45 protein-coding genes and 1 tRNA gene are annotated in these 47,403 nt (G+C 74.8%); 30 read left to right on the plus strand and 16 right to left on the minus strand.

All coding sequences use genetic code 11. The features are described 5' to 3' along the window. Positions 1 to 2,625 (plus strand): LysM peptidoglycan-binding domain-containing protein (locus ABD994_RS24710; RefSeq protein WP_345421785.1); only part of this gene is annotated, 2,625 nt, incomplete at its 5' end. Positions 2,626 to 3,058: 433 nt separating this feature from the next. Here ABD994_RS24710 and ABD994_RS24715 read toward each other — a convergent pair. The 3 genes from ABD994_RS24715 to ABD994_RS24725 form a co-directional block, all read right to left on the minus strand. Beyond that, complete coding sequence (locus ABD994_RS24715) at positions 3,059 to 4,429, minus strand: MFS transporter (RefSeq protein ID WP_345421788.1); 1,371 nt, start codon at positions 4,427 to 4,429, stop codon at positions 3,059 to 3,061. Positions 4,430 to 4,518: 89 nt separating this feature from the next. Then, positions 4,519 to 5,436: a 5-oxoprolinase subunit C family protein gene (locus ABD994_RS24720; RefSeq protein WP_345421791.1), complete on the minus strand. Its 918-nt coding sequence runs from the start codon at positions 5,434 to 5,436 to the stop codon at positions 4,519 to 4,521. After that, the gene (locus tag ABD994_RS24725) at positions 5,433 to 6,080 is read right to left on the minus strand and encodes a 5-oxoprolinase subunit B family protein (protein WP_345421795.1); all 648 of its coding nucleotides are present in this window, start codon (positions 6,078 to 6,080) and stop codon (positions 5,433 to 5,435) included. Before ABD994_RS24725 ends, ABD994_RS24720 begins: the two co-directional genes overlap by 4 nt. 74 nt (positions 6,081 to 6,154) lie before the next feature. Between ABD994_RS24725 and ABD994_RS24730 the strand changes: the two genes are divergently transcribed. Further along, entirely contained in the window at positions 6,155 to 6,871 is a 717-nt protein-coding gene (locus ABD994_RS24730) for a GntR family transcriptional regulator (RefSeq protein ID WP_345421798.1), read from the plus strand. 246 nt (positions 6,872 to 7,117) lie between these two features. Beyond that, on the plus strand, positions 7,118 to 9,742 hold the full coding sequence (locus ABD994_RS24735) for a hypothetical protein (RefSeq protein ID WP_345421801.1): 2,625 nt from the start codon (positions 7,118 to 7,120) through the stop codon (positions 9,740 to 9,742). Positions 9,743 to 9,823: 81 nt separating this feature from the next. On the opposite strand, the gene ABD994_RS24740 is transcribed toward ABD994_RS24735, so the two are convergent. Continuing rightward, the gene (locus tag ABD994_RS24740) at positions 9,824 to 10,792 is read right to left on the minus strand and encodes an aldo/keto reductase (RefSeq protein ID WP_345421804.1); all 969 of its coding nucleotides are present in this window, start codon (positions 10,790 to 10,792) and stop codon (positions 9,824 to 9,826) included. A 160-nt stretch (positions 10,793 to 10,952) separates the two neighbouring features. On the opposite strand from ABD994_RS24740, the gene ABD994_RS24745 reads away from it, so the two are divergent. Next, complete coding sequence (locus ABD994_RS24745; RefSeq protein ID WP_345421807.1) at positions 10,953 to 12,695, plus strand: MFS transporter; 1,743 nt, start codon at positions 10,953 to 10,955, stop codon at positions 12,693 to 12,695. Positions 12,696 to 12,801: 106 nt separating this feature from the next. On the opposite strand, the gene ABD994_RS24750 is transcribed toward ABD994_RS24745, so the two are convergent. The 3 genes from ABD994_RS24750 to ABD994_RS24760 all read right to left on the minus strand — a co-directional run bounded on the left by ABD994_RS24750 (position 12,802) and on the right by ABD994_RS24760 (position 16,318). After that, on the minus strand, positions 12,802 to 14,625 hold the full coding sequence (locus tag ABD994_RS24750; protein ID WP_345421810.1) for an NAD(P)-binding domain-containing protein: 1,824 nt from the start codon (positions 14,623 to 14,625) through the stop codon (positions 12,802 to 12,804). Between the two features lie 143 nt (positions 14,626 to 14,768). Next, positions 14,769 to 15,536 (minus strand): SDR family NAD(P)-dependent oxidoreductase, encoded by a 768-nt coding sequence (locus ABD994_RS24755; protein WP_345421813.1) that lies wholly within the window; start codon positions 15,534 to 15,536, stop codon positions 14,769 to 14,771. Continuing rightward, positions 15,533 to 16,318: an enoyl-CoA hydratase/isomerase family protein gene (locus tag ABD994_RS24760; protein WP_345421816.1), complete on the minus strand. Its 786-nt coding sequence runs from the start codon at positions 16,316 to 16,318 to the stop codon at positions 15,533 to 15,535. The genes ABD994_RS24755 and ABD994_RS24760 overlap by 4 nt, the downstream gene beginning before the upstream one ends. Before the next feature lie 75 nt (positions 16,319 to 16,393). Between ABD994_RS24760 and ABD994_RS24765 the strand changes: the two genes are divergently transcribed. After that, positions 16,394 to 16,999: a TetR/AcrR family transcriptional regulator gene (locus ABD994_RS24765; RefSeq protein WP_345421819.1), complete on the plus strand. Its 606-nt coding sequence runs from the start codon at positions 16,394 to 16,396 to the stop codon at positions 16,997 to 16,999. On the opposite strand, the gene ABD994_RS24770 is transcribed toward ABD994_RS24765, so the two are convergent. The 5 genes from ABD994_RS24770 to ABD994_RS24790 are packed head-to-tail and all read right to left on the minus strand — an operon-like array spanning position 16,996 to position 22,343. Continuing rightward, on the minus strand, positions 16,996 to 17,478 hold the full coding sequence (locus tag ABD994_RS24770) for a peroxiredoxin (protein WP_345421822.1): 483 nt from the start codon (positions 17,476 to 17,478) through the stop codon (positions 16,996 to 16,998). The two genes, ABD994_RS24765 and ABD994_RS24770, sit on opposite strands and share 4 nt — an antisense overlap. Before the next feature lie 44 nt (positions 17,479 to 17,522). Continuing rightward, positions 17,523 to 18,809 carry an acyl-CoA dehydrogenase family protein gene (locus tag ABD994_RS24775; RefSeq protein WP_345421825.1) on the minus strand — a complete coding sequence of 429 codons (1,287 nt, stop codon included), beginning with the start codon at positions 18,807 to 18,809 and terminating at the stop codon, positions 17,523 to 17,525. 27 nt (positions 18,810 to 18,836) lie between these two features. Further along, positions 18,837 to 19,730 (minus strand): SMP-30/gluconolactonase/LRE family protein, encoded by an 894-nt coding sequence (locus ABD994_RS24780; protein ID WP_345421828.1) that lies wholly within the window; start codon positions 19,728 to 19,730, stop codon positions 18,837 to 18,839. A 10-nt stretch (positions 19,731 to 19,740) separates the two neighbouring features. Next, complete coding sequence (locus tag ABD994_RS24785; protein ID WP_345421831.1) at positions 19,741 to 21,090, minus strand: phosphotransferase family protein; 1,350 nt, start codon at positions 21,088 to 21,090, stop codon at positions 19,741 to 19,743. Beyond that, complete coding sequence (locus tag ABD994_RS24790) at positions 21,087 to 22,343, minus strand: acyl-CoA dehydrogenase family protein (RefSeq protein WP_345421835.1); 1,257 nt, start codon at positions 22,341 to 22,343, stop codon at positions 21,087 to 21,089. The genes ABD994_RS24785 and ABD994_RS24790 overlap by 4 nt, the downstream gene beginning before the upstream one ends. Positions 22,344 to 22,545: 202 nt before the next feature. On the opposite strand from ABD994_RS24790, the gene ABD994_RS24795 reads away from it, so the two are divergent. Both ABD994_RS24795 and ABD994_RS24800 read left to right on the plus strand, forming a co-directional pair. Then, on the plus strand, positions 22,546 to 23,355 hold the full coding sequence (locus ABD994_RS24795; RefSeq protein ID WP_345421837.1) for a crotonase/enoyl-CoA hydratase family protein: 810 nt from the start codon (positions 22,546 to 22,548) through the stop codon (positions 23,353 to 23,355). Positions 23,356 to 23,443: 88 nt separating this feature from the next. Beyond that, entirely contained in the window at positions 23,444 to 24,313 is an 870-nt protein-coding gene (locus ABD994_RS24800) for an EthD domain-containing protein (RefSeq protein ID WP_345421840.1), read from the plus strand. Positions 24,314 to 24,317: 4 nt separating this feature from the next. Here ABD994_RS24800 and ABD994_RS24805 read toward each other — a convergent pair whose 3' ends face one another. After that, the gene (locus ABD994_RS24805) at positions 24,318 to 24,950 is read right to left on the minus strand and encodes a TetR/AcrR family transcriptional regulator (protein WP_345421843.1); all 633 of its coding nucleotides are present in this window, start codon (positions 24,948 to 24,950) and stop codon (positions 24,318 to 24,320) included. A 69-nt stretch (positions 24,951 to 25,019) separates the two neighbouring features. Between ABD994_RS24805 and ABD994_RS24810 the strand changes: the two genes are divergently transcribed. From ABD994_RS24810 to ABD994_RS24855, 10 genes are all read left to right on the plus strand, one after another. After that, positions 25,020 to 26,171 carry an acyl-CoA dehydrogenase family protein gene (locus tag ABD994_RS24810; RefSeq protein WP_345421846.1) on the plus strand — a complete coding sequence of 384 codons (1,152 nt, stop codon included), beginning with the start codon at positions 25,020 to 25,022 and terminating at the stop codon, positions 26,169 to 26,171. After that, a complete protein-coding gene (locus tag ABD994_RS24815) occupies positions 26,168 to 27,757 on the plus strand; it encodes an acyl-CoA carboxylase subunit beta (protein ID WP_345421849.1) in 1,590 nt (529 codons plus the stop codon). The genes ABD994_RS24810 and ABD994_RS24815 overlap by 4 nt, the downstream gene beginning before the upstream one ends. Positions 27,758 to 27,767: 10 nt before the next feature. Beyond that, positions 27,768 to 29,693: an AMP-binding protein gene (locus tag ABD994_RS24820; RefSeq protein ID WP_345421852.1), complete on the plus strand. Its 1,926-nt coding sequence runs from the start codon at positions 27,768 to 27,770 to the stop codon at positions 29,691 to 29,693. Then, positions 29,690 to 30,145 carry a MaoC family dehydratase gene (locus ABD994_RS24825; protein ID WP_345421855.1) on the plus strand — a complete coding sequence of 152 codons (456 nt, stop codon included), beginning with the start codon at positions 29,690 to 29,692 and terminating at the stop codon, positions 30,143 to 30,145. Before ABD994_RS24820 ends, ABD994_RS24825 begins: the two co-directional genes overlap by 4 nt. Next, positions 30,142 to 30,942, plus strand: coding sequence for an HpcH/HpaI aldolase/citrate lyase family protein (locus ABD994_RS24830; RefSeq protein ID WP_345421858.1), 801 nt, complete (start codon positions 30,142 to 30,144; stop codon positions 30,940 to 30,942). Before ABD994_RS24825 ends, ABD994_RS24830 begins: the two co-directional genes overlap by 4 nt. A gap of 11 nt (positions 30,943 to 30,953) precedes the next feature. After that, on the plus strand, positions 30,954 to 31,844 hold the full coding sequence (locus ABD994_RS24835; protein WP_345421861.1) for an LLM class flavin-dependent oxidoreductase: 891 nt from the start codon (positions 30,954 to 30,956) through the stop codon (positions 31,842 to 31,844). Further along, positions 31,841 to 32,386 (plus strand): quercetin 2,3-dioxygenase, encoded by a 546-nt coding sequence (locus ABD994_RS24840; protein WP_345421864.1) that lies wholly within the window; start codon positions 31,841 to 31,843, stop codon positions 32,384 to 32,386. Before ABD994_RS24835 ends, ABD994_RS24840 begins: the two co-directional genes overlap by 4 nt. After that, positions 32,367 to 33,221: an alpha/beta hydrolase fold domain-containing protein gene (locus ABD994_RS24845; RefSeq protein WP_345421867.1), complete on the plus strand. Its 855-nt coding sequence runs from the start codon at positions 32,367 to 32,369 to the stop codon at positions 33,219 to 33,221. Before ABD994_RS24840 ends, ABD994_RS24845 begins: the two co-directional genes overlap by 20 nt. Before the next feature lie 198 nt (positions 33,222 to 33,419). Then, positions 33,420 to 33,791 carry a hypothetical protein gene (locus ABD994_RS24850; protein WP_345421870.1) on the plus strand — a complete coding sequence of 124 codons (372 nt, stop codon included), beginning with the start codon at positions 33,420 to 33,422 and terminating at the stop codon, positions 33,789 to 33,791. A 9-nt stretch (positions 33,792 to 33,800) separates the two neighbouring features. Continuing rightward, positions 33,801 to 34,367, plus strand: coding sequence for a class I SAM-dependent methyltransferase (locus ABD994_RS24855; protein WP_345421873.1), 567 nt, complete (start codon positions 33,801 to 33,803; stop codon positions 34,365 to 34,367). On the opposite strand, the gene ABD994_RS24860 is transcribed toward ABD994_RS24855, so the two are convergent. Continuing rightward, positions 34,359 to 35,309, minus strand: coding sequence for an SDR family NAD(P)-dependent oxidoreductase (locus tag ABD994_RS24860; RefSeq protein WP_345421876.1), 951 nt, complete (start codon positions 35,307 to 35,309; stop codon positions 34,359 to 34,361). The genes ABD994_RS24855 and ABD994_RS24860 overlap by 9 nt on opposite strands. 89 nt (positions 35,310 to 35,398) lie before the next feature. On the opposite strand from ABD994_RS24860, the gene ABD994_RS24865 reads away from it, so the two are divergent. The 6 genes from ABD994_RS24865 (at position 35,399) to ABD994_RS24890 (ending at position 40,286) form a co-directional block, all read left to right on the plus strand. Then, positions 35,399 to 35,929, plus strand: coding sequence for a TetR/AcrR family transcriptional regulator (locus ABD994_RS24865; protein WP_345421879.1), 531 nt, complete (start codon positions 35,399 to 35,401; stop codon positions 35,927 to 35,929). Beyond that, entirely contained in the window at positions 35,926 to 36,843 is a 918-nt protein-coding gene (locus tag ABD994_RS24870) for an alpha/beta fold hydrolase (RefSeq protein WP_345421882.1), read from the plus strand. The genes ABD994_RS24865 and ABD994_RS24870 overlap by 4 nt, the downstream gene beginning before the upstream one ends. Positions 36,844 to 36,960: 117 nt before the next feature. After that, a complete protein-coding gene (locus ABD994_RS24875) occupies positions 36,961 to 38,298 on the plus strand; it encodes an MFS transporter (RefSeq protein WP_345421885.1) in 1,338 nt (445 codons plus the stop codon). 115 nt (positions 38,299 to 38,413) lie between these two features. Continuing rightward, on the plus strand, positions 38,414 to 39,172 hold the full coding sequence (locus tag ABD994_RS24880) for a DedA family protein (RefSeq protein ID WP_345421888.1): 759 nt from the start codon (positions 38,414 to 38,416) through the stop codon (positions 39,170 to 39,172). A 32-nt stretch (positions 39,173 to 39,204) separates the two neighbouring features. Continuing rightward, positions 39,205 to 39,639, plus strand: coding sequence for a VOC family protein (locus ABD994_RS24885; RefSeq protein ID WP_345421891.1), 435 nt, complete (start codon positions 39,205 to 39,207; stop codon positions 39,637 to 39,639). Between the two features lie 5 nt (positions 39,640 to 39,644). Further along, positions 39,645 to 40,286, plus strand: a complete 642-nt coding sequence (locus ABD994_RS24890; protein WP_345421894.1) for a winged helix-turn-helix transcriptional regulator — start codon at positions 39,645 to 39,647, stop codon at positions 40,284 to 40,286. Between the two features lie 7 nt (positions 40,287 to 40,293). On the opposite strand, the gene ABD994_RS24895 is transcribed toward ABD994_RS24890, so the two are convergent. Then, positions 40,294 to 40,668 (minus strand): hypothetical protein, encoded by a 375-nt coding sequence (locus ABD994_RS24895; RefSeq protein WP_345421897.1) that lies wholly within the window; start codon positions 40,666 to 40,668, stop codon positions 40,294 to 40,296. Positions 40,669 to 40,829: 161 nt separating this feature from the next. On the opposite strand from ABD994_RS24895, the gene ABD994_RS24900 reads away from it, so the two are divergent. After that, positions 40,830 to 41,945 (plus strand): mandelate racemase/muconate lactonizing enzyme family protein, encoded by a 1,116-nt coding sequence (locus tag ABD994_RS24900; RefSeq protein ID WP_345421900.1) that lies wholly within the window; start codon positions 40,830 to 40,832, stop codon positions 41,943 to 41,945. A gap of 6 nt (positions 41,946 to 41,951) precedes the next feature. Here ABD994_RS24900 and ABD994_RS24905 read toward each other — a convergent pair. Next, a tRNA-Ile gene (locus tag ABD994_RS24905) sits at positions 41,952 to 42,026 on the minus strand. A 304-nt stretch (positions 42,027 to 42,330) separates the two neighbouring features. Here ABD994_RS24905 and ABD994_RS24910 point away from each other — a divergent pair. The 6 genes from ABD994_RS24910 to ABD994_RS24935 all read left to right on the plus strand — a co-directional run. Further along, positions 42,331 to 42,522 carry a hypothetical protein gene (locus ABD994_RS24910; RefSeq protein ID WP_345421903.1) on the plus strand — a complete coding sequence of 64 codons (192 nt, stop codon included), beginning with the start codon at positions 42,331 to 42,333 and terminating at the stop codon, positions 42,520 to 42,522. A gap of 157 nt (positions 42,523 to 42,679) precedes the next feature. Next, a complete protein-coding gene (locus tag ABD994_RS24915) occupies positions 42,680 to 42,823 on the plus strand; it encodes a hypothetical protein (RefSeq protein ID WP_345421906.1) in 144 nt (47 codons plus the stop codon). Then, the gene (locus ABD994_RS24920) at positions 42,792 to 43,508 is read left to right on the plus strand and encodes a hypothetical protein (RefSeq protein ID WP_345421909.1); all 717 of its coding nucleotides are present in this window, start codon (positions 42,792 to 42,794) and stop codon (positions 43,506 to 43,508) included. The genes ABD994_RS24915 and ABD994_RS24920 overlap by 32 nt, the downstream gene beginning before the upstream one ends. A 42-nt stretch (positions 43,509 to 43,550) precedes the next feature. Continuing rightward, positions 43,551 to 45,182, plus strand: a complete 1,632-nt coding sequence (locus ABD994_RS24925; RefSeq protein WP_345421914.1) for an alkaline phosphatase D family protein — start codon at positions 43,551 to 43,553, stop codon at positions 45,180 to 45,182. A 131-nt stretch (positions 45,183 to 45,313) separates the two neighbouring features. After that, the gene (locus ABD994_RS24930; protein ID WP_345421917.1) at positions 45,314 to 46,471 is read left to right on the plus strand and encodes a metallophosphoesterase family protein; all 1,158 of its coding nucleotides are present in this window, start codon (positions 45,314 to 45,316) and stop codon (positions 46,469 to 46,471) included. A gap of 7 nt (positions 46,472 to 46,478) precedes the next feature. Beyond that, on the plus strand, positions 46,479 to 47,403 hold a 925-nt coding region (locus ABD994_RS24935; protein WP_345421920.1), incomplete at its 3' end, for an AAA family ATPase.

Genomic DNA, 47,403 nt, shown 5'->3' on the forward strand with positions numbered 1-47,403 from the left:
CCCGGCGTCGCGGGCGGGCGCGAGCTCGGCGCCGGCGGTCGCGAGCGGCTGACCCGCCGCCTCGCCGCGTGGCGGTCGGGCCTCCCGTCCGGCGAGCCGCTGCGCGCGGAGCTGGCCGCCACCGCCGCGCTGCTGCGCGGGGTGCCATCGGTGGCGGTGTGGCGCCGGCACCTCGCGGTACAGGGCGTGCCGCGCGGGGCGGTGCCGGCGCTGACGGTGCGCGTCCTCGCTCCTGGCCGGGAGCCGGTGGACCCGGTGACGGGCCTGCCGGTCACCGCCACCGGGACGCGCCGCGACGGCCGCCTCGTCGTCGACGTCGTCCCGGGCAACGCGGCGGGTCTCGTCGTCGTGGTCGACCAGGTGCTCCGGCCCGCGGCGGACCCCGAGGCCCGGGCCGCGGCGGTCGAGTCCCTGCTGGCCGGGGAGACGCTGCCGCCGCGGGTGCGGGTGGGCCTCGCCTACCTCGCCGAGCGCCACCCCGACGCCCTGCTCGCGGTGCTCGACCAGGCCGACCGGCTGCGCCCCGCCCTCCCCGCGTACGCCGACGCGCTCGCGCACGCCGTCCTCGCGACCGCGGAGCTCAAGGTGGCCGAGCAGTCCCGCGGCCAGCCGCGCGCCTGGCTGCCCGACCTCGTCCCGGACCACCGCGACCCGGCCGCCCGTGCCTACGCCACCGGCGTCGACACCCGGGAGCCCGGCGGCCGGCGTCGCGAGGCCCGGGCCGTGCTGCAGGCGGTCGGGGTGCGGGTGCTGGGCGCGGTGCCGTTCATGCCGGTGGCCCGGTACGGGCAGGTCACGCCGGTCCTCGTCGTGCGGGTGACCGACACCGACGGCACCACACACGCCGTCGTCGGGCGTCCCGACCTCGAGGCGGCCGCGACGACGCTGACGGTCAAGACCGCGCTCTCGCTGGGGATCGGGCCGGACGACCTCGTCGTCGACGCCGACGACCCGACCCTGTCGCGGCTGCGGCGCCCGCTGGAGGTGCGGCTCGTCGGCGACGACACCCCGGTCCGGCTGCCGGGCGTCCGCGTGCAGGCGGACCTGCGCCACTCCCGCTGGGGCCGCGACCTTCTCGGCGGCTGGGCCGGTGACGGCGAGCTGGTGCTGCGCATCGCCGACGACGGGCGGCGCGGCACCCTGGCCCGCCGCGCGGAGCGCACGCCCGCCGGTGCCGTCGGCGCCCGCCGGCACGCGACCGTCGCGCTCTACGGCGTGCCCGCCCGGGGCGGCGCGCTCGCGGCGAGCCTGCGCGCGCGGGTGACCGTGGTCGACGGCCCCCGGCGCACCCGCGGCGTGCGCGCGGTGCTCAACCCGCGCAGCTCCGAGACCACCCTGTCCGCGGAGCTCGCCGAGCAGCTCGGGCTCCTCCCCCACCTCGTCGAGGACACCGCCCGCGGCATCCGCCGCAGCGACCGGGTCACGCTGGCGATCCGCGTCGCGGGCGTCGACGTCGAGCGCCGCCTCGAGCACGTGCGCGTCGAGGACGACCTGCCCCACGCCCTCGTCCTCGGGCGCGACCTGGCCGCCCTGCTCGACGAGGTGACGATCACCCGCGACCGCCTCGGCCTCCTCGCGCCCCGCACGCCCGACCACGCCCACGACGGCCCGCTCGCCCTGCCCGGGCCGACGCCCTACCCGACCCCGCTCGTCGCGGCGGCGCTGAGCGCGCTCGCCGACCGCACCCGGCCCCTCGACCCCGCGGTGCTGCCGTGGGACGCCCGCGGGCCGCCGGTGCGCACCGTGCCCGCCGACGTCCTGCGCGCCGAGCTCGAGCGTCGCGGCCTCGCCGCGGACCGGGCGCGCGAGGTCGTCGACCGGACCCTGGCCTTCACCGCCGGCGGCGTCGTGGTCGTCCCCGCCGAACGCGCCGCCGCCGTCGCCGCCCGCCACGACGAGCCCGCCGTCGCGGCCTGGTGGCGTGATGTCCTCACCCACGAGCGCCACCACGCCGACGGCACGCCCTTCCCGGCGGCCACGACACCCACGCCGGCGACCTCGCCGGGCGCTGGCTGCACCTCACCGCTGTTCCGCGGGCGAGGGGGCCTCCGCGGCCGTGACCGGCCCCGACCACGACATCCCCCTCACGACCCAGGAGGAACGATCATGACCAGCACGACCAGCCGGACCCCCGACCTCGCCGCCGTCATGCGCCGCGCGGTCGGCCTCGCCGTCGCCGTCACCCTCGGCGCCGCCCTGCTGCTGGGGCTCCTCGGGGGCGCCCTCGGCGAGAGCGCGCCGGCGGCCGCCCCCGCACCGGCGCCGGTGGCCACGGCCCCGTCGCCGGCGCCGGCGCCCTCGGCGGTGCCGGCCCCGGTGCCCGCGGTGGGCTACACGGTGGTGGCCGGCGACACCCTCGCCGGCATCGCCACGCAGACCGGCGTGCCCGTCGAGCTGCTGGCCGCCGACAACGGGCTGTCCGACCCCGACCGGATCACCCCCGGTGAGGTCCTGACCGTGCCGGCGCCACCGAGCGACGTCGTGGTCATCGCCGACGGCGCCACGCTGACGGGTTACGCCCAGCAGCACGGCACGACGGTCGACCACCTGCTCGAGCTGAACCCGCAGATCCACGACGCCGACCGGATCCTCGCCGGCGACGGGCTGCGGATCGCGACGAGCTGACCGCACGGCGGGCGGCGCCCCGGGCTCCCGGGGTACCGCCCGCCGTGCCCCGGGCTCCCGGGGTACCGCCCGCCGAGGCAGTCGCCCGTCCCCCACCGGCAGCGAACGGGCGGTTGCTGCTTCTCTGCGCGCGAACTCCCCGCTCGCTCGTGCGACGCCGACCCTCGACCGGCGGATCCCCGGCTCTCCGGACGCCCCGGTGGAGCAGCCGGAGTGATCACGGCGACGAGAGGCACGCTGTGCATGATCGACGTGCTCGCCGACCTGCGGACCGTGCCGGTCGGCACCCCACCAGGAGCTCGGTCGCTCGCGCGGGCACGTGACATCGGGTCGAGCACGCAGACCGATCACGCCCCGCACAGCAGAAGGCCCCGCCCCCGGGGTCCGGGGACGGGGCCAGGTGCAGGCCCGGAGCAGGCCAGGTGCGGTCGGGTCAGGTCCGCGTGGCGACGGTCGGGGCGTCGGTGTCGCCGGCCGCGTGCTCGACGTCGGGGTGCTCGTCCTGCAGGCCGATGTTCGCCGTCTCCGGCGCGAACCACAGCGCGATCACGGTGATGATGATCATCGCCAGCACGTACAGCGCGATCGCGAAGCCCGAGCCGAAGGTGTCGAGCAGGGCGACCGCGACGATCGGGGCGATCGCCCCGCCGAGCACACCCGCGACCTGGTAGCCGATGGAGGCGCCGCTGTAGCGCAGCTCGGTGGAGAACAGCTCGGCGATGAACGCCGCCTGCGGCCCGAACATCGCCGCGTGGGTGGCCAGCGCGACCACCGTCGTCAGGATGATCACCACCGTCGACCGCGTGTCGAGCAGCGGGAAGAACGCGAACGCCCAGATGCCGGCCGCGACCGCGCCGGCCATGTAGACCGGGCGCCGGCCGAAGCGGTCGGACAGCGCCCCGAAGAACGGGATGAGCGCCAGCTGCGCGGCCGACCCGATGAGCACCGCGTTCAGCCCGAGGCCGCGGGGCAGGCCCAGCTCGGTGGTGATGTAGGTGAGGATGAACAGCACGAACGTGTAGAAGGCGACGTCGGTGCCGATGCGCGCCCCCATCGCGACGAGCAGCCCGCGCGGGTGGCGCTTGAACACCTCGATCAGCGGCATCGACGACTTGCGCCCGCTCTGCGCGGCCTCGGCGAACACCGGGCTCTCGGCGACGGTCAGCCGGATCCACAGCCCGGCGAGGATCAGCAGCGCCGAGCCCCAGAACGCGGTGCGCCAGCCCCAGGAGAGGAACGCCTCCTCGCTGAGCACCACGTTGAGCAGGGCGAGGACGGCCGCGGCGAGCAGGTTGCCCACCGGCACCCCGATCTGCGGCCAGCTCGCGTTGAGCCCCCGCTTCTTCGGGTCCCCGCTCTCGAGGGACATGAGCACCGCGCCGGCCCACTCCCCGCCGAGCCCGAGACCCTGCAGGAAGCGCAGCGCCACCAGCAGGATCGGCGCCGCCGTCCCGATCGCCGCGTAGCTCGGCAGGCAACCGATGAGGAACGTCGCCGCGCCCATGACCAGCAGCGTCACGACGAGGACGTTCTTGCGCCCGAACCGGTCGCCGTAGTGGCCGGCGACGAACCCGCCCAGCGGCCGCGACACGAAGCCGACCGCGTAGGTGGTGAACGCCAGCAGCGTGCCGGTCAGCGGGTCGAAGCTCGGGAAGAACAGCTTGTTGAACACGAGCGCGGCGGCGGTGCCGTAGAGGAAGAAGTCGTACCACTCGAGCGAGGTGCCGACGACGCTGGCGACGATCACGCGCGACGACCGCCGTGGTGGTGCGGCGCCCGTTGCGCTGGTGGGGGTATCGGTCATGGCGACCTCCTACGGGGGTTCCGCCGGGTCATCGGCGACGCGGCCCGGATCGGTGACGGGGTTCACCGTAGGGATTGTTCAACAATCCCTCAAGAGGACAGACGTGGAATGTTCGGCGGCGCCTCGACGCGCAGGCGCAGACGCTGCCCCGGACGGACCTGCGCGGCGACGTCCACGTCGCGGTCGCGCAGCACGGCGACGACGGGATAACCGCCGGTCACCGGGTGGTCGGCGAGGAACACGAGCGGCTGCCCGGACGCCGGCACCTGGATCGCCCCGCGCGCGACGCCCTCGCTGGGCAGCTCCGTCCCGGCCCGGGACGGTGTCCGCCCGAGCTCCGGTCCGTGCAGCCGCATGCCCACCCGGTTGCTGGCCGGGGTCACCTCCCACGGCCGCCCGAACAGCGCGCGCAGGGCGTCGGCATCGAACCAGTCGGCGCGCGGTCCCGGCACCGCGTGCAGCGTCACCTCGCCCCCGTCCGGCGCGGACACCGGCACGCCGTCGCAGGCGGGCACCGGGCCGACGACGTCCTGGCCGACAGGCAGGACGTCCCCCGGCCGCAGCGGCGGCGGCCCGAGGCCGGCGAGCACGTCGGTCGACCGGCTGCCCAGCACCGCCGGGACGTCGACCCCGCCGCGCACGGTGACGTAGGAGCGCAGCCCGCGGTCCGGCGCCCCGAGGCGGAGCTCGTCCCCCAGCGACAGGACCTCGGGGCGGGCCAGCCCGGCGGGCCGCAGCCGCCCGCTCGGCCGGCGGACCAGCACCGGCCCCGGGGCGCCGGTCACCGCGACCACCATCCGCTCCCCAGCGCGCACCACGAGCCCGCCCGCGGTGACCTCGAGACCGGCGGCCGCCGGGTCGTTGCCGACGAGCCGGTTGGCGAGCGCGAAGGCGCGGCGGTCCGCCGCCCCGGAGACCCCGACGCCCAGATCGCTGCGCCCGGGCCGGCCGCGGTCCTGGACCGTGGCCAGCGGGCCGGTGGCCAGCACCGTCAGGGCGGCGGTCACGCGGCACGCTCCACGAAGCGGACCCGGGCGCCGGGCGTGAGGAGGGCCGGCGGGTCGCGGTCGGGCCGCCACAGGGGGGCGTCCGTACGGCCGATCAGCTGCCACCCGCCGGGCGATGGCCGGGGGTAGACCCCGCTGAACTCGCCGGCGAGCCCCACCGCCCCGGCGGGCACGCCGGTGCGCGGGACCCGGAGCCGCGGGACGGTCAGGCGCTCGTCCGCCCCCGCCAGGTAGCCGAAGCCCGGCGCGAAGCCGGCGAACGCCACCGTCCACGTCTGTCCGGTGTGGGCCTCGACGACCTCGCGCGCGCCGAGGCCGGTGAGGCGGGCGACGTCGTCGAGGTCCTCCCCGCTGTAGACCACGGGGATCTCCACCACCGGACCCGCCCCTCCGGGGTCCTGCCCGGCCGCCGTGGTCCGCACCGCGCGGACGGCGGTGGCGACGGCGGCGGCGACGGCGGCCAGGTCGGTGCCGGGGGCCACGCGGACGAGCACCGACCGGGCGGCGGGCACGAGGTCGACCAGGCCGTGCGGCGGCGTCGCCCGCAGGGCCGCGTGCAGCGCGACGGCCTGCGCGACGTCCGCGACCTCGACGAGCACGCCGGCGTCCCCGTACGGGCGCACGTCCGGCGCCGGCGCCGTCACCGCGATCCACCGATCGTCGGACGATCCTCGTGCCGGAGGATCGGATCGTCGGGCGACCGTCGTACGCTCGCGACATGACGCGCAGCGCCCCCGCCGGCTGGACGGCGTCCCTCGCGCTCCAGCGTGAGCGGCTCGACGTCGGTTCTACCTCCGAGCGCGTGGCCGGGCTGCTGCGCACGCAGGTGCTGGACGGGACGCTGCGGCCGGGCGTCCAGCTGACGGAGGAGCAGCTGGTCGAGGCGCTCGGGGTCTCGCGCAACACCATCCGCGAGGCGCTCCAGCGACTCTCGGCCCAGCGTCTCGTCGAGCACCAGCGCCACCGCGGCGTGTTCGTGCGGCGCCTCGGGCGCGACGACCTGGCCGACCTCTGCGGCCTGCGCCGCGCGCTCGAGTGCGGCGCGCTGCGGGAGGCCGCCGAGCGCGGGACGGCGGCGCCGGACGCGGTCATCGCGGTCGTGGAGGCCGCGCGCGAGGGCGAGCGCGCGGCCGCCGCGGACGACTGGGACGGCGCCGGCACGGCCAACGCGTCGGTGCACCTCGCGCTCGCTGCCCTGGCCGCCAACTCCCGCATCGACGAGGAGATGCGCGGGGTCGTCGCGGAGCTGCGGCTCGCGTTCGTGGTGCTGCCCGACGCGCGGGCGATGCACGAGCCCTACGTCGCGCGCAACGTCGCGCTCGCCGACCTCGTCGCCGCGGGCGACCTGGCCGCCGCGGCCGACGCGCTCGACACCTACCTCCGCGACGCCGAGGCCCACCTGCTCGACGCCTACGGCCAGGCGCTCGACGCCTGACCCGGCGCGCACCTCGATCAGCTCTGGATCTGCCTGCTGCACATCGGCTATCGTCGGAGTTGTTCAACAATCCGTCAATCCAACGGTACGAGTTCTCCGATTCGCCGGACGCGGGGCCGACCCACGATCTAACGTTTCGTGAACGACCTTGTGTCGCCGAGGTCGTCGATGTTCTCTTTTCGGGCGGATCGGTCGCGCACGGTGGCGATCACACGACAGAAGTAGCCCCGGACGTGGGACTTCCGGGTGCGGGAGGGGCTCAACCAGATGGCCGTCCAGTGCGCTCTCGAGGGATGCACCGAGGAGATCGAGCAGCCGGAGAGAGGGCCGCAACGCAAGTTCTGCTGCCCCGCACACCGCACCGCCGCCCGCAGCGCACGCCTGCGCTCGGCCCGGTCGGCGCCCTCCCCCGCCGACACCGCCGCCACCGCCGCGGTGCTGCCGACCGCGCCGGCCGAGACGGTCGAGGCGGCCGAGACGCCGGTCGAGGCCGTAGCGGACGAGACCCCGGTGGCCGACGACGCGGCCGCCGATGAGGCCACGCCGGTCGAGTCGACCCTCCCCGCCGCCGAGGTGGCCGAGCTCCCCGCCGAGGCACCCGAGCCCACCCCCACCGCGCGGCCGACCGGCGCCCCGGACCGGGTCCCGCCGGCCCTGCGGCGCCAACCGGTCCCCCTGCGCCGCCTGCGCAAGCAGCACTCCAAGCGCGCGCGGGCGGTCGTCGCCGGCGGTCTCGTCGTGGCGCTGGCCTTCGGTGGCGGCGTCTCGCTGCTCGACCGCACCCAGACCCCCACGCCGAGCGCGCAGCCCGCGTCGGTGCCGGTGCCGAGCGGCCAGTGGCTCACCGACGCCAACGTCGCGCTCGCGTCGATCTCGCAGCAGCTCGACCAGGCGCGCGCGTCGGAGGCCCGGTGGACCGCGGCCGTCGGTGACGCGCGGCGCCGTCCCTCCGAGGTCAACGCGCTGATCGAGCGTCGCCAGTGGCTCGAGCGCCAGCGGCTCCTCCTGGAGTCGCAGCTCGCCGCGTGGACCGATCTGCAGCAGGCGCAGGCCGGCCTCGCGATGGCCCAGCAGCGCCTCGCCGACCTCGACGCGGCCACCCGCGGGCCGACACCCGTCGGCGTGGACCTCGGCTCCCAGCGCGAGAGCGCGCAGCGTCAGGTCGAGCTGCTCCAGCAGCAGGTCCAGGCGCTCGGGCAGGACGTGTCCACGGCGGCCGCGTCGCCGGTGCCCGACACGCGCGACATCACGGCCCCGCTGGCCGAGCAGGTCGACGAGCTCGCGCAGGACCCGGGACGCGACACCGGGCCCGAGGGCGACAACTCCTCCGGCGCCGCCTCGACGGACCCGGCGACCGTGGCCCGCGAGCCCGAGTCGGGCGACCCCGCCGTCGCCCTCCCCGAGACCGGCGAGCCGCCGGTGCGTCCGTCGGGCGGCGACGGGCCCGCGGCCGCGACGCTGCCCGACTTCCCCGAGCCGGTCACCGCGCCCGTCGACGAGGCGGCCGGCGCCGGCGGCGACACCGCGCGCGACGCGGGCCGGAGCGTCGGCGAGACGGTGGCCCGCGGCGGTGACCAGCTCGCCGACGCCTTCCCCGAGCCCGTCAGCCCCTCGGTCTCCGAGCCGGTGCGCGAGACGACGGGCGCCCTGGGCGACGCCGTCACGGGCACCACCGGCGCCGTCGGCGACCTGCTCGACCCGCCGTCCGGCGAGACAGCCCCCTCGGAGCGCCCGGGACGGGGCGGCGCACCCGAGGAGCAGGACGGGCCGGCCACCCCGCTCCGGGCGCTCGACGCGGTCCCGTTCGCCGGGGCGGTCGACCCCGTCGGGGGTCTCGTCGGGGAGTCGTCGTCGGAGCGTCCGGATTCGTCGGACGACTCCGGCGGCCCGGATCGGGGCGGCGACGGCCCGCGGACGCCGCGCAGCGAGGAGGCCGTCCTGCCCACGGCCCTGCGTCCGGATTCGGGGGGCTCACCGGCCGAGGACGACGACGAGCCGGCCGACGCCGCGCCCCGCACCGCCGAGGACCTCGTCAGCCGCCAGAGCGACGAGCGGGGCGGCGGGCAGGACCGCGAGGAGGGCCGCGAGGACAGCCGGACGGTCGACCCCGGCAGCATCGGCGACGACCTCCGCGAGGGCATCCGGCGCGAGGTCACCACCCGGCTCGGCGAGGCGCTCGGCGGCCTGCCGGACGGCGGCCGGCAGGCCGACGCCGACCAGGGCACCACGGACGCGGACGACGCGACGTCGGGCCGCTCCTCCGGCGGCGAGGAGTCGGACGACTCCGGCCGGGAGCGCCCGTCCGCCGACGACGGCTCCCGCGACCGGTCGGAGGACTCGTCGTCCGACGGGTCGTCCTCCGAGCAGGGGTCCGCCGACCGGGACCGGTCGGAGGACTCGTCCTCGGAGCGCTCGTCCTCGGAGCGCTCGTCGTCGGAGAGCTCGTCCTCGGACGCCTCGTCGCACGACTCCTCGGACGACTCGTCCTCCGGGAGCTGGTCCTCCGGGTCCTCCGACCACAGCAGGTCGGAGAGCTCGTCGTCGGACAGCTCGTTGTCGGACAGCTCGTCGTCCGACGAGTCCTCGTCGGACGAGGAGTCCTCGGACCACGGCTCCTCGGACCACGGCTCCTCGGACCACGGCTCGTCGGACAGTGGCTCGTCGGACAGCGGCTCCTCGGACAGCGGCTCGTCCGACAGCGGCTCGTCCGACAGCGGCTCGTCGGACAGCGGCTCGTCCGACAGCGGCTCCTCGGACAGCTCGTCCTCGGACCACGGCTCCTCGGACCACGTCTCGTCGGACAGCGGCTCGTCGGACAGCGACTCGTCCGACAGCGGCTCGTCCGACAGCGGCTCGTCGAGCGGCGACTGAGCGCGCGGGCGTCCCCGCGAAGATCGCCGTCCCGGTGACGAACCCCCTCGATCCCGGGGGTGTTCGTCACCGGGACCGTGATCAGCGGTGCCCGGCGATCCCCCGCGGCTCGTAGCGCTCCTCGAGGCTCGCGATCTCGTCGTCGTCGAGGCGCAGGTCGACGGCCGCGACGGCGTCGGCGAGGTGGTGCTCCTTCGTCGCCCCGACGATCGGCGAGTCGACGACGGGGTTGTTCAGCACCCACGCGAGCGCGACCTGGGCCCGGGAGACGCCGCGCTTCTCCGCCACCTCGGCGACCCTCTCGACGATGTGGCGGTCGGAGTCGCGGTAGAGGGTCTTGCCGAACTCGTCGGTCTCACCCCGCGTGGTCGAGTCGTCCCAGTCGCGGGTGAGCTTGCCCCGGGCCAGCGGGCTCCACGGGATCGCGCCGATGCCCTCGTCCGCGCAGAGCGGGAGCACCTCGCGCTCCTCCTCGCGGTAGAGCAGGTTGTAGTGGTCCTGCATGGTGACGAACCGCGTGAAGCCGTTCCCGTCCTGCGTGTGCAGCGCCTTCGCGAACTGCCACGCGAACATCGACGACGCCCCGATGTAGCGGACCTTCCCCGCCTTGACGACGTCGTGGAGGGCCTCGACGGTCTCCTCGATCGGCGTGTCGTAGTCCCAGCGGTGGATCTGGTAGAGGTCCACGTAGTCCATGTTCAACCGCCGCAGCGAGGCGTCGATCCCCGTCATGATCGCCTTGCGCGAGAGGCCCGCGCCGTTCGGGCCCGGGCGCATGCGGTTGAACACCTTGGTGGCGACGACGACCTCGTCGCGGTCGGCCATCTCGTTCAGCCAGCGGCCGGTGATCTCCTCGGAGGTGCCGCCGGAGTAGACGTCGGCGGTGTCGAAGAAGTTGATCCCGGCGTCGAGCGCCTGGCGAAAGAACGGCTTCGCCTCGTCGGCGGGCAGGGCCCACGGCCACCGGTCGTTCTTCTCCCCGTAGCTCATGGCGCCCAGGCAGATCCGCGAGACGTCCAGACCGGTCGAGCCGAGCTTCGTGTACTCCATGCCGCCAGCGTGCCCCACCGACCGTTCGTCGACTCCCGACCGGAGGCGGGAATCGGCTGGACGTCGACCGCGCTCGAGGTCATAGCGTCGAACACCGGGGACAGCGTCGTTCCCGACCTGCTCGAACCCCCCGGAATCGCTCAGAACGGTCGTACGCCTCGTGAGTTCTCCTGCGGCAGCCACCTCGCCGGACCGGCGTCGCTGGCTGATCCTGGCCGTGATCGGGATCGCCCAGCTCATGGTCATCCTCGACAACTCGATCGTGAACATCGCCCTGCCGTCGGCCCAGGCCGACCTCGGCTTCGACGACGCGCAGCGCCAGTGGATCGTCACGGCCTACGCGCTCGCCTTCGGCAGCCTGCTGCTGCTCGGTGGCCGGCTCTCGGACCTGTTCGGCCGCAAGCGCGCCTTCCTCGTCGGCCTGGTCGGCTTCGCGGCCGCCTCGGTGCTCGGGGGCCTCGCGCCCGGGTTCGAGCTGCTCGTCGCGGCCCGCGCCCTCCAGGGCGTGTTCGGGGCGCTGCTGGCCCCCGCCGCCCTCTCGCTGCTGACGACGACGTTCACCGAGGGCCGGGAGCGGGCGCGCGCCTTCGGCGTGTTCGCCGCCCTCGCCGGCTCGGGCGCCGCGATCGGGCTGCTGCTCGGCGGCGCGCTGACCCAGTACGTCGACTGGCGCTGGTGCATGTACGTCAACGCCGTCTTCGCCGCGGTCGCGTTCCTCGGGGCATCGATCCTGCTGCCCGCCCACCCGGTGGAGCACCGGCCGCACCTCGACGTCGTCGGCACCGTGCTGGCCTCGGCCGGGCTGTTCGGCATCGTCTACGGCTTCGCCAGCGCCGAGACCGACGGCTGGTCGTCGCCGCTGGTCTACGCGTTCCTCGCGGTCGGGCTCGTGCTGCTCGTGGCCTTCGTGCTCGTGCAGCGCAAGGTCGCCGCCCCGCTGCTGCCCCTGCGCGTGGTCCTCGACCGCTTCCGCGGCGGGTCGTTCCTCACGATCCTCGTGCTGACCACGGGCATGTTCGGCGTCTCGCTGTTCCTCGCCTACACGATGCAGCAGGTCTTCGGCTTCTCCCCGTTGATGACCGGGGTGGCGTTCCTGCCGATGGTCGCGTGCATCGTCCTCGCCGCGAACACCGTGCCGGCGCTGCTGCTCCCGCGCACCGGGCCCAAGCCGCTGCTGGTCGTCGGCATGCTGCTCGCCGCGGGCGCGCTGTTCTGGTTCTCGTTCCTCACCCCGGAGTCCGGCTACGCGGCCCACATCCTCGGCCCGCTGATGATGATGGGGCTCGGCATGGGCACGGCGATGTCGACCTCGATCAACACCGCGACGCTGGGCGTCGACCCCGGGGACGCCGGTGTCGCGTCGGCGTCGGTGAACACGATGCAGCAGGTCGGCGGGTCGGTCGGCACCGCGCTGCTCTCGAGCATCGCCGGCACCGCGGCCGTCGGCTTCGCCGGCCCGCCGATCGCGGCGGCGCTGCACGGGTACACGGTGGCGTTCGTCGTCGCCGCCGGCCTGTTCGTGGTCGGCGCCGTGGTGGTCGGGTTCCTCGTGCCGCTGGGCCGGACCACCGGGCGCGGCGCGGTGACGACGCGGACGCAGAACGCCGAGCAGGCCGCACCGGAGCCCGCCGGCACCGGCCTCGCCGGGGTCGTGCGCGACGCGGCCGGCCGCGCCGTGGCCGGGGCGACGCTGACGCTCGTGGACACCCAGGGACGCGAGGCGGGCCGCACCGTCAGCGACGACGGCGGCGACTACGCGCTGGCCGCCGGCGCGGGCGACCACCTGCTCGTCGCCGGCGCCGCCGGGCTCGCCCCCAGCGCGCAGCGGATCGTGCTCCACGACGGCCGCACCACCCGGGGCGACGTCGTCCTCGACCTCGCCGTCGAGCCCGCGCGCACCTGATCGGCGCAGGGCCGGCGTCCGATCGCCGACCCACCCGAGAAACGAACGGCGCTCTCGCTGCTTCGGTAGCAGCGAGAGCGCCGTTCGTTCGTCCAGGGGGCGGGTCTCAGGCGGTGTGGTGTACCTCCTGGCGCCCGTGGATCGGGGTCGGGATGCCGACCGACCGCGCCTTGAGCTGCAGGGCGAGGTAGAGCGAGTAGAAGCGCGACTGGTGCAGGTTGCCGCCGTGGAACCACAGGTTGTCCTGCTGGGTCGGCTTCCACATGTTGCGCTGCTCGCCCTCCCAGGGACCGGGGTCCTTGGTGGTGTCGGAGCCGAGGCCCCAGACCTTGCCGACCTTGTCGGCCATCTCCTGGCCGATGATGTCGGCGGCCCGGCGGTTCATCGAGCCGTAGCCGGTGGCGAAGACGACGAGGTCGGCCGGGAGGCGGGTGCCGTCGTCGAGGACGATGCCGTCCTCGGTGAACTCGGTGATCTGCCCCTTGGCCAGCTTGACCTTGCCGTCGGCCACGAGCTCGGCGGCACCGACGTCGATGTAGTAGCCCGAGCCGCGGCGCAGGTACTTCATGAACAGCCCGGAGTCGTCGTCGCCGAAGTCGAGCTCGAACCCGGCGTCCTCGAGCCGCTGGTAGAAGTCGGCGTCGACCTCGCGGGCCTTGTCGTACGCCGGCTTCTGGAAGTTGTGCATGATCCGGTACGGCAGCGACGCGAACACCATGTCCGCGGTGTAGGTGTCGATGCCGCTGGCCACCGCGCGCTCGGAGTAGAGGTCCCCCAGCGCGTACTCCATGAGCGTCTCGGACCGGATGATGTGGGTGGAGCTGCGCTGCACCATCGTGACGTCGGCGCCGACCTCCCACAGCGACCCGCAGATGTCGAACGCCGAGTTGTTCGACCCGATGACGACGACCTTCTTGCCCTTGTACGCGTCGGGGCCCGGGTGCTGCGAGGAGTGCTGCACCTCGCCCTGGAACCTCTCCCGACCGGGGATCTCGGGGATGTTCGGCTTGCCCGAGACGCCCAGGGCGAAGACCAGCTGGCGGGGCCGGAGCGTGACCTCCTCGCCGTCGCGGTCGACGACGACCGTCCACTCGCCGGAGGACTCGTCGAACGAGGCGCTCTTGGCGGTCGTGGAGCCCCAGTAGTTCAGCTCCATGACCTTGGCGTACATCTCGAGCCAGTCGCCGATCTTGTCCTTCGGCGAGAACACCGGCCAGTTGTCCGGGAACTTGAGGTAGGGCAGGTGGTCGTACCAGACCGGGTCGTGCAGGGCGAGGCTCTTGTAGCGCTTGCGCCACGAGTCGCCGGGCTTCTCGTTGGTCTCGACGATGATCGTCTCGACGCCGAGCTGGCGCAGCCGCGCGCCGAGGGCGATGCCGCCCTGGCCGCCGCCGATGATGACGACCTCGGGCTGGCGGGTGTAGCCGAGCTCGGCGGCCTCGGCCTCGCGGCGCTCCTTCCACGTGACGCGGTCGGGGTTCGCGCCGTGCTCGGTGCCGAACGGCCGCTCGGCGTTCGGGCTGGCCGGCTCCTCGTGGCCCTTGAGCTCGTCGAGGGTGGTCAGCAGCGTCCAGGCCTTGCCGTCGGCGTTCAGCCGCAGGTGCCCGGTCCCGCGGCCGATCGCGGTCTCGAACTTGAGCCAGGCCTCGGTCACGCCGTCGGCCTCGGTCGGCTCCCCGCTGACCTCGAAGGTCACGGGCGCGACGCCGCGCGCGGCGTCCGAGCGCACCACGTCGGCGACCGACGCGGGTCCCTCGACGGTGATCAGGTTCCAGGTGAACGACACGAGGTCGCGCCAGTAGGACTCGTCGGCGAAGAGCGCCGCGGCGCGGTCACCGTCGCCGGCCGAGACCGCCGCGGCGAACTCGTCCAGCCAGGAGTCCACCCGCGCGCCGGCGTCGGTGCGGGCACTCTCGACGGTCTGGGTCACTGCTACCTCCACGCGGGCGACGTCGGCCGACCGGGGGCGTCCGCCCGCACCCGCCCGCGGTCGTGTGGCGTGGGTGACAGTGAAGCCGACCACGCCGTCCGGCGGCAGGGGTTGCACCCAGGTTGCAGGCCCGCGAGATCGAGTCAGAAGATCGAGTACGCGCCGTCCACGACGATCTCGTCGCCGGTGTGGAAGCCGCCGGCCCCGCCGGCGAGGTACACCGCGAGCCGGGCGAAGTCGTCCGGCGTCCCCCAGCGCCGCTGCGGCATCCGGGGCATCACGGCGCGCTCGAAGCGCTCGTCGTGCAGGACGCCGCTGGCCAGCGGGGTCTCGGTCCAGCCCGCGACGATCGAGTGCGCGGTGACGCCGTACCGCGCGAGCTCGACCGCGACGCCCTTGATGATCGCCGTCAGCCCCGCCTTGCTGGCCGCGTAGGCCTGGTTGCGCGGCGCGCCGTGCACCGTCGACACGCTCGAGGTGCCGACCAGCACCCCGCCCCCGCCCCGGTCGACCATGTGCCGGGCCGCGGCCCGCAACGTGAGGAACGCGCCGTCGAGGTCGACGCGCGTCACCCGGCGCCACTCCGCCAGCGTGGTGTCGACGAACCGCGTCCCCGACCCGCCGATCCCGGCGTTGGCGAAGCACGAGTCGACGCGCCCGAAGTGCTCGACGACCCCGTCGAACGCGGCCGTGACGGCGTCCTCGTCGCCGACGTCGCAGGGCCAGGACCGCACCCGGGTGCCGAACGCGGCGAGCTCGGCCGCCGCCGCCTCGTTGCGCGCGGTGTTCGTCCCCCAGATCGCGACGTCGGCGCCGCTGCGCGCCAGCCCGCGGGCCATCCCGAGCCCGATCCCGGAGTTGCCGCCCGTCACGAGCGCGACGTGCCCCGAGAGGTCGAACAGGCCGGTCACCGGCCCACGGCCCACTCGCCGGTGAAGGTCGCGTCGCGCTTCTCGGTGAAGGCGCGGAACGCCTCCGGGGCGTCGGCGGTGGCGAAGTTGACGGCCTGGGTACGGGCCTCGCTGGCCAGGGCGTCCCGCAGGGTGCGGTCGGCGTTCTCGTGCAGCAGCGCCTTGGACTGCCGGACCGCGACCGGCGCGGCGCCCGCGAGCCGGGCGGTGAGGTCGGCGACGAACCCGTCGAGCTCCTCGGGCGCGACCACCCACGTCACGAGCCCGAGGCGCAGCGCCTCGTCGGCGTCGATCATCTCGGCGAGCAGCGCCAGGCGCTTGGCCTGCTGCATCCCCACCAGACGCGGGAGCAGCCAGGACCCGCCGAAGTCGAGCGAGAGCCCGCGCTTGGCGAAGATCTGGGAGAACCGCGAGGTCGGGGTGGCCACCACGAGGTCGCAGCCCAGCGCCAGGTTCCACCCCGCGCCGACGGCGACGCCGTCGACCCGGGCGACGGTCGGGACCGGCAGCTCGTGGAGCATCAGCGCGATCTCGTTGACGAAGCGCATGCGGTCGAGGGGGTGACCCTCGCGCTTCTCGGAGACGTCGGCGCCGGCGCAGAACGCCCCGCCCGCACCCGTGAGCACCAGGGCGCGGACGTCCTCGTCGTCGCGGGCCGCGGTGAGCGCGGCGTGGAGCGCCCGCCACGAGCCCGCGTCGAGCGCGTTGCGTCGCTGCGGGCGGTTGAGCGTCAGCGTGCGGACGCCGTCGGTCTGGTCGGTGAGCAGGACGTCGGTGTCCACGGGGGTCCTCTCGTCGGGCGGCGGCGTCCCCGCAAGCTATCGATCGTCCGTTCACCCGGCCACTATGGTGACGCGATGTCCCCGGGCACCGCCCCGCCCGTCGTCCCGCGCGGGGGCGGGCGGGAGGCGATCACCCGGGCGGCGCGCGAGAGCTTCGCCGAGCGCGGCTACCACGGCACGTCGATCCGCGACATCGCCCGCGGCGCCGGGCTCTCGCTCTCCGCGCTCTACCACTGGCACGCCGGCAAGCAGGACCTGCTGGCCGCCGTGATCGAGGAGAGCACGGCGGAGTACTTCGGCCGCTGCGACGAGGCCCTGCGCGAGGCGGGCGACGACCCCGCCGCCCGCCTCGGAGCCCTGGTCCGCGCGACCGTCGAGTACCGCGTCAGCCGCCAGGTGGAGAGCACCATCGCGGCGTCGGAGTGGCGCAACCTCGAACCGGCCCACCGCGAGCGCCTCGCGGAGATGCGCTCGGCGGCGAGCCGGTTGTGGGCCGATCTCGTCGACGACGGTGTCGCCCGCGGCGTCTTCCGCTGCGAGCACCCCGACGACGCCCGCCGCGCGGTGATCGCCTCGTGCAACGCCATCGCCCAGTGGTTCGAGCCCGACGGTGGGCTCGGCGTCCCGGAGCTGGTGGAGCGCTACACCGCCATCGCGCGGCGGATCGTCGACTGCCGCTAGAGCTTGCTCAGCACCACCTCGGCGGTGGACTTCTCGTGGTCCGGCGGCGCGTCCTCCACGTCGATCCAGGTCAGCGTGCCGTCCTCGATGACCGCCGCGTAGCGCTGCGACCGGACCCCGAGACCGAAGTCCGTGCCGTCCATGTCCAGACCCATGGCCTTCGCGAACAGGGCGGACCCGTCGGCGAGCATGGTGACGCCGTGGACCTGCTGGTCCTTCGCCCACGCGCCCATGACGAACGGGTCGTTGACCGAGACGCACACGATCCGGTCGACGCCCTTGGCCGTGATCTCGCCCGCCCGGGCCACGAAGCCCGGGAGGTGCGAGTCGCTGCACGTCGGGCTGAACGCGGCCGGGACGCCGAACAGCACGCTCCGTCCGCTCGCGAAGAGCTCTCCGGAGCGCACGGACTCCGTGTTCCCCGCGGCGTCCACCGTGGTCAGCGGTACGTCGGGGATCTTCTCGCCCACAGCGATCATCGCCGGGGTCCTCCTTCGGGGAGTGGTTCGGTCGGGGACAACTTCTAGCTGCCGACGGCGGCGGCGTCCAGCAGGTGCGCGAACTTCCGCCGCGCCTCCTCCCGCCGCGTCGGGACGTGCTCGGAGGGGACCTCGCGCGGCTCGTAGTCGCGCAGCGTGCGGCGGGCGACGGTCACCTTGTGCACCTCGTCGGGCCCGTCGTAGATCCGCGCGGCGCGGGCGTGGCGGTACATCGACTCCAGCGGCAGGTCGCCGGTGAAGCCGAGCGAGCCGTGCACCTGGATGGCCCGGTCGATGACGTCGTAGAGGACCTTCGCGCCGAAGAACTTGATCATCGCGATCTCGGTGAGCGCGGCCGCCGTGCCGCCCTGGTCCATCGTCCAGGCCGCCTGCAGCGTCATCAGCCGGGCCGCGGTCATCTCCGCGCGCGACGTCGCGATCCAGTCCTGGACCATCTGCTTCTCCGAGAGCAGCGACCCGGCGGTATACCGGGACACCGCCCGCTCGCAGAGCATGTCGAACGCCCGCTGCGACTGCCCCAGCCAGCGCATGCAGTGGTGGATGCGGCCGGGCCCGAGGCGCTGCTGGGCGAGCAGGAAGCCGTCGCCCTCGTTGCCGACGAGGTTCTCCGCGGGCACCCGCACGTCGCGGTAGAGGATCTCGGCGTGCCCGCCGACGTACCCGAACCGCTCCTCGGGGTGCTCCATCGTCGGGACGTCGCGCAGGATCTCCACCCCGGGCGTGTCCGCCGGCACCACGAACATCGACGCCCGCCGCCGCGGCGCAGCGTCGGGGTCGGTGACGGCCATGAGGATGAGGAAGTCGGCCACCGAGCCGTTCGAGGTGAACCACTTGTGCCCGTTGACGACGTACTCGTCGCCGACGCGCTCGGCCCGGGTGGTCAGCAGGGTCGGGTCGGCGCCCGCGCCCGGCTCGGTCATCGAGAACGCGCTGCGCAGCCGGCCGTCGAGCAGCGGCTCCATCCAGCGCTTCTTCTGCTCGTCGGTCGCGCCGAGCGCGAGGAGCTCGGCGTTGCCCGAGTCGGGCGCGTTGTTGCCGAACACCGCCGGTGCGTACGCGCACCGCCCGAGGATCTCGTGCATGAGGGCCAGGCGGACCTGCCCGAAGCCCTGGCCGCCCAGCTCCGGCGGCAGGTGCGCGGCCCACAGCCCCCGGGCCTTGACCTCCTCCTTCAGCGGCGCCGTCAGGCGGTCCAGCGTCGGGCCGTCGAGGTCGAGCGTCTCGAGCGGCAGGATCTCGTCGTCGACGAACGCCCGCATCCACGCGAGCTGCTGCGCGAACTCGGGGTCGGTCGAGAAGTCCCAGGCCATGCCGTCATCCCTTCGTGCCGTGAACGCCTACACACTGAACGCCGGGTCCAGGCCCGCGCTCTCCCACTCCGTGACGTAGAGGACGCCGCGGCCCGAGGACGTCACCCAGGCCGTGCGGCTCCCGGCGCCGGCGAAGCAGATGTTGGTGACGTACGGATCGTGCTCCGGGACGGGCACCTGCCGCAGCAGCTGCCCGCCGGGGCTCACGACGCTCACCGCGCCGGTCACCAACGTCGCCACGCAGACGTTGCCGTCGCCGTCGACGGCGAGCGAGTCGAGCGGCTGGAAGCCCTCGAAGCCGTGCAGGAGCTGCCGGGGCCCGAGCTGCCCGGGCCCGGTGACGTCCCACGCCCACAGCCGGCCCGGCCCCGTCTCGGCGACGTAGACGCGCGAGCCGTCGGGCGCGAGGCCGACCCCGTTGGGCTCGACCAGCGGGTGCACGACCTCCGTGATCGAGGTGCCGTCCGGGTGGGCGTAGTAGAGCGCCCCGGTGTCCTGGTCGCGGGCGCGCTTCTTGCCGAGGTCGGTGAACCAGAAACCGCCCGCGGCGTCGAAGACGATGTCGTTGGGCCCGCGCAGCGGGCGCCCGTCGCACGCCGTGTAGAGGTCGGTGACGGTCCCGTCGAGCGTCACCCGCTGGATGCGCCCGCCGATGTAGTCGTCGGGCTGGTGGCCCGGCGCGGTGACGCCGTCAGGGCGGTCGTGCCAGGCGAAGCCGCCGTTGTTGCAGACGTAGACCGCCCCGTCGGGGCCGATCGCGGCACCGTTGGGGCCGCCGCCGCAGTCGGCGACGACGGTCGTGCGCCCGTCCGGCGCGACGCGGGTCAACGTGCCGCGGCGGATCTCGACGACGAGCACGTCGCCTCCGCGCAGGGCGATCGGGCCCTCCGGGAACCGCAGGCCGGTGGTCACGGCGCGCACGGGGCCTCCTTCATCGTCCGGGCAGGGCGGCGTAGCGCGGGTTGGTGACCGCGAGCTTGTCGGTGACGTCGGCGCGGACCGCGGCGAGCAGCGCCGGGTCGGTGTCGTCGACCGCCCCGCTGCGGATCGCCCGGGCCAGGTCGGCCTGGTCGCGGTACCCGAGGCCGGCCAGGCGCTCGCGGTGGCGTCGCTCGTGGTCGGGGCCGAGCCGCAGCTCGCGGCCGACGCCGTCGAGGACACCCGTGGCGACGCGGGCCAGGTAGGCCAGGCGCTCGTCGTCGACGGTCATGACGTCGTCGCGCAGGAACCCCGCGACGGCCTCGACGAGGTCGGTCGCCGACGGGCGTCCGGGCAGGTCGGGGCGGGGCGCCTCGGCGGCCGGCCGGTCGGCGGTGTCGGGCACGTCGAGGGCGAGCAGCAGGTCGTGCTCCTGCTCGGCGACCCGGCGCCCGATCGCGGCGAGCTCCACCGACGGCGTCGTGCCGTCGAGGTGGCGCCCGGCCATCTCGCGGCACCCGAGCGCCCACCACACCGTGCGGTGCACCCGCCACCAGTGCACCGCCGCGGGGTCGGGGCGGACGCCGGCGACCTCGGCGTACCCGTCGAGCAGCTCGTCGACCGTCCCGAGGCCCGCGACGGGCAGCTCCCGACCGAAGCGCCAGCACTTGACGCAGAGCCAGCCGAGGTCCTCGCGGGGGTCGCCGCGGTGGACCATCTCCCAGTCGAGCACCGCGCGCAGCCCGCCCTCGTCGATCATGAGGTTGCCGAGGCGGAAGTCGCCGTGGACGACGGCCTCGCCCACCGCGTCGGGCCGCTCGCGGTCGAGGCGGCGCAGCGCGATCTCGACGGCGGGCAGCGGCTCGTCGAGGGCGTCGTAGGTCGCGCGGAGGCTCTCGACGGGGTCGGCGGCCTCGAGGCCCGGGACGTCGGCGACGGGGATCGCGTGGACGCGCGCGAGCGTGCGCCCGAGCTCGGCGGCCAGGCCCGCGCGGGCGGCGGCGTACCGGTCCTCCCGCAGCAGCCGCGGACCGAGCGTCTCGCCGTCGACGTGCTCGGTGACGAGGTAGGGCGACCCGACCGTCGCGGTGTCGGTGCCGCTGTCCACCAGCGGCGGGACGCGGACGCCGGCGCGCGCCGCCGCGGCGATGACCGCCGCCTCGCGCGCCATGCCCGCGGGCCGGTCGGCACCCGGCTGGTCGCGGCGCAGCGCCAGCCGGCGCCGCCCGCCGGGCCCGACCGCGCTGAACGACCACGTCTCGCGGCTGGCGCCGGCGGTGAGCCGCCGCAGGCCCTCGACGGTGACGTCGGCGCCGGCGAGCGCGGTGAGCCGCCGGGCCAGCGCGGCCCCGAGCTCGGTCACCGGACCTTCCGCGGGCCCTGGAAGCCGAACAGGTAGCCGGCCACCCGCCGCATCTGGATCTCCTCGGCGCCCTCGGTGATCCGGTACCGGCGGTGGTGGCGGTAGATGTGCTCGAAGGGCGTGTGCCGTGAGTAGCCCAGGCCGCCGTGCACCTGCATGGCGCGGTCGGCGGCGTCGCAGACGAAGCGGTTGGCGCGGTAGTTGCACATCGAGACGCGGTCGCTGACCTCGGCGTGCGGGACGCGGTCGAGCTCCCACGCGGTCTTGCGCACCAGGCCGCGCAGCATCTCGGCCTCGGTCTGGAGCTCCACCAGCGGCCACTGGATCGCCTGGCGGGTGGCCAGCGGGGCACCGAACGTCACGCGTTCGCGGGCGTAGGCGACGCTGCGGTCGATGCAGTACTGCCCGGCCCCGACGCCCGACGCGGCCTGGCGGATGCGGTTCTCGTGCACGAACGTCTGCGCGACGTCCAGTCCCTGTCCTTCGGACCCGAAGATCGCGCTGTCCGGCACGCGGACGTCGCGCAGGCTGACCTCGGCGTGGTCGGTGGGCATGTTGAGCGTCCACCAGTGGAAGTCGACCGAGAAGCCGGGCGTGTCGGTGGGCACGAAGAACGCGGTGATCCCGCGGGCGTCGCCGTCGTCGCCCGACGTGCGGGCGAACACGACGTCGTGGGTCGCGGAGTGCATCCCGGAGTTCCAGCGCTTCGCGCCGTTGATCACCCAGTCGCCGCCGTCGCGCACGGCGGTCGTCTCCATCCACGTGGCGTCGCTGCCGTGGTCGGGCTCGGAGAGGCCGAAGCCGAGGCGGGCGGTGCGGGTGAGCACCGGCTCCGTGAACTCCTCGCGCTGCTCGGGCGTCGCGAACGCCAGCAGCATGTGGACGAACGGGAAGTTGCCGACCACCGACGACTCGTTCTGCAGGTCGTTGTGGAGCCCGAGCCCGCGGTGCGCGAGGTGCTCGCGGATCACCGCCATGTCCAGGTTGGTGCCGTCGCCGCCCCCGACCTCCGCCGGCAGCCCGTAGCGCAACCAGCCCGCGGCGTCGGCGCGGCGGAACATCTCGGCGAGCAGCTCCTCCCACTCCCGCCGCGGGACGCCGCCGTGCTCGAAGTCGGTGCGCGCCCACTCGCGGCGGTGGTCGAAGAAGCGCTGGTTGTCGTCCTGCTCCTGCAGCGGCACGATCTCGCGCTCGATGAAGTCGTCGAGCGCCGCGAGCCGCTGGGTCAGCTCCGCCGGGAGCGCGAAGTCCACACCGACCTCCTCCTGAACGACCGTTCAGCGAGCATGGCAGTGGGTCGGACGCCGACGGAAGACCGGCGCCGTGGTCAGCCCAGCCCGCCCTCACGGTCGATGTCGATCTCCCGGGTGACCGTACGGGCGTGCTGATCATCGTCGGCCGGTCTCCGGCGCCGCAGGAGCAGCGAACGCGCCGGTCGCTGCGAGACTGGCGACCATGAGCGACGAGCAGCGGGTCACGGTCGAGGTCACCGACGGCGTCGCCGACGTGCGGCTCGCGCGTCCCGACAAGCGCAACGCGCTGGACCCGGCGATGTTCGAGGGCCTCGTCCACACCGGCGAGCGGCTGAAGGCCGACCGCTCGGTGCGGGTCGTGGTGCTCTCGGGCGAGGGGCCCGACTTCTGCGCCGGGCTGGACTTCGGGTCGTTCCGCGCGATGGCGTCGGGCGAGCGGCTCTCGGCGTCGGCGCAGCTCCCGGACACCGACGGCCCGGCGCGGGCGACGGGCCAGCGCGCGGCGTGGGTGTGGGCGGAGCTGCCGGTGCCGGTGATCGCGGCGATCCGGGGCAACGCGCTCGGCGGCGGCCTGCAGATCGCGCTCGGCGCCGACATCCGCATCGTCGCCCCCGACGCCCGGCTCTCGGTGCTCGAGGCGAAGTGGGGCCTGATCCCCGACATGACCGGCACCCAGGTGCTGCCCGAGCTCGTCGGCCGCGACGTCGCCAAGGAGCTGACGCTGACCGGCCGCTTCGTCAGCGGCACCGAGGCCGCGGCCCTCGGGCTCTGCACGCGCACCGACGACGACCCCGTCGGCGCCGCCCTCGAGCTCGCCCGGGGGATCGCCGGGCGCAGCCCCCACGCCGTGCGCGCCGCGAAGCGCCTGCTCGACCTGGCCGGCCGGGTCGACCTGGCGACGGGGTTCGCGGCTGAGCAGGAGGAGATCGGCGCGCTCATCGGCAGCCCGAACCAGGTCGAGGCCGTCACCGCCGGGTTCGAGAAGCGCGACCCGGTGTTCCGGGACGCCTGACGGCGAGCTGTCCCGGTGAGCGGGACCCGTCCCTGACCGGGGCGCGGCGGGCTGGTCAGGCTGTGATCCCGCTCACCCGGAGGTCCCCATGCCCGATCAGCCCGACGCCCTGACCCTCGTCATGCCCCTGCGCAAGAAGGAGGGGATGACGGTGGCCGAGTTCCGCCAGTACTGGCTGGACGTCCACGTCACCCTCCCGGCCCGCTACCCGGGCCTGCGCAGCGTGTTCCTGCACCTGGTGTCGTTCGCGGACTCCCGCTGGCCCGCGGTGGACGGGGTGTCGGCCGCACCGGCGGAGGCCGACGAGTTCCACGGCGTGCCCGAGGCGACCTTCGCGTCGATGGAGGACCTGGCGACGTTCCAGGAGGCGTCGCACTTCCAGATGCTGGACGGGATCAACTTCCTCAGCGAGATGCTCGCCTATCCCAGCGTGGGGGACGCGACGGAGACGCTCGTCGACAGCACCGCGCCCTCCCCCGACGGCACCGACGGGCTGCTGCGGCACCTGCTGTTCCTGCGCCGCCGCCCGGACGTCGACGTCGCGACGTTCCGGTCGTGGGTCGCCGACACCTTCGCCCCGGCGCTGGCCGGGTCGGCGCGCAAGGTGCGCCGGCACCTGCTGGAGGAGATCGAGGTGGCGCTCGACCACCCCGGCACCGTGATGTCCAAGCCCCTCGACCGGCAGTACCAGGCGTGCGTCGAGGTCGTCCTCGACGGCGAGGACGGGCTCGATGCGCTCGTCGCCGCCCTGGCCGACGGGGTGCGTGCGCACTGCGCCGCGGTGCACGCGCCCCGGGTGGAGCGCTGCATCGCCAGCCGCTACGACGGGCGGATCACCCTCGCCGGCCTGCGCGGGGTGACCGTCGCCGACCTCATCACGCGGATGCGGGCGGAGAACCAGGTCGACCCGGCCGTCTCGCGCATCTTCGTGCAGGACGAGGCGCTGCTGCCCGCGTAGGCGCTCAGCCCGCGTCGAGCACCGCCAGCAGCACCGTCGCGACGTCCTCGCCGAGCTCGCGGGGGGTGCGCGGGCCGGCGGGGTCGAACCACTTGTAGGTCCAGTTGGCCGCGCCCAGCAGGGTGTTGACGTAGACGTTCACCGCGATCGGGAGGGTCAGGCCGCTCTCGCGCAGGTGGTCCTCGACGGCCTCGCGCACGAGGCGCTCGTAGACGCGCCGGCGCTCGAGGATCGGCTGGCGCAGGTCGGGCGGCAGCTCGGACTCCTCCTCGAAGCAGATGGTCAGCAGGTCGCGGTGCTCGCAGGTGTACGCCGCGCGGTCGACGATCAGCTCGCGCACCGCCTCCCGCGTCGACGACGCCCGGGCGACGATGGCGCGCCCGCGGGCCAGGCTCTCGTCGAGCACCTCCTCGTAGACGGCGACGAGGAGGTCCTGCTTGGTCCGCACGTAGTGGTAGAGCGTCGGCTTGCGCAGCCCGACCTGCTCGGCGACCTCGTTCATCGACGCCGCGCGGTAGCCGCGCCGGCTGAAGACGGTCACGGCGCCGGCGAGGATCCGCTGCCGCTGCTCGTCGGCCCGGCTGCCGGCCGCCGACCCCGCTCCCCCACCCGCCATCCCCACCCCGCCCGCTGCCACGCCTTGACCGTCCCGCTGTGATGTGGGGTACCTTCGTCCGACCGGTCGGTCGAACGCAAGGGAGCACCGGTGGGTTACGACCTCGACGAGGTCCACGAGGACTTCCGGCGCACGTGCCGGGCCTTCACCGACGAGCGCGTCCGCCCGGTGGTCGCCGAGGCGGAGCGCGAGGGGCGCCCGCCCGAGCGCCTCTGGAAGGAGATGGGCGACGCCGGCCTGCTGGGCCTGCTGACCCCGCCCGAGTACGGCGGGTCGGCCGGCGAGGGCGGCGAGGCCACCGCCGTCACCGTGCTCGCCGAGGAGCTCTCCCGCGCCGCCGGCGGCATCGCGGTCGGCGCCCTGGTCAGCGCCTACATGGCCGGCCCGCACATCGTCCGCCACGGCACCGCCGAGCAGCGCGACCGTTGGGCCGCCGCGATCGCCGCGGGCGAGGCCATCGCCTCGATCGCGGTCACCGAGCCGGGCGCCGGGTCGGACGTCGCGGGCATCACCACCCGGGCCACGAGGACCGACGAGGGCTGGGTGCTCGACGGGCGCAAGATGTACATCACCAACGCCGGCCTGGCCGACGTCCTCGTCGTCGGCGCCAAGACCGACCCCGCGGGCGGCCACCGCGGCATCACCACGTTCGTCGTGCCGGCCGGCACGCCCGGGCTCTCGTTCGGGGCGCCGCTGGCCAAGATGGGCTGGCACTCGTCGGACACCCGCGAGGTCGTCCTCGACGGCGTCGTGCTCGGCGAGGAGGCGGTGCTGGGCGTCGAGGGCCGCGGCTTCCACCAGATCATGGACGCCTTCCAGCTCGAGCGGGTCGCGCTCGCCGCGATGGGCGTCGGGCACGCCGCCGAGGCGCTCGACACGGTGACCGAGTACGTCCGGGGCCGCGAGGTCGCCGGCGAGCCGCTCACCGGCCGCCAGACCATCCGTCACCGCCTCGCCGCGATGGAGATCGAGCTCGAGGCCGCGCGGGTCATGACCTACAAGGCCGCCGACCGGCTCGACCGCGGCCACCCCGACGCCGGCCGCTCGGTGGCGGCGGCCAAGTACTTCGCCGCGAAGGCCGCGGCGTGGGTCGTCGACGAGGCGGTGCAGCTCTTCGGCGGGGCGGGCTACCTCGAGGAGACGCCCGTCGCCCGCCACCACCGCGACGTGCGCATCCTGCGCATCGGCGGCGGCACCGACGAGATCCAGCTCGAGATCCTCTCCAAGCGGCTGATCCCGTGACGGAGACCGCCCCGGCCAACGGCACGGGTCCCGCGTGGGAGGTGTCGGCGTCCCCTCCCCCCGGGGCGCCGGCACCTCCCTCGGGGGACGACGTGCTCGCCGCCGCCGAGCGCGCCCGCCAGGGCGGGGACACCTCGCGCTGGCCGGCGAAGCTGCCGGTGCGCCGGCGCCTCGAGGTCCTGCTCGACCCGGGCAGCTTCGTCGAGGACGGGCTGCTCGCGGCGGCCAGCGACCCCGGCATGCTCGCCGACGGCGTCATCACCGGCGTCGGCGAGATCGAGGGCCGGCAGGTCGCGATCATCGCCCACGACTTCGGCGTCAAGGCCGGGTCGTGGGGCGAGCGGACGTGCGAGAAGCAGATCCGCATCCTCGAGCGCGCCGACCGCGACCTGCTGCCGGTGATCTACCTCGTCGACTCCGCGGGCGGGCGCCTCACCGAGCAGATGGGCTTCTTCCCGGGCCGCCGCGGCGCCTCCCGGATCTTCCACCTGCAGGTCGCGCTGTCGGGCCGTGTCCCCCAGATCTGCTGCCTGCACGGCCCGTCGGCGGCCGGCGGGGCCTACATGCCCGCGTTCACCGACTGGGTGGGCATGGTCGACGGGCAGGCGTCGATGTACCTGGCGTCGCCGCGCGTGGCCGAGAAGGTCACCGGCGAGCGCACCACCGCCGAGGAGATGGGCGGCGCGCGGATGCACGCCGAGGTCTCCGGGTGCGGCGACGCGGTGTTCGACGAGGACTGGCAGGCCCTCGCCGCCGCGCGGCTGCTGTTCACCTACCTGCCCGCCCACTTCGACCAGCCCCCGCCCGCCGCCGAGCCCCGCGAGCCCGAGGCCACCGGCTGGGACGGGCTCGTGCCCGAGGACCCGACCGTCGGCTACGACGTCCAGACGGTGATCGACCGGCTGGTCGACGCCGGCTCGTTCTTCGAGATCAAGCCGGACTGGGCGCAGGAGATCGTCGTCGGGTTCGCGCGGCTGGAGGGCCGGGTGATCGGGCTGGTCGCCAACCAGCCGCAGGTGCGCAGCGGCGCCATCCACGTCGACTCCGCCGACAAGGCCGCCCGCTTCATCTCGCTCTGCGACGCCTTCGACGTCCCGCTGGTGTTCCTGCAGGACGTGCCCGGGTTCATGGTCGGCGTCGCCGTCGAGCGCCAGGGCATCATCCGCCACGGCGCGAAGATGATCGCGGCGATGTCGTCGGCCGAGGTCCCGAAGTTCACGGTGGTGCTGCGCAAGGCCTACGCCGCGGGCTTCTACGCGATGTGCGCGCCCGGGTTCGAGCCGCGGGCGACGCTCGCCCTGCCCAGCGCGTTCATCGGTGCGATGGGGCCCGAGGCGTCGGTGAACGCCGTGTACGCCGGCAAGATCGCCGCCATCGAGGACCCCGAGGAGCGGGAGGCGTTCGTCGCCGCCCGCGTCGAGGAGCACCGCGCCGAGGTCAACCTGCTGCGCATGGGCGACGAGCTCGTCGTCGACGCCGTCGTGCCCGGCGAGGAGCTCCGCGGCGAGCTCGTCACGCGTCTGCGCCACGCCGACGGCTGGACCCGGCGGCCCGGCCGGCGCCACCACCTCGTCAGCCCCGTCTAGGAGAGGATCGATGGACTCCTCCGACACCCTCGGCGCCCTGATCTCCGCGCCGCTGATCCCGCTGCCCGACCGGTGGCGCTCCGCCGAGCGGGCCGAGGAGCTGGCGGCGTGCCGCGCGCTCCACGACGCCGACCCCGACGACTACTGGGCCTGGGTCGCCGGCCAGCACCGGTGGCTCACGCCGTGGGACACCGTGCGCTCGGGCGAGCTCGGCGACTTCCGCTACTTCTCCGGCGGGCGGATCAACGTCGCCGACAACTGCGTCGACCGCTGGGCCGACGACCCGGCCACCGCGCAGCGCCCGGCGATCGTGTGGGAGGGCGAGCCCGGCGACACCCGCACGCTGACCTACGCCGAGCTGGCCGACGAGGTCGACCGGCTCGCCGGCGGGCTGCGCTCGCTGGGGGTCTCCCCCGGCGACGTGGTCGCGGTCTACATGCCCAACCTCGTCGAGGCGTTCACCGCGATCCACGCCTGCAACAAGATCGGCGCGATCTACACCGTGCTGTTCTCGGGCTTCGGCCGCGACGCCGTCGCCTCGCGCCTGTCGGCCGCCCGGGCGAAAGCCGTCGTCGTCGCGGACGGCATCTACCGCCGCGGCAAGGTCGTCGAGCTGCTGGAGACGCTGCGCGCCGCGCGGTCCGACGCCCCGACCGTGGAGCACGTCGTGGTGGTCGACCGCACCGGGCGCGACCTGCCCCTGTCCGGGGACGAGGTGTCGTACGCGCAGCTCCTCGCCGACCACCCCGAGGGCGCCGCGACCGTCGCGCTCGACCCCAACGAGGCCGCGTTCCTCATCTTCACCAGCGGCACCGAGTCGCGCCCCAAGGGCGTCGTGCACTCCGTCGGCGGCTTCCTGCTCGGCACGTGGGCCAACGTCCACTGGCAGGCCGGGCCGGCCGAGGGCGACGTCTACTGGGTGGCCGCCGACGTCGGCTGGCTGACCTTCCCGATCCAGGCGGTGATCGGCGGCCTGGCCCACGGCTCGACGATCGCCTGCTACGAGGGCGCGCTGGACACGCCGAGCCCGTCGCGGTTCTACGACGTGTGCGCGCGCCACGGCGTCACGCAGGTGCTGTGCGCGCCGACCGTGCTGCGCATGCTCCGCAAGTTCGGCGACGACCTCGCGGCCGCGCACCCGCTGGAGCGCCTCGCGCTGATCACGGTGCAGGGCGAGCCGCTCGACGGCGAGACGTTCACCTGGGCGTCCGAGACGTTCGGCGTGCCGATCGTCAACGCCTACGGGCAGACCGAGACCGGCTCGACGTGGACCTACCCCGTCACCGGCGTCGACGACCTCAAGGCCGGCTCGGCCGGGACGCCGGTGCCCGGGCACGCGTTCGCAGTGGTCGACGATGACGGCGCCGAGGTGCCGGCCGGGGTCAAGGGCAACCTCGTGATGACCCGGCCGTTCCCCACGCTCGCGCGCACGGTGTGGGACGACCACGAGCGCTACCTCTCGACCTACTTCGGCCGCTTCCCCGGCCGCTACGCCACGAACGACGAGGCCGTCGTCGACGCCGACGGTCACCTGTGGGTGCTGGGCCGCGCCGACGACGTCATCAACGTCGCCGCGCACCGGCTGTCGACGATGGAGATCGAGGCGGTGGTCGGCACCCACCCGCGGGTGGTCGAGGCGGCGGTCGTCGGCATCCCGGACGCGACGAAGGGGACGGTGCCGGTGGCGTTCGTGACGGTCACGGGGGACGCGGACGGCGTCCCCGACGAGGTGCGCACGCTCGTCGGCGACACCATCGGCGGGCTCGCCCGCCCCGACCGCGTCATCGTCACCGCGGCGATGCCCAAGACCCGCACCGGCAAGATCATGCGACGGCTGATGCGCGAGGTCCTGCTGCACGGCGAGGCCCGCAGCGACACCTCGGCGCTCGAGGACCCGGGCTCACTGGACACCCTGGCCACGGCGGTGCGGGCGTGAGCGGCCTCTGGTTCGAGGATCTGAGCGAGGGCCTGGTGGTCGAGCACGCGACCCGGCGCACGGTCACCGAGACCGACAACGTGCTGTTCACGACCATGACGATGAACCCCGCGCCGCTGCACCTCGACCACGCGTACGCGGCGACGACGGAGTTCGGCCGGCCGCTGGTCAACAGCATGTTCACCCTCGCCCTGGTGGTGGGGCTGTCGGTGCCGGAGCTGACGCTGGGCACGATCGTCGCGCAGCTGGGGCTGGACGACGTGACGTTCCCGGCGCCGGTGTACCCCGGCGACACCGTGCGGGTGGAGACCGAGGTGGCGTCGCTGCGCGAGTCGCGGTCGCGGCCCGACGCCGGCATCGCGGTGTTCGCGCACCGGGCGCGGAACCAGCGCGACGAGGTCGTGTGCACCTGCACGCGGACCGGCCTGATGTACCGGAGGCCCGCGGCGTGAACGTCCCGCGCAGCCTGCTCTTCGTACCGGGCAACCGGCCGGAGATGATCGCCAAGGTCCCCCGCTGGTCGCCGGACGCGGTCGCGGTCGACCTCGAGGACGCCGTCGCCGCCGGCGACAAGGACGACGCCCGCGAGGCCGCGGTGCGCGCCGTCGCCGAGCTGCCGGCCGGCGTGCAGATCTTCGTGCGGGTCAACGCGACCGCGACGTCGTGGCACGCGGACGACGTCGCGGCGGTCGCGGGATCGGCGGCGCACGGTGTCGTGCTGCCCAAGCTCGAGGACCCCGCGCAGCTCGCCGACCTGGCCGGGCGCCTCGGCCTGCCCGTCATCGGTGGCCTGGAGACCGTGCGGGGCGTCGCGCGGTGCCGGGAGCTGGCCGCGGGGTGCCTGGCCGTCTACTTCGGCGCCGAGGACTACATCGCGTCCATCGGTGGCCGGCGCACCTCCGGTGGGCTCGAGGTGCTGCACGCGCGCAGCGAGGTCGTGCTCGCCGCGGCGCTGGCGGGCGTCGGCGCGCTCGACCAGGCCGTCGTCGCCGCGCGCGACACCGACGCGTTCCGGGTCGACTCCGCCGCGGGTCGCGACCTCGGCTACGACGGCAAGATCTGCATCCATCCCTCGCAGGTGGCGCTCGCACACGAGGCGTTCACGCCCACCGATGAGGAGGTCGCCCACGCCCGCGCGGTCATCGAGGCCGGGCGCTCCGGGGTCGGCGTCGTCGACGGGGAGATGGTGGACGACGTGCACCTGCGGATGGCCGCCGCGGTGCTGCAGCGGGCGGGGGTCGACGCGTGAGGGTCGGGCTGATGATGTCGCCGACCTTCACGCCGGACGACGCCCGGCGGGCCGAGGAGCACGGCTTCGACCTCGTCGCCGCCGGCGAGCACGTGCTGTTCGGCAGCCCGACGGCGAACGCCTTCGTCACGCTCGCGGCGGCCGCTCCCGTCACCACCCGCGTGCGGCTGCTCAGCGCCGTGACGCTGCTGCCGCTCTACCCCGCGCCGCTCGCGGCGAAGATGGCGGCGACGCTGGACCGCGTCTCGGGCGGGCGCCTGGAGCTCGGGGTCGGCGTGGGCGGCGAGAACCCGGTGGAGTTCGCCGCCTGCGGGGTGCCGGTGCGCGAGCGCGGGCGGCGTACCGACGCGGGCCTCGAGGTCCTGGGCCGGCTGTTCGCCGGCGAGGCCATCGACGTCGACGGCACCCCGGCGCGGCTCGACCCGCTGCCGCTGCAGCGGCCGCGACCGCCGGTCTGGGTGGGTGGGCGTTCCGAGGCCTCGATGCGGCGCGCCGGGCGCGCGGGCGACATCTGGATGCCCTACCTCGGCAGCCCCGACCGCGTCGCCCGTGGCCTGCGCACGGCCCGCGAGGAGGCCGAGCGCCACGGCCGCGACCCGGCGGACGTCACCGGCGCCTACTTCGCCTGGAGCTGCGTCGACCCCGATCCGGCCGTCGCCCGCCGCACCGCCCTCGACGCCCTCGCCGCGACGTACGGGCAGGACATGGAGCGCATCGTCGACGCGTGCGTCCCGTACGGCACCCCGGAGCAGGTCGCCGCGCGGTTCGCGGAGTACCGGGACGCGGGCGCCGAGACGATCGTCGTGGCCCTGGCCGTCCCGGCCGAGGGCCGCGAGCGCGTGGTCGAGATGATCGCGTCCGACGTCCTGCCCCGTCTGCAGGGTGAGACGGAGGGTCGATGACCGCGGAGTACGTGACGCCCGGCGACACGCCGCGCGGTGCACTGCCGGGCCGCCCGGCGCCGTTCGTGCTGGCCGCCGGTGAGGGCGAGCGGGCGCACCTGTTCGACCAGCTGTTCACCGTGCTGCTCTCGGGCGACGAGACGCAGGGGCAGTTCGGCGTGTTCACCATGGAGGCCCCGCGCGGGCGGGCGATCCCGGTGCACGCCCACGACGACGTCCACGAGATCTTCTACGTGCTCGACGGGCAGGTCCGCGTCGCGATCGAGGACGACGACGGCGCGGTGCTCGACCGGGTGCTGACCACCGGCGACTTCGGCTACGTCCCGGCCGGGCGCCGCCACCAGTTCCGCGTCGAGTCGCTGCGCGCCCGGACGCTGGGGGTGTCGACCGGCGGGTTCGAGCGCTTCTTCGCCGCGGCCGGCGAGCGCACCGACGCGACGATGCCGCCGGTCGTGCCCGTGATCCCCTCGTCCGAGCAGCTGGGCGAGGCCGCCCGCCGCTACCGCAACGAGTTCTTCCCCGATGCCCGCCTCATCGACTGAGGTCCCGGAGGCCGTCCACGCCGGCGGCGTCGCGCTGTGGCGGGCCGTCGAGTACGCCACGGTCCCCGGGTACCGGCCGCTGCTGCTCGATCTCCACCGCCCCGCGGACGCGCCGGCGCCGCCGCTGGTGGTCTTCCTGCACGGCGGCGGCTGGCGCGCGGGGAGCCGCGCGTCGTTCGGGCCGATGTACCGCGGGTGGCAGCCGTCGCCGTTCGCGCGCCTGGCCGCGGCCGGGATCGCCGTGGCGTCGCTGGACTACCGCCTCTCCGGCGAGGCCCTCTTCCCCGCGCCCCTGGACGACGTCGCCGCGGGTCTGCGCTGGCTGCGGGAGCACGCCGACGACGTGGACGTGGACGCCTCGCGGATCGTGCTGTGGGGCGAGTCCGCGGGCGGGCACCTCGCCGCCCTGCTCGGCCTGGCCGACCCGGACGTCCGCGCCGTCGTCGACTGGTACGGGCCGGCCGACCTCACCACCCTCGTCGAGGACGCCGCGGCCGGCGGCATCAGCGCGGTCGACCCGGCCGCCCCGGACTCCCGGGAGGCCCTGCTGCTGGGCGCGACGGCGGCCGCCGAGCCGGACCGGGCGTGGCGAGCGAGCCCGGTCGCCCACGTCCACCCCGCCGCCCCGCCGTTCCTGCTCCGCCACGGCACCGCGGACGTCCTCGTCCCCGCCCGGCAGTCGCAGCGCCTGGCCGCGGCACTGGAGTCCGCGGGCGCGCCGGTGCAGCTCGACCTCGTCCCGGGCGCCGACCACCTCTGGCGCGGCTCCCCCGCCGCCGCGACCGAGGCGTTCGACGACGCGCTCGCCTTCGCGGGCGAGCACCTCGGGGTCTGACGCCCGCCGATCAGCGTCGCCGAGGAACGGCGCGCGGGGCGTGCCAGCAACGCGGCATTGCTGGCGTCCAGCGCCAGGATCGCCACATCCTCGGTCGCGCGACACGCCGAGGCGGGTCCCGACGCTGATGGCACTCCCGGGAGATCGACAAGGTGAGCTGTGAGCGATCGGTCGGGGTGGAGCGCTAGGAAGACCCGCATGGCGTCACGCGTGCTGGTCCTCGGCCTCGATCCCCGCACCGTCCCCGGGTACGACCCGGAACCCGTGGTGGCGCGGATCGAGCAGGGTCGGCGGCGGTTCGCCGAGCTCGGCATCCCCGTCCGTTTCGAGCTCCTGCCGTACGACGAGGACCCCGGTGACCAGCACGCCCGCCTCGCCGAGGTGCTCGCCGCCGAGCCCTACGAGTGCGTCGTGATCGGCGGCGGCATCCGGACCGACGAGGAGCGCCCGGAGGCCTTCGAGGTCGTGATCGACCTCGTCCGGCGGCACGCCCCGCAGGCCGCGATCGCGTTCAACAGCAGCCCAGAGGACACCGCGGACGCGGCCCTGCGCCGGCTCTCCGCGCCCTAGCGTGCAGCCATGCCGATGAACCTGCTGCACCGCCGCCTCTGCAGCTCGCCGAAGTGGGCCGAGGCGGTGGCGCAGACCCTCCCGCGTCAGCTCGAGGACCTCGACCTCACCGACGTCCTCGAGATCGGGCCCGGCTTCGGCGCCACGACGCGGGTGATCGCGCCGCGGGCGCAGCGGCTCACCGCCGTCGAGATCGACGAGGCGTCGGTGGGCGGCCTGCGCGCCGAGTTCGGCGGGCGGGTGGAGATCGTGCACGGCGACGGGGCGGCGCTGCCGTTCCCCGACGGCCGGTTCTCCGCCGTCGTCTGCTTCACGATGCTCCACCACGTGCCGAGCCCGGCGGCGCAGGACGCGCTGTTCGCCGAGGCGTGCCGCGTCCTGCGCCCGGGCGGGGTGTTCCGCGGCGCCGACAGCCAGCCCAACCTGCGGTGGCGGCTGCTGCACGTCGGGGACACGATGACCGTGGTCGACCCGGACACCCTCGACGATCGCCTGCGCCGCGCCGGCTTCGACGAGGTCGAGCACAGGCTGCAACCGGCGGTGCGGGTGCGGTTCACCGCGCGGCGCTCAGGCTGAGACGAGTCCCTCGGACAGCGTCCACAGCCGGGCCGCGTTGTCGGGGTCGAGCGCGAACGGTGCGACGCCGTGCCGCCCGTCGGACTGCGTGCGGTCGGTCAGCACCGACGCCTCGTGGCAGTCTTCGAAATAGCGGCCGCCGACGCCCTCGAGCAGCGGCGACACCGCGAGCAGCACCGAGGTCGACGCACCCTGCTGCGTCGTCTTGAGCACGTCCGACGCCCCCGCCGAGCGGCGGGCGGCCATCAGCGCCTCCATGTCGACGTGGCGCTGCAGCCCCGTGGCGATGCCGCCGGGCATCAGCGCGTTGACGGTGATGCCGTCGTCGGCCCAGCGCCGGGTGGCCTCGACGGCGAAGAGCACGTTGGCGGTCTTCGACTGGCCGTAGGCGAGGAACGGGTCGTACGGCACGAAGGCGAACGTCGTGTCGTCGAAGAGCACGGGGCAGCGCAGGTGCGCCGACGACGACACCGACACCACGCGGGCGCCGTCGGCCGCGGCGAGCGCGCGGTGCAGGCCCGTGGCCAGGGCGAAGTGGCCGAGGTGGTTGGTGGCGAACTGGGTCTCCTGCCCGTCGACCAGGGTGCGCTGGGGCAGTGCCATCACGCCGGCGTTGTTGATCAGCAGGTCCAGCGGCCCGCTCCAGGCGTCGACGAAGGCGGCGACCGAGCCGCGGTCGCCGAGCTCGAGGGGGCGGACGTCGACACGGGCGTCGGGCGCCTCGGCGCGGATGTCCGCGGCGACCCGCTCCCCGGCGGCGGTGTTGCGCACGGCCAGCGTCACCTGCGCGCCGTGCGCGGCGAGCGTGCGGGCGGTCTCCACCCCGATGCCCGACGACGCGCCGGTGACGACGGCCCGGCGGCCGGTGAGGTCGATGCCCTCGGCGACCTCGTCGGCGGTGGAGAACTCGCCGAACGGGGTCTCGATCAGCGTGGCGGTCATGACGGTCTCCTCGGTGTCCTCAAACGTAGGGTTCCTACGCTTACGGCTCCACCGTACACCCCAACCGTAGGACGCCTACGCTTGATTCCGTGCCCCAGCGAGCCGACGCCCGCGCGAACAGGTCCGCCCTGCTCGCCGGGGCCGCGCGCCTGTTCGCCGACCAGGGGCCCGACGTGGCGCTCGACGCCGTCGCCCGCGAGGCCGGGGTCAGCATCGCCACGCTCTACCGGCACTTCCCCAGCCGCGAGGCGCTGGTCGCCGAGACCTACGCCGCCGAGCTCGCCGCGCTCGGCGAGATCGACCTCTCCGACGGCACCGGAGCCGACGCCCTCGCGCGCGGGCTGGCCCGGTTCGTCGAGTACGCGCGCACCAAGCGGGCGCTGGGCGACCTGCTCCGCGCCCTGCCCGAGGGCTCGCACCCGCCGGCGCGGGAGGCCCTGCTGGCCGCCCTCGAGCGCATCCTCGAGGCGGGGGCGCGGGACGGCAGCCTGCGCACCGACCGCGACGCCCGCGACGTGCTCGCCCTGCTCGCCGGGCTCTGGACCCTGCCCCCGGGGCCGGACTGGACCGAGCGCGCCGAGCGGCTCACGGCGTTCGTCCTCGACGGCCTGCGGACGTGACCGGCCGGACGGGTGTCGTGTCGGCGGGGGTCCTCGCGGTGACCTACGTCGAGGACGGCCCGGCCGACGGCTGGCCGGTGGTGCTCGTCCACGGCTTCCCGTACGACGTGCACGCCTACGACGAGGTCGTGCCCCGGCTGACGGCGCGGGGCGCCCGCGTCGTGCGCCCGTACCTGCGCGGGTACGGCCCCACCCGCTTCCTGTCCGCGTCGACCCCGCGCAGCGGCCAGCAGGCCGCCCTCGGGTCCGACCTGCTCGCCCTGCTCGACGCGCTGGACCTGGAGGCCCCGATCGTCGCGGGCTACGACTGGGGCGGGCTGTCGTCGTGCGTGGCGGCCGTCCTGTGGCCGCAGCGCCTGCGGGGCCTGGTCGCGATGGCCGGCTACGACGTCATCGACGTCGCCGCGCAGCGCGAGCCGCAGGACCCGGCCCTCGAGCACGCCGTCTGGTACCAGCACCTGCTGCAGACCGAGCGCGGCCGGGCCGTGCTGGCCACCCACCGCCGGGAGCTGTGCCGGATGCTCTGGCGGCAGTGGTCGCCGCGGTGGCGGTTCGACGACGCCACCTTCGACCGCACGGCGGCGTCGTTCGACAACCCCGACTTCGTCGACGTCGTGGTGCACGCCTACCGCCACGCGCTCGGCAACGCCTCCGGCGACCCGGTCCACGACGCCCTCGAGGCACGGTTGGCGCAGCGTCCGCCGATCACGGTGCCCGCGGTGACGCTGGACGGCGCGAGCGACACGCTCAAGCCCGGCGGCACGGCCGACCACGCCCCGTTGTTCACCGGGCGCCACGAGCACCGCGTGGTCGACGCCGGGCACGCCCTGCCGTTCGAGGCGCCCGCGGCCTTCGCCGACGCCGTGCTGACCGTCGACGCCTGGACCCGGGGGCCTGTGCACGGCGCCCGGTGACCGGACGCCGCCGTGGTGCGGACGGTCCAATCCTTTGACGACCGCTTTGCCGTTCCTTGACCTGGCGCCGCGTCGGCCCGTTCGATGTCCGGGCACCCCGACGACGAGGAGCACGCCATGGTCAGCGACGCGTCCGGGTCCGCCCGCCCCTCCCTGCGCGTGCCCCGCAAGGTCGCGGCCGCGAGCCTGGTCGGGACGACCATCGAGTGGTTCGACTTCTTCATCTACGGCACGGCCGCGGCGCTCGTGTTCAACAAGGTCTTCTTCCCGTCGGTCTCGCCCGCGATCGGCACGATCGCCGCGCTCGGCACGTTCGCCACCGGGTTCATCGCCCGCCCGATCGGCGGCGCGGTGTTCGCGCACTTCGGCGACCGCGTGGGCCGCAAGCCGATGCTCGTGTACTCGCTGCTGCTCATGGGCGCCGCGACGGTCGGCATCGGCCTGCTGCCCGGGTACGCGACGATCGGCGTGCTCGCCCCGGTGCTGCTCGTGGTGCTGCGCTTCGCCCAGGGGTTCGGGGTCGGCGGCGAGTGGGGCGGCGCCGCGCTCATGGCCGTCGAGAACGCGCCCGACCACCGGCGCGGCTTCTACGGCAGCTGGCCGCAGGTGGGGGTGCCGCTGGGACTGGTGCTGGGCACGGGCTCGTTCCTCGTGCTCGACCTCGCCGTCAGCGAGGCGTCCTTCCAGGCCTGGGGCTGGCGCATCCCGTTCCTCGCCAGCGCCGTGCTCATCCTCGTCGGCCTGTGGATCCGCCTGACGGTGGCGGAGAGCCCGGTGTTCCGCCGCGACCAGGAGCGCCGCGAGGCGAGCCGGATGCCGGTGCTGCAGGTCCTGCGCGAGCACCCGAAGCTCATCCTGCTGGCGGCCGGGTCGTTCGTCGCCACCAACGCCACCTTCTACATCAGCTCGGTGTGGCTGGTCTCGTACGCGACCACCGAGCTCGGCTACGGCCGCAGCGAGGTCCTCGGCGCGAACACGGTGCTGTCCGCGGCGGACATCCCGATGATCCTGCTGCTCGGCCTGCTCTCGGACCGGGTGGGGCGGCGGCCGCTCTTCCTCGGCGGGATGGGGCTGCTCGCGGTGTTCTCGATCCCGTACTTCCTGCTGGTCGGGACCGGGGTCATCGGGCTGTTCATCCTCGGTGGGCTCGTCGTGCAGGCCTGCCGCAGCGCGGTCTACGGCCCGCAGTCGGCGTACTTCGCCGAGCTCTTCCCGACCCACCTGCGCTACAGCGGGGCGTCGCTCGCCTACCAGATCGCCTCGATCATCGGCGGGGTCTCGCCGGCGGTGTGCGGTCTGCTCGTGCTTTGGACGGGCAGCCTCCTGGCCGTCGCCGGCTTCACCGTCCTCCTGGCGCTGGTGTCCCTCGCCAGCAGCTGGGCGATGAGCGAGACGCTGACTCGCGGGCTCGACAGCGTCGACGGGCCGCCGCGCGGCGTCCCGGCCCAGGCCTGACTCCTCCCCGAGGAGGAGGCCGCGCGGGGAGATCGTCCGCCGGGCGGAGGCGTCCGGACCCCTCGTCCGGTGATCGTGGGTGCACACGCCACCGACGAGGGACGGAGCACGAGCGATGACGGGCGAGCAGACCAAGCGGTTCCGCTGGCGGACCCGGGACTACTCCCCGGAGGAGATCGCCGCCGCGAAGAAGGCGTGGCGCGACGCCATGCCGTGGGAGCACCCGATGTCGCGCGGCGACAAGGTGCTGGTGTTCGCGACGCTCGGCGTCATCGTCGCGATGCTGGCGACGATGCCGCTGCGGCCGTTCCTGCTGGCCTCGCACCCGACCGCCCTGGCGGCCGTGACCGGCAGCCTCACGGCCACCGGCGCCGGGGCCGCCTTCGCCCGCATCGGCGAGGGCAACCTGTGGCTGGTCGTCGCGGCCGGGGTCTTCGGGATGGTCAAGTTCGACTGGCTGTTCTGGCTGGCCGGGCGCCGGTGGGGCGAGAAGGTCATCACCCTGTGGGCGCCCGGGGACACCGCGCAGCGGTTCGTCGGCCGGGTCCGGTCGGCGCCGCGGTGGGTGACGGCCCTCGCGGTCGTCGCCGCGTCGCTGCCGGGCGTGCCCGCGCCGGCCGTGTTCGCCCTGGCCGGGCTGGGGCGCATCCGTCTGGTGCCGTTCCTGGTCCTCGACGCGATCGGGGCCGCGATCATGACAGGACTCGTCGCGGGTCTCGGGTACGGCGTCGGGCAGCACGCCGTGGACGTCGTCCTGCTGGTGGACAGGTACGCCCTGTGGATCACGCTGTCACTGGTCGCCGTCGTCACCGTCAAGACCGCGCGCCGCAGCCGCCGGGAGCAGCGGGCCTCAGCGGGTGAGCCGGCGTCTTGACGGCGCACTTGTTTTTCGCAAGTGTCATCGCCATGCCGATGATGTTCGCCAACCTGCCGGTGACCGACCTCGACCGGGCCAAGCGCTTCTACGAGGCCCTGGGCTTCTCGATCAACCCGATGTTCACCGACCACAACGCGGCCTGCGTCGTGGTCGAGCAGGACCACAGCGCCTTCATGCTCCTGACGCGCGAGTTCTTCCAGACCTTCACCGACCTGCCGATCGGCGACCCGGCAGTCAGCCCCACGACCGCGACCGCGATCTTCCTCGACAGCCGCGAGGCGGTCGACCGCGCCGCCGCCGACGCCCTCGCCGTGGGCGGCGGGGAGCCGCGCGCCGCGTCCGACTACGGCTTCATGTACCAGCGCGGGATCACCGACCCCGACGGCAACCACCTCGAGCTCGGTTGGATGGACCCGTCCGCCGCCGAACAGGGACCGGAAGCCGTCGCCCAGCAGCAGGGCTGACGCCGGTGGCCCCGCGCGAGTACGGGCAGTACGACGGCGTCACGCGGGCCCTCGAGCTGGTCGGCGAGCGGTGGGCGATGCTCATCGTCCGCGACCTGCTCGTGGGACCGCGCCGCTACGGCGAGCTCGCCGCGGGCCTGCCCCGCATCCCGAGCAACATCCTCGCGGCGCGGCTCAAGGAGCTGCAGGCCGAGGGCGTGCTGCGCCGCGTCCCCCGCTCCCGGGTGATCATCTACGAGCTGACGCCGTACGGCCGCGAGCTCGAGCCGGTGGTGCTGGCGCTCGGGGCGTGGGGGTCCAAGGCGATGGGCGAGCCGCGCGCGGAGCAGGTGCTCACGCCGGACGCCCTGACCGTGGCGCTGCGCGCGGCCTTCCGCCCGCAGGTGGCCGCGGACCTGCCCGCCACGGCGTACGCCGCGCGCCTCGAGTCGGCGGAGCTGCTGGTCCGCGTGGACGGGCCGTCCCTGGCGGTGGGGCGCGGCGACGGGCCGGCCGACCTCGCCTTCACCGCCGGGCCCGGCCTTCACCGGGTCCTGTCCGGCGCGCTCGCCCCGGACCGCGCCATCGCCACGGGTGTCGTCGAGGTGCTGCGCGGGCCGGGCGACCTGCTCGGCCGCTTCGCGAGCACGTTCCACCTGGCGGCGTGACGGGGCCTCAGGCGGCCCGCGCGGGCTCGCGGGTCCGGGCCTGCCACCGCCAGACCGCGATCAGGCCGAGGCCCAGCAGGCTCACGACGATGCCGACCGTCAGCCCGGTCCGGACCCAGTCCGGCTGGTCGCCGGCGACGTAGAAGGGGATGACGAGCAGCGTCGAGACCGCCCGCGCCAGGAACACCGTCAGCACCCCGGCCCGGCTCCCGCGCCACGCCGGCACGGTGGCCGCCATCCCGATCACCGCGAGCACGAAGCTCGGGATGATCAGCTCCGGCGGGTTGCCCGGCGTCCCGACGACGGCCATGCCCACGACGTCGGCGAGGTTCGCCAGCGTCAGGATGATCAAGCCGGCGATGCCGGCCTTCGTTCGCCCCATGGTGTCCCCCAGCCCGTGACGTGCACCCAGCGTGACATCGGCACGGAACCAAGGGCAGGGATGTCACCAAGACGGCCGAGTGCCCGGCTCGCGGTGAGGGCGCGTGCGGTTCGATGGCGACCGACCCCACCCGTCAGGCCGGCTCCCAGCGGAGGTCGCGAGTGAAGATCGACCAGATCCACGTCTACTCCGTGCCGCTCCCGGTCGCCGGCGGCGCCTACCGGACGTCGAGCACCACGGTCGAGGCGCCCGACAGCACGCTGGTCGAGGTCGTCACCGACGACGGCCGGTCGGGCTGGGGCGAGACCTGCCCGCTGGGGCCGGTCTACCAGCCCCACCACGCGCTCGGCGCCCGAGCCGCGCTGGCCGAGCTGGCGCCCGGCCTGCTCGGCCTCGAGCTCGCGTCACCCCGGGCCGTCGCGCGCCGGCTGGACGAGCTGCTCGCCGGGCACGGGTACGCCAAGGCCGCCCTCGACACCGCCGTGCTCGACCTGCTCGGGCAGCGGCTCGGGGTCCCGATCTCGACGCTCCTCGGCGGCGCCCTGGTCGACCGCGTCCCGGGCTACCACGCGATCCCCGTCGCGTCGCCCGAGCAGAGCGTCGACGAGGCCCGCGCGGCGGTCGAGCGCGGCTACCCGCGCGTCCAGCTCAAGGTCGGCGGACGCGACCTCGCCCGGGACGTGGAGACCGTCCACCGGGTCGGCGAGGCGATCGGGCACCGCGCCCGCCTCGTCGTCGACCCGAACCGCGGCATGACCGTCGCCCACGCCGTGCAGTTCGACCGGTTGTGCGCCGACGTCCCCTTCGTCCTCGAACAGCCGTGCAACACCGTCGACGAGATGGGCCAGCTGCGCGGACGCCTGCAGCACCCCGTGTCGCTCGACGAGAACACCGAGGACGTCGACACCGTCCTGCGCGCGATCTGCGCCGGCACCGCCGACGCCTTCGCGTTCAAGGTGACCCGGCTCGGCGGGCCCACGAAGGCCGCGCTCGCGCGGGACCTGTGCGCCCTGCGCTCCCTGCCCCACACCGTCGACGACGCCTGGGGCGGCGACGTCATCGCCGCGACCTGCCTGCACCTCGCGGCCACCGTCGACCCCCGCCTGCTCGAGGGGGTCTGGATCGCCGAGGACCACATCGCGGGCGGCGCCGGCCACTACGACCCCGACCACCCCGTCACCGCCACCGACGGCCACGTGGGCGTGCCCCAGGGGCCCGGCCTCGGTGTCCGCCCCCGCCGCGAGCTCCTCCCCGCGCCGGTCGCCATCCACCAGTAGTCGCGGTGGGGCAGGTCGGGCTCGAACCGACGACCTGACGGATTATGAGTCCGCTGCTCTTACCAGCTGAGCTACTGCCCCCGCGAGCCGGGACCCTACGACACGTCCGTGATCGCCCCGGCTGCTCCCACGGGGATCGATGACGATCACGTGAACCGCGGTGTCCGCGCCGTGACGCGCGCCGAGATCCGGCTGAACCCGGTGTCAGAGGCCGCCGAGAAGGCCCGATGAACGCTCGTTCACCCGTTGGGGCAGGGGCGCTTCGTCATCATCTCGTTACCGACGTCCCGGAACGCCCGATCTGGCTTGAACCGTGCGCCGAGCGACCGTCAGTGTTCGGCCGTTCGGGTCATCCGACCCGGCGTCCTGATCGGGAAGGACTCCCATGACCACGAGCACGATGCGTCTCGCGATGGCCGCGGTCGCGGCCCCCGCCGCCCTCACGGCCTTCGCCGCGCCCGCGGCGAACGCGGTCGAGCTGGCGCCCTACGCCCACCAGCTCGACCACGACGTCGCCGACACCGAGGCCGAGGTCGGCGCCGTCCTCGACGACCTGGGCCTCGAGGCCGCCGAGTAGGAGCACGACCCAGCCGCTTCCCACAGCACGTCCGACACAGCAGCTTCCGCGAGGGCCCGGGGCACCGCCCCGGGCCCTCCGCGCGTCCGACCCCTGGACTTCGGGCGGTTCGCCGACGACCCTGGGGGCACGTCACCCCGACCCCTCGGAGGCCGCCATGCGCCTGGGACGTCGACTCTCCGCCGGTATCGCCGAGGACCCGCCCGCGCCGGGCACGGCCGAGGCCGTCGAGGCACCCGAGCAGGTCGAGACCATCACCGCGGAACGCCGTGAGCCGGCCGAGCAGCTGGTCGATCGGTAGGCACCGCCCGCGGCCGGACGGGCCGCTGGCCGGGTACAAGATCGCGTACCCCATGATCTCGGCCGACGCGCGCCGCGCCGGCTTCAACGGCGTCGCCCTCGGCCGTACGCAGGTCTACGGCGCGGTGGCGGACGCCGTGTGCATCCAGAGCCCGCGGCACCGACCGCCCTCGGCGTGGTGCGACTGCGGGTTCTACTGCTTCCACTCCCTCGACGACGCCCGCGATCTCGCCTGCGACCCCCAGTACCAGCACTGCGTGCTCCTCGAGATCGCCGCCTCCGGGCGCTACGTGCGCTACGAGCTGGGGCTGCGGTACGCCCGCCAGACCGTGCGGTCGGTGCGGCTGGGGCGCTGCGGCTGCGGGCGGGCCGCCACCGCGCTCGCCGACGGCGGCCCCGGCGTCGTCGGCTGGCGGCGTCTGCACCCGGTCTGCGGTCTCTGCGCCGGACCCCGGCCGGTGCTCACGCCCGAGGCGTTCGGCGTGCTGGTCGGCCAGGTGCCCGTCCGCACCGACGAGGCCGTCGACGACCCGGCCGCGGCCGTGTTCTCCCCGCTGGCCGGCATCGGCACCGACGTCGACGACGCCTCGCTCGTGCCGCTGCTGAGCGCGGAGGTCGCCCTGCTCCAGGCCCGGCTCGACCAGCTGCAGAGCCGATTGGAGCAGCTGACCCACCGCTCGGAGTGACCCGGGATGCCTGCGGACGCCGCGCTGGGGTAGTCAGGTGGTGTGACCACCCTCGAGCTGGGTCCCCTGCTGCGCCACGTCGGCACCACCACGGCGACGATCTGGGTGGAGACGAGCGCGCGCTGCACCGTCGAGGTGCTCGGCGCGTCCGCGCCCACCTTCGAGGTGAGCGGCCAGCACTACGCGCTGGTCGTCGTCGACGGTCTGGAGCCCGGCACGTGCCGGCCGTACGAGGTCCGGCTCGACGGCGAGCTCGTGTGGCCGATGGCGGGCGCGTCGACCCCGCCGAGCTACCTGCGCACGCGGCGCCGGGACGTCGAGGGCGAGCGCCTGCGGTTCGTGTTCGGCTCGTGCCGCTACCCGCCGACGGACGACCCCGAGCTGGAGGCGTCGCTGGGCATCGACGCGCTCGACGCCTACGCGACACGGCTGATGGACCTCGTCGCCGACACCGACGACCCGGACGCCGTCCTGCCCGAGACGCTGTGCCTGCTGGGTGACCAGGTCTACGCCGACGAGCTCACCCCGCGCACGCAGCGGTGGATCCGGGAGCGCCGCGGGCCCGGGGTCGAGCCGCAGGACGAGATCGTCGACTTCGGCGAGTACGCCCACCTCTACAGCGAGTCGTGGACCGACCGGGAGCTGCGCTGGCTGCTCTCCACGGTGCCGACCGCCATGATCTTCGACGACCACGACGTCCGCGACGACTGGAACACCTCGCAGACGTGGCGCGAGGAGATGGCCGCCCAGCCGTGGTGGCCGGAGCGCATCCGCGCGGCGCTCGCGTCGTACTGGGTCTACCAGCACCTGGGCAACCTCGATCCGGCCACGCGCGACGCCGACCCGCTCTACCGCAAGGTCCTCGAGGCCGACGGCGACGTGTTCGACCTGCTCTCCGACTTCGCCGGGCGCGCCGACGCCGAGGTCGGCGAGCCCACCGGCGTGCGCTGGAGCTACCGCTGGGACCTCGGCCGCACGCGCCTGCTGATGGTCGACTCCCGGTGCGCGCGGGTCCTCAACACCGAGGACCGCCTGATGATCAACGAGCACTCGTTCGCCTGGATCGAGGAGAACGCCAACGGCTTCGACGACGACGTCGACCACCTGCTCATCGGCTCGTCGATCCCGTGGCTCATGCCGCCCGCGGTCAGCCACGTCCAGTCGCTCGACGAGCTCGCCGCGACCAAGGGCAGCCGCCTCGCCGAGAAGGTGCGCCAGGCCGTCGACCTCGAGCACTGGCCGGCGTTCCGGGCGTCGTTCGACCGGCTCGCCGACGTCGTCCGCGGCGTCGCCTCCGGGCCGAACGCGCCAGCGACGGTCTGCGTGCTCTCCGGCGACGTCCACCACAGCTACGCCGCCGAGGCGCGCTACCCCTCCCCCACCCGCTCGCGGGTCTACCAGCTGACCTGCTCGCCGGTGCGCAACGGCGTCCCGTGGTTCATGGAGTACGTCTTCGCCCTCGGCTGGTCGCGCCGGCTCTCGCGCCTCCTCGGCCGCGTCGCCACCACGGCGGGGCTCGACGAGCCCCCGCTGGACTGGTCGACGATCGGCGGGCCGTGGTTCGGCAACGCCGTCTCGACGCTCGAGGTCACCGGCCGCGACGCCCACCTGCGCGTCGAGCGCTCGGGCGCCCGCGGCGGCCTCGAGCCCGTGGCGACGCTGCCGTTGACGTAGGAGGGAACCGCCGGCGCCCGTGCTGCGTCAAACCCCGTGACCCGATCGCGTGGCGAGCGGGGCATGTCGCTGCCCGCCCGGGCGGCGGGGCCGTTCTACGGTCGGGGGTCGAGCAGCGGAGGTGATCAGGCGTGCGGTTCGTCCACACCGCCGACTGGCAGCTCGGGATGACGCGACGGGTCCTCGGGGCCCGGCCCCCGCGGGAGGCGGCGGGCGGGCTGACCGGTGAGGCCCAGGCGCGGTTCGCGCAGGCCCGGCTCGACGCGGTGGCCGCCCTCGGCGCGATCGCCGACGCGCAGGGGGCCGCGTTCGTGCTGGTGTGCGGAGACGTGTTCGAGTCGAACCTCGTCGGCCCCGACGTGGTCGCCCGCGCCTGCGAGGCGCTCGGCTCCTTCCGCACGCCGGTGCTGCTCCTGCCCGGCAACCACGACCCCGCCGACGCCGCCTGCGTGCTGCGCCGGCCCGACTTCGCCCGCCGCTGCCCGCCGCACGTGACGGTGCTCGACACCCCGGGGGTGCACGAGGTCGCGCCGGGCGTCGAGGTCGTCGCCGCCCCGTGGCGCTCGAAGCACCCGCTGACCGACCTGGTGGGCGAGCAGCTCGCCGCCCTCGCGCCTGCGCGGCCGGGGACGCTGCGGGTCCTCGCGGGCCACGGCGAGCTGGACGTCCTCGACCCCGACGACGACGAGCCCGCCCGCATCCGCCGCGACGGCGTGCTCGCCGCCCTGGCCGACGGCCGCGTCCACTACGTCGCCCTCGGCGACCGGCACTCCGCGTGGGCCGACGCCGTCGACGACCGCATCCGCCACCCCGGGACGCCCGAGGTCACCGACTTCGACGAGGTCGATCCCGGGCACGTCCTGGTGGTCGACCTCGACGAGCACGCCGCGCGGGTCGCGGTCGAGACCGTCGGGCGGTGGCGGTTCGTGCGCCACGACGCCCGCCTCGACGCCGACGGCGACCTCGACGCGCTCGACGCCCGGCTCGCCGACCTGCCGGACAAGGAACGCACCGCGGTGCGGCTGGCCCTGGTGGGCACGCTCTCGCTGCGCCAGCGCAGCCGTCTCGACGACCTGCTCGCCGCCCACGGTCACGCCTTCGCCGCCGTGGAGGTGCTCGAGCAGCACTCCGACCTCGCGACCGTGCCCGACGACGCCGACCTCCACGACCTCGATCTCCACGGCTTCGCCGCCGACGCCGCGTCCGAGCTGTTCACCGCGGCCGGCGACACCGACGACGAGGCCCGCGACGCGCTGCGGCTGCTGCACCGGCTGGTCGCGCGGGGGTGATCCAGACATGAGGCTGCACCGCATCCGCCTGCGGGACTTCCGCGGGGTGCACGACCGCGAGGTCCCCCTCGCCGAGCAGGGCGTCACCGTGCTGCAGGGCGACAACGAGGTGGGCAAGACGTCGACGCTCGCCGCGCTCGACCTGCTCTTCGACGCCGCCGACTCCTCCCGGCGCGCCGACATCCGCGCCGCCCAGCCCGCGGGCGTCGACGCCGGGCCCGAGGTCGAGGCCGAGGTCTCCACCGGCCCGTACCGCTTCACCTACCGCAAGCGCTGGCTGCGCCGCCCCCGCACCGAGCTGCACGTCACCGCCCCGGCGCCCGAGCAGCTCACGGGCGCCGACGCGCACGCCCGCGTGTCGGCGATCCTCGACGAGACGATGGACCGCGTGCTCTGGCGCGGGCTGCGCGTCGAGCAGCACTCGGCCGTCGGGCAGGCCGAGCTCGGCGGCCAGGACGCGCTCACCCGGGCGCTGGACCGCGCGGCATCCGGCGGCGAGGGCGCGCGGCCCGACCCGACGTCCGACGACGACCTCGTCGAGCGCGCCGTCGAGGAGCTGCGCCGCTACCGCACCCCGAGCGGGCGGGCGACCGGCGAGCTGCGCGCCGCCGAGGTGCGCCTCGCGGACGCCGAGGCCGAGCACGAGCGCTGCCGGGCGGCGCTGGAGGACACCGAGCGCGACGTCGCCGCCCGCGACCGCCTCGACGCCGAACTCGCCACGCTGCGGGCCCGGCGCCGCGCCCACGGCGACGAGGTCGCCGCGCTCGAGGACCGGTGGGCCGGGCTGCAGTCACGGCTGCGCGAGGTGGAGACCGCGCGGGGCCGGGCCGTCCTGGCCCGCGAGCGCGCCGACACCGCCCGGGAGCGCCGGGAGGCCCGCGACGCGCTGGTCGCCGCCGTCGAGGCCGACGACGCCGGGTCGGCGCGCGCGG

It is taken from the genome of Actinomycetospora chlora, assembly GCF_039542135.1.
Lineage (GTDB): Bacteria > Actinomycetota > Actinomycetes > Mycobacteriales > Pseudonocardiaceae > Actinomycetospora > Actinomycetospora chlora.

Excerpts from the sequence above, each read along its gene's own strand:
- ABD994_RS24715 (WP_345421788.1), bottom strand. The coding sequence starts at position 4,429 with ATGACCGATACCCCCACCAGCGCAACGGGCGCCGCACCACCACGGCGG.
- ABD994_RS24730 (WP_345421798.1), top strand. The coding sequence starts at position 6,155 with ATGACGCGCAGCGCCCCCGCCGGCTGGACGGCGTCCCTCGCGCTCCAG.
- ABD994_RS24740 (WP_345421804.1), bottom strand. The coding sequence starts at position 10,792 with ATGGAGTACACGAAGCTCGGCTCGACCGGTCTGGACGTCTCGCGGATC.
- ABD994_RS24765 (WP_345421819.1), top strand. The coding sequence starts at position 16,394 with ATGTCCCCGGGCACCGCCCCGCCCGTCGTCCCGCGCGGGGGCGGGCGG.
- ABD994_RS24770 (WP_345421822.1), bottom strand. The coding sequence starts at position 17,478 with ATGATCGCTGTGGGCGAGAAGATCCCCGACGTACCGCTGACCACGGTG.
- ABD994_RS24775 (WP_345421825.1), bottom strand. The coding sequence starts at position 18,809 with ATGGCCTGGGACTTCTCGACCGACCCCGAGTTCGCGCAGCAGCTCGCG.
- ABD994_RS24795 (WP_345421837.1), top strand. The coding sequence starts at position 22,546 with ATGAGCGACGAGCAGCGGGTCACGGTCGAGGTCACCGACGGCGTCGCC.
- ABD994_RS24800 (WP_345421840.1), top strand. The coding sequence starts at position 23,444 with ATGCCCGATCAGCCCGACGCCCTGACCCTCGTCATGCCCCTGCGCAAG.
- ABD994_RS24820 (WP_345421852.1), top strand. The coding sequence starts at position 27,768 with ATGGACTCCTCCGACACCCTCGGCGCCCTGATCTCCGCGCCGCTGATC.
- ABD994_RS24835 (WP_345421861.1), top strand. The coding sequence starts at position 30,954 with ATGATGTCGCCGACCTTCACGCCGGACGACGCCCGGCGGGCCGAGGAG.
- ABD994_RS24840 (WP_345421864.1), top strand. The coding sequence starts at position 31,841 with ATGACCGCGGAGTACGTGACGCCCGGCGACACGCCGCGCGGTGCACTG.
- ABD994_RS24845 (WP_345421867.1), top strand. The coding sequence starts at position 32,367 with ATGCCCGCCTCATCGACTGAGGTCCCGGAGGCCGTCCACGCCGGCGGC.
- ABD994_RS24850 (WP_345421870.1), top strand. The coding sequence starts at position 33,420 with ATGGCGTCACGCGTGCTGGTCCTCGGCCTCGATCCCCGCACCGTCCCC.
- ABD994_RS24855 (WP_345421873.1), top strand. The coding sequence starts at position 33,801 with ATGCCGATGAACCTGCTGCACCGCCGCCTCTGCAGCTCGCCGAAGTGG.
- ABD994_RS24860 (WP_345421876.1), bottom strand. The coding sequence starts at position 35,309 with ATGACCGCCACGCTGATCGAGACCCCGTTCGGCGAGTTCTCCACCGCC.
- ABD994_RS24875 (WP_345421885.1), top strand. The coding sequence starts at position 36,961 with ATGGTCAGCGACGCGTCCGGGTCCGCCCGCCCCTCCCTGCGCGTGCCC.
- ABD994_RS24880 (WP_345421888.1), top strand. The coding sequence starts at position 38,414 with ATGACGGGCGAGCAGACCAAGCGGTTCCGCTGGCGGACCCGGGACTAC.
- ABD994_RS24885 (WP_345421891.1), top strand. The coding sequence starts at position 39,205 with ATGCCGATGATGTTCGCCAACCTGCCGGTGACCGACCTCGACCGGGCC.
- ABD994_RS24895 (WP_345421897.1), bottom strand. The coding sequence starts at position 40,668 with ATGGGGCGAACGAAGGCCGGCATCGCCGGCTTGATCATCCTGACGCTG.
- ABD994_RS24910 (WP_345421903.1), top strand. The coding sequence starts at position 42,331 with ATGACCACGAGCACGATGCGTCTCGCGATGGCCGCGGTCGCGGCCCCC.
- ABD994_RS24915 (WP_345421906.1), top strand. The coding sequence starts at position 42,680 with ATGCGCCTGGGACGTCGACTCTCCGCCGGTATCGCCGAGGACCCGCCC.